Consider the following 57,438-nt stretch of genomic DNA (forward strand, 5'->3'; position numbering starts at 1 on the left):
ATGATCTTATCCTCCCGAAAATGAGCCTTTACCCTTATCGGGCGGCTCATTTTCGGGAGGATAAGATCATAACCGATTCTTCATGCTAAAGCAGGCCCGTCTGGAAGACGGGGGGTTGGAACCTAGGAGTGGATACTCAAAAAAACGCGGGGGCGCAGCCCGCGCGCCGGTCGGTGCCGCCAGGCACCGAAACCCCACCGGGGCCGCCCTTCATCTTTCCAACAGAAAACCACTCTCGCCGCGCGCGGGCGTCAGCCCGCGCATCGGTCGGCGCCGTCAGGCGTCGATCCCGATCGGGCAGGACACCCCGGTGCCGCCGACCCCGCAATAGCCGCCCGGGTTCCTGGCCAGATATTGCTGGTGGTAATCCTCGGCGAAATAAAACGCAGGTGCGGCGATGATCTCGGTTGTGACCGACCCATAGCCTGCCGCCTTCAGCCGCGCCTGCATCTCGGGCAGGCTTGCCGCTGCCGCCCGCGCCTGCGCCGCGCCAAACGTGTAGATCCCGGACCGGTACTGGGTGCCCCGGTCATTGCCCTGCGCCATTCCTTGGGTCGGGTCGTGGTTCTCCCAGAACACCTTCAACAGCGCCTCATAGGAAATCACCGCAGGGTCATAAACCACACGCACCACCTCATTATGCCCCGTCGCACCGGTGCAGACCTCCTTGTAGGTCGCATTGGGCGTGTGGCCACCGGCATAGCCGACCATGGTCAGCCAGACGCCATCGAGGCCCCAGAACATCCGCTCGACGCCCCAGAAACACCCCATGCCGAACATCGCGACCTGCATTCCTTCGGGAATATCGAGCACCAGCGCACGGCCATTGACGAAATGGGTTTCGGCGGTGGCAATCGGGTCGGCCCGACCCGGCAAAGCCTCGGCGGCCGGTATTATCCCGGATATTTTCGCTTTGGTGAAAAACATCGGCAAGCACCCTTCCCTGTGATCAGGGAAATATAGGCCCCCTTCCGGCCCCGGTCTACTCTGCCGGCCTGGTGGCCGGTAAACCAAACGTGGTTTCGCGCCCCGGTTCGGGGTGGCGCGGGATCAGCGTGGCCAGCGCCAGCGACCCAAACGCCATGCCCGCTGCCAGCAAAAACACCGCCATCGGTGAGATCAGCCATAAAAGCCCAAGCAAGGCCGGCAGGAACACCGCCGCGATATGATTGATGGTAAAGGCCACGGCGGCGGTGGGCGCAATATCGGCCGGATCGGCAATTTTCTGGAAATAGGTCTTGATCGCCAGCGCCAGCGAGAAAAACAGGTGATCGACGATATAAAGCGCGATGGCCAGCGTCACGCCCCAACCGAAATAATAGATCCCGGCATAGAGCAGAAACACGGTTGCCAGCCCGATATATTCGAAAACCAGCGCCGCGCGTTCGCCAAATACCGCCACCGCCCGGCCCAGAACCGGGGCCGCAATCATGTTCAGAACCAGCGTCGCCATGAACAGCCCCGCAATCTGATGCACGTCGAAACCGAACCGCTCGACCATCATGAACCCGGCAAAGACAGTAAAGATCTGGCGCCGGGCACCGGCCATGAATTGCAGCGCATAATACAGCCAGTAGCGCCGCCGCAGCACCATCGACTTGCGCTGCGGAGTCGCGGATTCAAATTGCGGGTAGAGCAGAAACGCCGCCAACGCCGCCAGAACGGTAAAACCGCCGCCCGCCCAATAGACGGTGGCATAGTCCAGATCATAGGCGCGCCAGGTCAAAAATATGATCGCATAGGCCACCAGCGTCCCACCCGACCCGATCGCGACCAGCCAGCCCAAAACCTGCGGGGCCTTCTTCTTCTCGATCCATTGCAGTTGCAGCGACTGGTTCACGGTCTCGTAATAGTGAAACCCGATGGAGCTGAGCAGCGTGATCATCAAGATACCGCCAAGCGAGGGAAAATACGCCGTCATCCCGGTCGCCACCCCCAGAACAATCAACGCCACCAGCGCCAGCACCTGTTCGCGGATGAAGATGATCAGCACAATCACCCCCACGGCCAGAAAACCGGGGATCTCGCGCACCGTATGCAACAGGCCGATATCGGCCCCGTCAAATTGCGCCACTTCAACGACGAAATTGTTCAGCAGCGCCGACCATGTCGAAAACGCAATCGGCATCGCCAGCGCCATCAGAACCAGCAGACCGATGGGCTGACGCCAACGCGGCAGCGCCTTGGCCTGCGCCAGCGTCATGGTTCTGATCCTGTCGCCAATCATGATGGCCCCATACGCTCAAAACCCGCGCTTGGCGAGAGATGCCCGCCGCGACCGGGATGTGCGCTTTTGCATCGATGCGCGCGGATCGTCCCTCAACTCGCCGGCACGTTGCGAAAGGCCCAGGGCATGGCCGCGTCGATATCTTCCGGGAAATGCTGCCACCGGTCCTGCAATGGCGTCCAATCGGTCTCATGCGCCTCGACCCGGCCCGGGGTTCGACCATTATGTCGATACAAGGTGCCTTCAATTCGCGGCAGAACCGCATCAGATCAAGCGACGAGGTATCGACGCTCAGATTGACGGCAAAACCCTTGCCCGGTTCCAGCATCTCATCACGATGTCGCCCAATGCGCTGGCCGGGTGGGGCATGTGGCGGTCCTTTCCGACAGGCATGACGGGAAACAGAAAAAGGGCCGCCCATCCGTGGGGCGGCCCTTTTCGGAAAAATTGATCGGAAGCCCGCGAGGATCAGTTCTTCGCGTAATATTCCACAACCAGGTTCGGTTCCATCATCACCGGATAGGGCACATCGCCCAGGCTCGGTGTGCGGACGAAAGTGGCCGTCATCTTCGAGTGATCGGCCTCGATGTAATCGGGCACGTCGCGCTCGGCCAGTCCCACAGCCTCCAGCACCACCACCAGTTGCTTGGACCGGTCGCGAACCTCGATCACGTCGCCTTCCTGCACACGGTAGGACGGGATATTGACGCGCTGGCCGTTTACCGTGACATGGCCATGGTTCACGAACTGGCGGGCGGCAAAGACGGTGGCCACAAACTTGGCGCGGTAGACGACCGCATCAAGGCGGCGTTCCAGCAGACCGATGAGGTTTTCACCGGTATCGCCGCGCACCCGCTCGGCTTCGGCATAGATGCGGCGGAACTGTTTTTCGGTCAGATCGCCGTAATAGCCTTTCAGCTTCTGCTTGGCGCGCAGCTGGATGCCGAAATCCGACAGTTTGCCCTTGCGGCGCTGACCATGCTGGCCGGGGCCATAATCGCGGCGGTTGACCGGGGATTTCGGACGACCCCAGATGTTTTCGCCCATCCGGCGGTCGAGCTTGTATTTGGCAGAGGTGCGTTTGGTCACCGTCTGATCTCCTTCGTTTTAAGCGATTCTGCATCTTGATCCGAAAACCGGTTCCCACTTTTCGGGATGCAGACATCTATGAAGGGCGTTGTCCTTTCGCCGAAGCGCGACAGGCATTCCCTTGCGGGGGCCACCAACACCAATGAAAACCCCGACAGTCTCCTGCCGGGATGAGGCGCGTTTTACACGGGTCAGTCGGGGTGTCAATGGCCGCTATCAGGCCTGCGCCAGCGAGGCTCTCATGCCATGCATCAAAATCGCGGATTCAGCCTGGTCCAGCATCCGCCGCGCCGGCGCGCCATAGGCAAAGGGATCGGCCCCAAGTTCGGGGCGCAGATCAAACAGCGTCTCACGCTGGCGGGCGTCCAGATGGTCCAGCCCCATGAAACCGGGGTGGAAGGTTTCAACCTGCAGCCCGTTGGCCCAGATCACCTGATGGCGTTCCAGCATCAGATGCACATACCAGGTTTCGCGCAAGGAATGGTCAACCGTCACGCGGGCATCGCCGATCAGATCGCGCGCGCAGACCAGAACTTCGGGCTGGCCAAACAGGTCACGCGCCGCGGCACCGGTGACAATCACCCGATGTTCGGGCGACACCACCAGATCTTCGTCCGGGCGATACAGGCCCAAAGCGCCGGCGCGGATCCGGATCGGCCGTTGTTTCGGCATCGCAAAGAGCCGCGCCCCCGACATCCGGCGCTGGCCGGTCCACTGGACCTCCTGCGGGCCGTCATCGCGGGTCAGCACCTTGTCGCCGGGGCCCAGATCCTCGATCGCCACTTCGCCCTCTGGCGTGCGCAGCCTTGTGCCGGGGGTGAAGCAGATCACAGCCGCAGCCTCGGGCGTATAGGCCCGGGGCCGCGGCTGGTTGGCCTTCACGATCATCAGATCGCGGTTGGCCGGGGGGATCTCGTCGGGGAAAATCAGAATGGGCAGCCGACCCGATTGCGCCGCCACCGGAACAACGGTGAAAAACCGCCTGCTATCGGACAGCACGAATGCATCGGCAAAAAGCGGGTCCGCGCCCTCGGCGGCGGCCTCGCTCTGGGTCGGAGCGGGGTGATGCAGCAGTTTGCGCACCACCCGCGCCGCGCGTGCACGAAGCTCGGCGTGGTCCTGGCTGACTCCCAGAAGCAGCGCGGCACCGTTGCCTTCCAATGGAAGCGTTCGGCCATGCCAGCGCCAGGTCATCCCTTCGGCCAGTTCACTATTATTATCTGCCGGAACGCCCTCGATCAGGGTTTGCGACCACGCGATCATGGTCAGGCCCCGAATGCCCGTGCTCATCTTCTTTTTGCCTGTTTTTTAGTGCTTATACTGCTCTTTGAGCGGAATCTAGCACGCGCGAATCACCTTGGGAAGCAATGATTCGCCGATCCGTCACTTTTCGAGTCGGATACCGGGCCGGGCCGATCAGAATTCGATCCCGAAGGAAACCGATCCAACGGTCTGCCCGCTTGGCTGGCCGACGAATTCTTCTGACAGATAGGTCAGCCCGTAAAACACGTTCGACGACCCGAAGGCATAGTTTACCCCCGCGCGCAGCCGATAGCGCATCTCCTCGACCTCATAACCCTGATCGGAAGGCAGGTAGCGCGAGCTGCCAACATAGGCGGCATCGCCCCCCACAAGGAAAGAAAACCCGCTATCGACGCCGCCGTCGATGGCCGAAATCCGTTGACCGGTGGTGCTGTCGCGCAGGCGCAGCCCATCCAGCCCATAATCGCCGAATGTCAGGTCAAACCCGACGCGGGCAAGGTTTTCGACCCCGGCCTGAAGCTCAAGAAACGGGCGCGCCCGTGCCGGGCCGATGTCAAACTCGCGCGCGATCTCGAATGTGCCATTGAGATAGACGCCGTTTTCGACCTGGAAATTCCGCACATTGGCACTGGGCAGGCTGAACATGTCATGGATCCCCTCCTGCAACCCGCGCACGCCGGATTGTTCACCCATCACCATGATGTCGGCCCCGGCCGAAACCTCATACCCGTTCCAGCCGAAAAGCGTATTCACCCCGACCGACAGAACGCCCGCATAGAGCCGGTCACCGGCTGCGGGCGCGTTCAGGTTCGCGGGCGCGATGGTCTCGCCGCGAAACCGGTATTCCATGATCTGCCCCATCCTGAGCGGCAATTGCCCGGTCCATTCCGGGCCGCGCACGGTGCTGACACTATAGGCCCCCGACCGCCAGCGGTCGCGCCCGTCGCCGATCAGATCATTGGTAAACAGCCGCGCCTGGCCCAGGGTCTCGCGCCCCTCGGCCACCACAGTTTGCGGCAGCATTGCCATAAAAATCAGGAGAACCCCTGCCCGGCCCAAAACCCGCATCATCATCACTGCCTCATTAACCCGTCGCGATTTGCCGCAACTTATTGCTCAATTGAGGCCAAATTATCACGAGATTCGCAGCGCCGCTAGCCACACTTTGAATAGGCGCAACTGGCGCAGGTCATGCATCCTTCGATCATCCGCATGTCATATTCGCCGCAATTTGGGCAGGCGGGCACCGTGGGCCGCGCGCCCATCGGGTTCACCTGCGCCTGCGGGTCGGATTTCAGGCCCATGCCCTCGCCGCCGATGAAGCCGATGGCGATCAGGTGACGTTCGATCACACCACCGATGGCGGCAAGGATCGAGGGCACATATTTGCCGCCCATCCAGGCCCCGCCACGCGGATCGAACACGGCCTTCAGTTCTTCGACGACAAATGACACATCGCCGCCGCGCCGGAACACGGCAGAAATCATCCGGGTCAGCGCCACCGTCCAGGCGAAATGCTCCATGTTCTTTGAGTTGATGAAAATCTCGAACGGCCTGCGATGGCCCGCGATGACGATATCGTTGATGGTGATATAGATGGCGTGGTTGCTGTCGGGCCATTTCAGCTTGTAGGTATGGCCTTCCAGCTCCGCCGGGCGGTCCAGCGGTTCGGAGATATAGACCACATCGCCCTCGGCATCGGCCCTTTGCGGGCCCGCCTCGGATGCCTCGCTGACGCTCAACACCGACCCTGTCACGTCATTGGGCCGGTAGGTGGTGCAGCCCTTGCAGCCCATATCCCAGGCCTGCATATAGACCTCCTTGAACGCTTCGAAACTGATATCCTCGGGGCAGTTGATGGTCTTCGAGATGCTCGAATCCACCCATTTCTGCGCCGCCGCCTGCATCTTGACATGTTCCAGCGGGGCCAGCGTTTGCGCATTCACGAAATAATCGGGCAAATCCGCGTCACCGAATTTTTCACGCCACATCTGCACCGCGTAATCGACCACTTCTTCCTCGCTCCGGCTGCCATCGCGTTGCAGCACCTTGCGGGTATAGGCATGGGCAAAGACCGGCTCGATGCCCGAACTGACATTGCCGGCATAAAGGCTGATGGTGCCGGTCGGCGCGACCGAGGTCAGCAGCGCATTGCGGATGCCGTATTTGCGGATGTCCTGGCGCAGGTCGGCGTCCATATTCACCATGTTCCCCGATGCCAGATAGGCCTCGGCCTCGAACAGCGGGAAGGCCCCGCGTTCTTTCGCCAGCGCGACACTGGCACGATAGGCGGCATGTGCGATGGCCTTCATCCAGGCCTCGGTCCGCTCTGCCGCCGCATCAGAGCCATAGCGCAGCCCGAGCATCAAAAGCGCATCGGCCAGCCCGGTCACGCCCAGACCGATGCGCCGTTTGGCCTGCGCTTCGGCGCGCTGCTCAGGCAGCGGAAAGCGGCTGACATCGATCACGTTATCCATCATCCGCACGGCGACCTGCACCAGATCCTCAAGCGCGGCCATATCAAGTGCGGCACCGTCCCCGAACGGATCACGCACCAGCGTTGCCAGATTGACCGAGCCCAACAGGCAGGCCCCATAGGGCGGCAGAGGCTGTTCGCCGCAGGGGTTGGTGGCGGCGATGGTCTCGGCGTAGCTCAGATTATTGGCGGCATTGATCCGATCGATGAAGATCACGCCGGGTTCGGCATGATCATAGGTCGATTGCATGATCCTGTTCCACAGATCGCGCGCCGCCACCGTGTGGAAGATCTTGCCGTCAAACACCAGATCCCAGGGGCCGTCCGATTTCACCGCCGCCATGAACGGGTCGCTGACCAGCACCGACATGTTGAACATGCGCAGCCGGGCCGGGTCGGATTTGGCGGTGATGAAATCCTCGATATCGGGGTGATCGCAGCGCAGGGTCGCCATCATCGCGCCGCGCCTGCTGCCGGCGCTCATGATGGTGCGGCACATCGCATCCCAGACATCCATGAAGGACAGCGGCCCCGAGGCATCCGCCGCCACCCCCTTCACATCCGCGCCCTTGGGCCGGATGGTCGAAAAATCATAGCCGATGCCACCGCCCTGCTGCATGGTCAGCGCGGCCTCTTTCAGGCTCTGGAAAATACCCTCCAGGCTGTCGGGGATCGTGCCCATGACGAAACAGTTGAACAGCGTGACATTGCGCCCGGTGCCCGCGCCTGCCGTGATGCGGCCCGCAGGCAGGTATTTGAACCCGTCCAGCGCATCATAGAACCGGTCTTCCCAGGCGCGCGGGTCATCCTCGGGCGCGGCCAGCGCGCGCGCCACGCGCCGCCAGCTATCCTCGACCGTCTGGTCAATGGGCGTGCCATCCGCCGCCTTCATCCGGTATTTCATGTCCCAGATGGCTTCGGCAATGGGGGCGGAGAAGCGGCTCATGTGTCTCGTCCTGCCGGATTCGGTCAGGTCCATATAGATAGTGGAAGGGTGCCAAGATACCCACAAGACCTGCGGGGGTCAACGTTGGCAAGGCCGGTTCGCCCGGCTATGTTGCATTTCAGAAGGAATCGATCATGTCCGCCACATTCACCCATCTGATCAAGCTGTCCGTCGGCACCGAATCGGTTGAATCCCTGGCCCAATGGCAGGAAACGGCGCGGCTCAGATGGCCCGACAGACGCCCCCGCCACGTCACCCGCATGTGGCCCCGGCGCGCGGGCGAGGTGTTGAACGGCGGTTCGATCTATTGGGTGATAAAGGGTGTCATTCTCTGCCGTCAGCGCATTCTGGACCTTGATGAGGTGATCGGCGAAGACGGCATCCGCCGCTGTGGCATCGTGCTGGACAGGCCCCTGATCCGGGTCGAGGCGACCCCCAAACGCGCCTTTCAGGGCTGGCGCTACCTGCCGCCGTCAGATGCCCCAAGCGACCTGCGCGCCGCCCGTCCGCAGGAAGACAAACTGCCCCCCGCATTGCAATCTGCGCTGGCCGAAATCGGTGTAAGGTAACGAAAAGGGCCGGGCAGATTGCGCTGCCCGGCCTTGTTTTTCGCAGTCATCCCTACCCGATCAGAAAGTCCCGACAAGCTGTCCGATGACCGACCGGTAATCGCCGCGCGCCGCAGAAGTGCGCGAATTCAACGGATCGGACGACCCGCCACCAAGCGGAATGGTTATGCCAAGCCCGATACGGTCAATATCGGTCGATCCGCCCGGACCAAAGTCAAAGCTTGTCCGCGACAGTTCCAGATTCAGGCTGACAGGCACGCCAGAACCGCCCCGACCGAGGTCATAAGCCAGCCCAAGGGTGAAATCGGTGGCATCGATGCCAAAGGGCAGCGGCGTGCCGATATCGGTGCGCCCGACCGAACCATAGACCGACAGCCCGTTGCCAAAGCCATATTCGGCCCCGAGCGAGATATTGGTCAGGTCAACGTCAAACACGCCGCCAGTGTCGATATCGGTGCGGGTGACGCTGCCGAACACTTCGAAATCGGGCGCGATATCATAAGATGCGGCAATGCCGTAATCCATGATGTCGACGCCGGTCAGGCCGGGATCCAGATCCGACGTGCCGACAAAGCCCTCGATCCAGAGCGGGCCGTTTTCATAGCCGCCGAATATACCGTAATTCCGCGTGTCCACCCCAAAGGTGATGGGAATGAAAGGGATAGACACATCCAGATCGCCGATGCGGTAATAGACGCCGACATAGCCACCGCCGACAAAGCGATAGGATGGCTCGATCGCCAGGGTCATCAGATCGACCTGCACGTCAAACCCGCCGCCAAGGTCGAAATCGCTTTGCGTGAAGCCAAAATCGAGGCCCAGGTTGAAGTTGGACCCGAACATCGTGTCGGATTCGAAATCCAGCGACATCGTGTTGACGTCGATGTCACCGCCGCCCACGTCAATGGTGCTGGAGGCAAAGCCAAGCGTGACGGCAGAGGTCATTGTCATGGTCTGGGAAAAGGCCGCGGCAGGAAGTGTGGCCAGAATGGCAGAGGTAAAAAGAGTGCTGATTCGCATAGGCGGGCTCCTTTATTGAAAATGCGGAAAAAATTATCGAAAAAATAAGAATCATCTTATTAACCAAATGTTAACCTTTATTAACGCCCGAAGCCAGCGATGCCTGAAGCGCGCGCGAACATGCACGAACATGTGTTGTGGACTCTACATTTGTGCAAACGTGCTACTGCAGCCGGTCGTTCAACTGTTCCAGCGCTGCGCGGTCCCGGTCGCCCCAGTCCGCGACGCGTGATTTGAACAGCACAGCCTGGCTGCGATGGATCAGCCCGTCGGGCAGGATCTTGAGATGATTGGCGCGCAGCGTTTCCCCGGTCGAGGTAATATCGGCCACCGCTTCGGCGGTCAGGTTCTTGATCGTGCCCTCGGTCGCGCCCTGGCTGTCGACCAGCTGATAATCGGCGACGCCGGCATCGCGCAGAAATTCGCGCACCAGCCGGTGGTATTTGGTGGCAATCCGCAACCGGTGGCCATGGCGGCGGCGGAAATCGGCGGCAACGGCGTCCAGATCATCCAGAGTGTTGACGTCGATCCAGAATGCCGGCACCGCGATGATCAGATCGGCAAAGCCAAACCCCATCGGCTGCATCGCCTTGACCACATCCTGCCAGGACGGAATGCGTTCGCGCACCAGATCGCTGCCCGTTACCCCCAGATGGATGCGCCCGGCCTGCAATTCGCGCGGGATCTCTCCGGCGCTCAGCAGCACCAGATCCAGATCGGCCCCATCGACTGCAGCGGCATATTCCCGGTCCGATCCGGTGCGCCGCATGGTCACGCCGCGGGCCGCGAACCAGTCAAAGGTCTTTTCCATCAACCGCCCCTTGGAGGGCACACCAAGTTTCAGCGTCATGTCCCCTCCTCGCGCAGCAGCTGCACCAGTTCGGGCCGGATCACGCCGCCGATAGCGGGGATCTCCTGACCCCGGCCCAGGACACGCGTCAGCGCGTCATAGCGCCCGCCGGTAGCGACCGGCGGCAGATCGGCGCGCCCCTCGGCCAGAAAACCAAACACGAAGCCGTCGTAATATTCCATCGTGCTGCGCCCGAAGCTGGCCTCGAAGGGCAGTTCATCAACCTGCACACCTGCCAGCGCCAGCGCATCCATGCGCCGGGCCATCCGGTCGATGGCGGGCGTCAGGCCCGGCAGATCGACGGCAATATCACGCAGGTGCTGATGCGCATTGGGCAGGGTCTCGCGCAGGCCCAGGATCGTGTCCAGCAGCTCGGCCTCATTGCGCCCGATCGGCGCTTCTTCGGCGTCGCGGGTCAGGGCCTCAATCCGGGCGGCCACCTCATCGCGGCTGCGCAGCCCGATCTCGGGGCCGGCGTCTTTCAGCAATGCTTCGGCCCCAAGGCGGGCGGCTTTTTCCACCAGGGCGGCACGGGTCGGGTGGGGGGGCGTGCGGCCGGTGAACCGATCCAGCAGCGCCCGAAACCGACGTGGGCGCCAGATATGGCGCATCAGGGCTGCGCGGCGTCGCTCGGTCGTGGTCAGACAGGCCACCGCCGCCTTCAGAATGCCGATATCGCCGGTGGCAGGGCGCAGCCGCAACGGGGCCAGGGCCTTGCCGAACAGGGCAAAGACCTCGGCATCGGCAGCCTCGGGGTTGTCGCGGTCAAACACCTCATAGCCAACCTGCAAATATTCCCGCGCCCGCGCCGATCCGCTTTGCTGTTTGCGGAAAACCTCGCCCAGATAGGTGTAGCGCGCCGGTTCGCCACCCTCGCGCATATGGGTCTCGACCACCGGCACCGTGAAATCGGGGCGCAGCATCATCTCGCCCTGATCGGGGTCTTGCGTGACATAGGCCCGCGCCCGGATATCCTCACCGTAAAGATCCAGCAATGTTCCGGCCGGCTGCAACAGGTCTGCATCAACCGGCTGCGCGCCCGCCGCCTTGAACAGGGCGAAAATACGCTCGGCCTCGGCCCGGGCTGCGGCTTTGTCGGTCATGTCAGCCGGTCCAGAATGGCCTGCACCTCCGCCACCAGATCGCCCAGAGCCACCTCGCGCTGCGCCGGTTGGCTTTTCCATTCCTCAAGGCTGGCATGGGCGGCTATTTCCGCCCCCAACGCCAGATCCTTGATCTGCACCACGCCGCGCGCGGCCTCGTCGCTGCCCTGAATGATCGCCACCGGGCTTGCGCGCCTGTCCGCGTATTTCAACTGGTTGCCAAAGTTTCTCGGATTGCCCAGATAGACCTCGGCCCGGATGCCGGCATTGCGCAAACTGGCAACCATCGCCTGATAATCGGCCATCCGGTCACGGTCCATCACGGTGACAACCACCGGCCCGGGCATCTTCGCCCCGGCGCGGCCCTTGGCGCGCAGCGCCGCCAGCAGCCGGTCGACCCCGATGGACACCCCCGTCGCGGGCACCGCCTGCCCGGTAAAGCGCTTGACCAGATCATCATAGCGCCCGCCACCTGCCACCGAGCCAAACTGGCGCGGGCGGCCCTTGTCATCGAGCACCTCAAAGGTCAGTTCAGCCTCATAGACGGGGCCGGTATAATAGCCAAGGCCGCGCACCACCGAAGGGTCGATGACGATCCGGTCGGCACCATAGCCCTGGGCCTCCAGCAGCGCTGTGATCTCTTCAAGCTCGACCACGCCTTCCGTGCCAATGGCCGAGCCACCGACAGCTGCCCGCAAATTGGCCACGGTCGCAGCTCCATCCGCCCCTTTCGAGGTCAGAAACGCCAGCACCGGCCCGGCCTGTTCATCGCTCAAGCCCACACCGTCAATATAGGCCCCCGAGGCATCCAGACGCCCCTTGCCAAGCAGCTCGCGCACGCCCGCCTCACCCACCTTGTCGAACTTGTCGATGGTGCGCAGCACGGCATTGCGGCGGCCTTCGTCATCGCCCAACCCCATGCTCTCCAGCACGCCGTTCAAGACCTTGCGATTATTCACCCGCACCAGATAATCGCTGCGCGGAATGCCCACCGCCTCCAGCGTATCGGCCAGCATCGCACAGATCTCGGCATCGGCGGCCATCGAGGCCGACCCGACCGTATCGGCGTCGCATTGGTAAAACTGCCGGAACCGCCCCGGCCCGGGCTTCTCGTTGCGCCAGACCGGCCCCATCGTGTAGCGCCGATACGGCATCGGCAGATCATTGCGAAACTGCGCCGCCACGCGCGCAAGGGGCGCGGTCATGTCATAGCGCAGCGCCAGCCATTTCTCATCCTCATCCTGCCAGGCAAAAACACCGTCATTGGGCCGGTCCACATCGGGCAGGAACTTGCCAAGCGCCTCGACGGTCTCGATCGCCGGGGTTTCCAGCGGATCAAACCCATACAGATGGTAAACCGCGCCGATCCTGTCCAGCATCGCGCTTCTCTCGCTGACATCCGCGCCAAAATAATCGACAAACCCCTTGGGGGTCTCGGCCTTGGGCCGCGGCTGTTTCTTCACTTTGGCCATACCATCCATCCGCATGGAAATTCGGGGTCGCCCGCCATCTAGCTCAGGGGACCAGCCAGAGCAAGCGACGGGCTGGCCTTTCACTTGCAGGAGGCCTAAAATCCACCCCATGAACACAGCCCTGAAAACCGAAGAAGCCCTCGCCCATCTCACCCGCCAGGTCGAGGAGCTGTCAGATGTCATCGCCCGCCAGGACCGCGATATCGCCACGCTCACCGCGCGTGTCGAAATGCTGATGATGCGCGAGGCCGAACGCGAAGCCGATGCCAGCGGCACCGCCCCGCTGGCCGATCAGAAACCGCCGCATTGGTAGGCCCGCAAAACCGCAGGCCCAATCCGGGCTTCTTTGCGCATCAAATATCCTCGCCGAAGGCTCCAGACCTCGCATCGCACCCCGCCCGCCGATGATGGTCTCCCCCTAGAGCGCGTCGCGCCAAATCGAATTCACCGGCCGACCCGAACGCATTCGATTGCGCGAACGCTGCCTCGGTCCGGGTGATGAATGCTCGAATCCGATCAGGCGCGTCGCGCTATAAATGCACAAAGCCCACCCGCGACAGGCGCAACCACAAACCCGGCTTCAGCGCCACGCCCCCACGCCCGCCGGTCAGCCAGGGGCCGTCAGGCCCCGGCCGAAACCCCCGGTCCCATCCGCGATTTTCGGCGCGGAAACGGCACCAGCCGCCCGGCCTCCTCATCCCACAGCTTCAGGGTGAAACTGCGCAGCGCCTCGGGCCAGATGATCACCGGCAATCCAAATTCATCGCGGATCGCACGGTGACATTTGCGCAGGCGATAGGATGGGATATTGGCGTTGAAATGGTGGATATCGTGATAGGCGATATTGCCGGTGGCCAGATCAAACCACCATCCCAGATCCAGTGCCGATGATCCCTGCAAGGCCGCCAGATCATGGCTCAGGTCAGGGTGCCTATCCCAATAGGTATCCTCGAAATTATGCTGCAGATAGACCAGAAACACGCCAGTGCAGGCGGCCACGACCACGGTCATGGCATAGATGATCAAACCGGGCGGCCCTGCCATCAGCCACAATGCCCAGATCCAGGCCGCCAGCGCCAGATTATGCGCCACCACGCCCCACATTCCGACCGCCAGGGTGTTCTTCGGCCAGCGATACCGCAGCGCATAGACAAAAAGCCCGCCCAGGGGGATCAGGAACACCGGGTTGCGATACAGCCGATATCGCAGCCGTTGCCAGAACCCGACTTCCTCCCATTCGCGCAGCGTCATGGTGTGAATCTCGCCGGCCCGGCGCGCCTCCAGATCGCCCAGAAACCGATGATGTTCATTATGGTTGAACTGCATCACCCGAAAGGGCGTCAGCGTGAAAACCGACAGGCCATAGCCCGCCAGATCGTTCATCCAGCGTTTGGAGAACAGCGAATAATGGCCGCAATCATGCTGCAACACATATAGGCGCACCCCGGCAAGCGCGTTGATCACCGTCAGCAGGATCATCAGCGCGGTGATATCGAACACCGCAATCGCGGCGGCCAGGGTCAGGAAATAAAAGCCGAACGTGCCGACCAAGCTGACCAGGGCCAGCATGTCATTCTTTTCGCAATATGCGCGGGTGACGTCTCTGATCGTCATTGGCACTGGCCCCCGATTGGCTCCGCATGGCAAGGCAGGACCCCGGCCAAAGGAATGCAGGCAGGGGTCTTTTGCTTCTTATAGCACGTCTCGGAAAACCTGACCCACCTGACGCTGCCTGAAAACCAGGAGTTCAACGCGGTCCAAGCGATGCATCCTGTCTCAGCTATTCAGAGACGTGCCTTATATCAAAGAATTGTCCAAATTTTCAGGGTTCGAGAAAGGGCGGCGGTCGATTTTCGCGGGTTTGGGCCGATTCACGCCGCACTGGCGCGCATCATCCCGGGGGGGCCGCAAAGCGCCCGCCAGGCCGTTTCACACTTCCTCGACCATCACCACGCCGTCCAGGCTTTTCAGCGCGCCCTTGATCTGCGGGTTGACCGGGTAATCCTCGCCCAACAACACATCCACCTCCCCCGGCAGATCCGGGTCCAGCAGGCATAATTGCACCGGCCCGCGGCCTTTCAGCCTGGCCTCGGCCCGGGCGCGTTCCAACAGGCTTGCGATACCAGCGAGCGCGCCGGGTGCCTCGATGAACACCCGCAATCCGGCACCGCCCGCATCCGCCACTGCGCCATCAATCGGCTGCACCCCGCGCGCCAGCAGTTTCAACTGATCGCCGTCAAAGGTCACCTCCACCGTCAGCACCACATTGGACCCGCTTTCAAGATGCTCGCGCGCCACCTCAAGCACATCCGAGAACATGGTGACCTCAAAAAGCCCGGTCGGGTCGGAGAGCTGGACAAAGGCAAACCGGTTGCCGCGCTGGCTTTTGCGTTCCTGACGCGACGATACCGACCCCGCCATCTTTGTAACAAACGCGCCGCCTTCGGCGCGCGCCTGCACCTGCTCCAGCGTCAGGCATTTCTTGCGCCGCAGCGCCGGCATGTAATCATCCAAGGGGTGACCGGACAGGTAGAACCCGACTGCCTTGTGCTCCTCCGCCAGCCGTTCATTGGGCAGCCAGTCCTCCCGCGCGGCCAGGCGCGGCTCGGGCAGATCATCGCCGGCTTCGCCGAACAGGCTGACCTGACTTGAACCGCGCTGTTCATGGATCGCGGCCGAATAGCCCACCAGCGCATCAAGGCTGGCAAAGACCCGGGCGCGGTTGCGGTCGAGCTGATCAAACCCCCCGGCGCGGGCCAGCATTTCCAGCGGTCGCTTGCCGACCCGTTTCAGATCGACCCGGCGGGCAAGGTCGAACAGCGTCGCAAAGGGGGTATCGCCGCGCCCTTCCTCGATCAGCCGCATCGCATCGGCACCGACATTCTTGAGGCCGCCAAGCGCATAGACCACCGCACCATCCTTGACCGTGAACATCGCGGCAGACCGGTTGACGCAGGGCGCGATCACCTCGATCCCCAGCCGGTCGACCTCCTGTTTGTAGATGCTCAGCTTGTCGGTCAGGTGGATATCGCAATTCATCACCGCGGCCATGAATTCGACCGGGTAATTCGCCTTCAGCCAAGCGGTCTGATAGCTGACCACGGCATAGGCGGCGGCGTGCGATTTGTTGAAGCCGTAATTGGCGAATTTCTCCAGCAGGTCGAAAACCTCGGCCGCCTTGCGCTTGTCGACGCCGTTCTCCATCGCGCCTTTTTCAAATTTGGGGCGTTCCCTGGCCATTTCCTCGGCAATCTTCTTGCCCATGGCCCGGCGCAGCAGATCGGCCCCGCCAAGGCTGTATCCCGCCATCACCTGCGCGATCTGCATCACCTGTTCCTGATAGACGATGATGCCTTGGGTTTCCTCAAGGATATGATCAATCAGCGGATGGATGGATTGGCGGTCCTTCAACCCGTTCTTGACCTCGCAATAGGCCGGGATGTTCTCCATCGGGCCGGGACGATACAGCGCCACCAGCGCCACGATATCCTCGATACAGGTGGGCTTCATGCGCCGCAGCGCATCCATCATGCCGGAGCTTTCCACCTGAAACACCGCCACCGTTCTGGCACTGGCATAAAGCTCATAGGTTTTCGCATCGTCCAGCGGGATCAACCCGATATCAATCTCGACCCCGCGCGGCTTCAGCAGGTCCAGCGCATTCTGGATCACCGTCAATGTCTTCAGGCCCAGAAAGTCGAACTTGACCAACCCCGCCGGCTCCACCCATTTCATGTTGAACTGGGTCGCGGGCATGTCTGATCGCGGATCCTGATAGAGCGGCACCAGCTCATCCAGCGGCCGGTCACCGATCACCACACCGGCGGCATGGGTGGAGGCATTCCTGAGCAACCCTTCAACCTGCTGGCCATAGGTCAACAGCCGCTGCACGACCTCCTCCGCTTTCGCCATTTCGCGCAGGCGCGGCTCATCGGCCAGCGCCTTTTCGATGCTGACAGGCTTGACGCCCTCCACCGGGATCATCTTCGACAGACGGTCGACCTGCATGAAGGGCATCTGCAAGACCCGGCCCACATCGCGCACCGCCGCCTTGGACAGAAGCGCGCCGAATGTGATGATCTGGCCGACCTTCTCGCGGCCATATTTTTCCTGCACGTAACGGATCACTTCCTCGCGCCGGTCCATGCAGAAATCAATGTCGAAATCGGGCATCGAGACCCGTTCGGGGTTCAGGAACCGTTCAAACAGCAACTGGTAACGCAACGGATCAAGATCGGTGATCGTCAGCGCATAGGCCACCAGCGATCCAGCGCCCGAGCCACGCCCCGGCCCGACCGGAATATGCCGATCCTTGGCCCATTTGATGAAATCGGCCACGATCAGGAAATAGCCGGGAAAGCCCATGCGCTCGATGATCCCCAGCTCAAACTCCAGCCGCGCCTCATAGTCCTCGACCGGTGCCGCATGCGGGATCACCGCCAGCCGCCTGTTCAGGCCCTCGCGGGCCTGGCGGCGCAGCTCCTCGACCTCATCATCAGCGAATTTGGGTAGAATCGGATCATGGGTGCGGGCGCGAAAAGCACAGCGGCGCGCAATCTCGACGGTGTTTTCCAGCGCCTCGGGCAGATCGGCAAACAGCGTCGCCATTTCCTCGGGCGACTTGAAATAATGCTGCGGCGTCAGGCGGCGGCGCGGCTCTTGCTGATCGACATAGGCCCCCTCGGCGATGCAGATCAGCGCGTCATGCGCCTCATACATCTCGGGCTTGGGGAAATAGACATCATTGGTCGCCACCAGCGGCAGATCCATCGCATAGGCGATCTCGACATGGCCCTGTTCCGACAGGCGTTCGGCCTCGGGCAGGCCGCCTTCAGACGGGTGGCGCTGCAATTCGACATACAGCCGGTCACCGTAGATATCGCTCAGCCGCGCCATCAGCGCCTCGGCCCTGGGCCGCTGGTCGCCCCGCAACAGCCGACCGACGGGGCCATCCGGCCCGCCGGTCAGACAAATAAGCCCGGCAGCATGCGCCGCAAGCTCGGCCAGGGTCACATGCGGCAGGGTGCCATCACCACGCAGGTAGAGGCAGGAGTTCAGCTTCATCAGATGCCCATACCCGACCGCGTTTTGCGCCAGCAGAACGATGGGCGCATAGGGGCGCGGCTTTTCGCCCGGCGCGGGCGGTTCATATTCCAGATCCACCTGGCAGCCGACAATGGGCTGCACCCCCGCCTTGGCGGCTGTTTCGGAAAATTCCAGCGCCGCGAACATGTTGTTGGTATCGGTGACGGCGATTGCCGGCATATTCATGCCAGCACAGAGCGCGGGCAGTTTTTTGACCCGCATCGCGCCTTCCAGCAGCGAGTATTCGGTATGGGTGCGCAGGTGGATGAATCGGGGGGTGCTGGTCATATATGCAAGCTAGCGAGGTTGCGCCCGAGCTGCCATGACATTATGCACAGATCGGGCAGGGACCGCCCGGCAATGGGGGCGGGGCGCGGCCCTGAAATCCACTGTTATTTTATCCGTTCTGTTGAAAGTCTTTCCCTATTCTTTCCCGCATGAACACTTGCCACAGCGACAAAAAGCCGCTTTCCTGAACGCCATACAGGGAATTCGGCGTCGCGCCTTCCGTCGCATCGGGCCGCGCATTTGAGGGCAACGACCCTCCGACCAGACCGCGACAGAGATCTGCGATGCAAGATACGGTGCGTTTCCACTTGAATGGTCGGCCTGTTGAGGTGACGGGCCTGGCCCCGACACGGACGCTGCTGGATTGGCTGCGCGAGGATCAGGGCCTGACCGGCACCAAAGAAGGCTGCAACGAAGGCGATTGCGGGGCCTGCACGGTGCTGGTCAGCGATGCCGGGGGGGCGCGCGCCATGAATGGCTGCATTCTGTTCCTGCCGCAGCTTGAAGGCAAAGCCGTGCGCACCGTCGAGGGCATCACCGGCCCGGATGGCAGCTTGCACCCGGTGCAACAGGCCATGGTTGAGCATCACGGCTCGCAATGCGGCTTCTGCACGCCGGGCATCATTGCATCGCTGGCCGCGGCACATATGAACGGGGCCACTGATTTTGACGACCGGCTGGCAGGCAACCTGTGCCGCTGCACCGGCTATGCGCCGATCATCCGCGCGGCAGAGGCCGCCGCAGAACAGCCCATTCCCGACTGGATGCAGACGGATGCGGCAGTGGTGGCCGAGCCGCAGGACAGCGCCCCCTACAGCCCGGCCAATTCCGACGATCTGGCCCAATGGTATGCCGCCAACCCCGATGCCACCTTGATTGCGGGGGCCACGGATGTGGGCCTGTGGGTCACCAAATCCCTGCGCGACCTTGATCCGGTGGCGTTTCTGGGCGGCTGCACCGATCTCAGGGAAATATCCGAGACCGCAGACGACATCCGCCTTGGCGCGATGGTCACCCTCACCGACATGATGCCGGTCGTCGCGCCGCACCACCCGTCGCTGGCCGAATTGCTGCGCCGGTTTTCCTCGGTTCAGGTGCGCAATGCGGCCACCATCGGCGGCAATATCGCCAATGGATCACCCATTGGCGACGCCCCGCCCGCGCTGATTGCGCTGAATGCCACGCTGCATCTGCGCCAGGGCAATGCGCGGCGCAGTCTGGCGTTGGAGGATTATTTCCTCGATTACGGCAAGCAGGACCGCGCGCCCGGCGAATTTGTCGAGGCGGTTTCGATTCCGCGCCAGCCCGACCGGCTGCGCTGCTATAAGCTCAGCAAACGGTTTGATCAGGATATTTCGGCGGTTTGCGGCTGCTTCAGCATCCGCGTGGAAAACGGCTCCGTCACGCAGGCCCGCATCGCCTATGGCGGCATGGCGGGGATTCCGAAACGGGCAGCCCATGTCGAGGCGGCGCTGGTGGGTCGGCCCTGGACCGAGGCGAGCGTGCGCGCGGCGATGGGCGAATATGGCAAGGATTTCACCCCGATGACCGATATGCGCGCCTCGGCCGGCTACCGGCTGACGGCGGCGGCCAACATGCTGCTGCGCTATTTCCATGAGGATCAGGGCATAGCGGTCAATGTGCTGGAGGTCGCCCCATGAGCGTTCACAAACCCTTGCCCCATGACGCGGCCCCGCTGCATGTGACCGGCCAGGCGCGCTATGTCGATGACATCCCGGTGCCCGCCAATTGCCTGCATCTGGCCTTTGGCATGGCCCAGATCGCGCATGGCCGGATCGCGGGCATGGATCTGGACGCCGTGCGCGCCGCCCCCGGCGTGGTGGCCGTGATCGCCGGGGACGATCTTGACGAAATTCCCGATTGTTCGCCGTCAAACAATGATGAGCCGCTGCTGTCGGATGGCAGCGTGCACTATATTGGCCAGCCGCTGTTTCTGGTTGCCGCCACCAGCCATCTGGCGGCGCGCAAGGCCGCGATTCTGGCGAATGTGACCTATGACGAAGCCCCGGCGATCCTGACCATCGACGCCGGGCTGGCCGCCGACAGCCGGTTCGAGGACGGCCCGCGTATCTATCAAAAAGGCGATGTCGATCAGGCGCTGGCGGGCGCGGCCCATATCATCGAGGGCCGCATCGAGATGGGCGGGCAAGAGCATTTCTACCTCGAAGGGCAGGCCGCGCTGGTGATGCCGCAGGAAGGCGGCGACATGCTGGTGCACAGCTCCACGCAGCACCCGAGCGAGATCCAGCACAAGGTGGCCCACGCGCTGCATCTGCCGATGCATGGCGTGCGGGTCGAGACCCGGCGCATGGGCGGCGGGTTTGGCGGCAAGGAAAGCCAGGGCAACCATCTGGCGATTGCCTGTGCATTGGTGGCGCGCGCAACCGGGCGACCGGCCAAGATGCGCTATGACCGGGATGATGATTTCATGATCACCGGCAAGCGCCATGATTTCCGCATCGATTACCGGGTCGGCGTGGCTGATGACGGGCGCATTGCAGGCGTTGATTTCACCCAGGCCACGCGTTGCGGATGGGCGATGGACCTGTCGCTGCCGGTGGCCGACCGCGCCATGCTGCATGCCGATAACGCCTATCACCTGCCCGCCGCGCGGATCACCAGCCACCGGCTGCGCACCCACACCCAAAGCGCCACCGCCTATCGTGGCTTTGGCGGCCCGCAAGGCGTGGTCGGGATTGAACGGGTGATGGACCATATCGCGCATCATCTGGGGCTGGATCCGCTGGCGGTCAGGCAGCGCAATTATTATGATGATGCGTTTGGGGCTGGCGTGGCGCAGGGGGGGCTGTCTGCCCCCCCCACCCCCCCCGAGGATATTTCCGGCGCAAAGAAGGCCGGAACCGCGCACAGGCTATCGAGCGGGACCGGATCGGCGCGGCGCTTTGGCGGGGCGCATTCGCCCCAGCCGATGCCGGGCGGGCAACAGACCACGCCCTATCACATGCCGGTCACCGATTTCGTGCTGAACGGGTTGACCGAAAAGCTGGCGCAAGATTGCGATTATGCCGGGCGCCGGGCCGCGATTGCAGAGTGGAATGCACGCCAGCCGGTGCTGAAAAAGGGCCTCGCACTGACGCCGGTGAAATTTGGTATTTCCTTCACCTTGACCCATCTCAATCAGGCCGGTGCGCTGGTGCATGTCTATCAGGATGGCTCGGTCCATCTGAACCATGGCGGCACGGAAATGGGCCAGGGTCTGTTTCTGAAAGTGGCCCAGGTGGCTGCCGATCGTTTTGGCATTCCGACCGATATGGTCAAGATCACCGCAACCGATACCGCCAAGGTGCCCAACACATCGGCCACGGCGGCCTCCTCGGGCACGGATCTGAACGGCATGGCGGTGAAAGCCGCCTGCGACACGATCCGCGACCGGATGGCGGAATTCCTGGCATCCGAGCATCAGATCAAGCCCGCTGAGGTGCGTTTTGCCGGTGGCATGGTGCATCTGGGGGCGGAAGCGATTCCCTTTGCCGAGGCGGCCGCGCGCAGCTATATGGGCCGTGTCAGCCTGAGCGCCACCGGCTTTTACAAGACGCCCGATATCGAATGGGACCGCATCGCCGGGCGCGGGCGGCCGTTTTTCTACTTTGCCCAAGGGGCGGCCTGTTCCGAAGTCGTGATCGACACGCTGACCGGCGAAAACCGCATTCTGCGCACTGATATTTTGCACGATGCGGGCAGCAGCCTGAACCCGGCGATTGATATCGGCCAGATCGAGGGCGGGTTTGTTCAGGGCGCGGGCTGGTTGACCACCGAAGAACTTGTCTGGGACGACAAGGGCCGCCTGCGCACGCATGCGCCCTCGACCTACAAGATCCCGGCCTGTTCCGACCGGCCCGACATCTTCAACGTGGCCCTTTGGGATGCGCCCAATCGGGTGGAAACCATCTACCGGTCCAAGGCGGTGGGCGAGCCACCCTTCATGCACGGGATCTCTGTGCTGATGGCGCTGAGCGATGCCATCGCCGCCTGCGGGCCACATTACCCCGACCTTCAGGCCCCCGCCACCGCCGAGGCCGTGCTGGGTGCCATTGCGCGGGCCCGGGCATGAGCTTTGATGCTGAAACCCTGGCTGCCGCGATTGCCGAACACGGGCCGGTGATGCGCGTTGTCATCGTGTCCTGTTCGGGGTCCGTTCCGCGCGGGGTCGGCACATCCATGCTGGTCTGGCAGACCGGGCAAAGCGGCACCATCGGCGGCGGCGCATTGGAATTTGAGGCGGTGGCGCGGGCCCGGGCCAGCTTTGGCACGCATGATCGCCTGGACAAGATCCCGCTTGGGCCCAATCTTGGGCAATGCTGCGGCGGGGCCGTGACCTTGCTGACCGAGCTGTGGGACGCCGCCCGCCTGGCGACCGTCAGCGGTGATTTCGTTGCGCGGCCGCTGCCCGGTGATGCCAGCACCCGGATGCCGCTGAAACTGCAAGGCAGGCTGCGCCAGGCGCGGTCGGGCGCGCGCCCCTTTGCCTGCGAACTGGTGCAGGGATGGGTCGCCGAGCCTCTGGCCCGGCCCACCCGCCAGATCTGGATCTACGGGGCCGGCCATGTCGGGCGCGCCCTGGTTGATGTGCTGGCCCCGCTGCCCGAGATCGCGCTGACCTGGGTCGATACCGGGCCGGAGCGGTTCCCGGACAAGACCCCGGCCCGCATCCTGCCCACCGCCGCACCGGCCACCGCCACCGCGCTGGCCCCCGATCATGCCGAACACCTGATCCTGACCTATAGCCATGCGATCGATCTCGAGATCTGTCACCACCTGCTGGCCCGCGATTTCGCATTTGCGGGGCTGATCGGATCGGCCACCAAATGGGCGCGCTTTCGCAAACGGCTGACCCAACTGGGCCATATGCCCGATCAGATTTCACGCATCACCTGCCCGATCGGCGATCCGGCCCTTGGCAAGCATCCGCAAGCCATTGCCGTCGGCGTCGCCGCTAGCCTGCTGAGCAGCACCTGGGGCACCACACAAATGCAGCCTGAGGCTGCGCAACATGTTTCGGGGGGAAAACTGACATGAACCGGATGACCACAGGGCGGAGGGGGTCATGACCGAAGCCCCATTGCTGAAAATCAACGGGCTGACCAAGGCCTATCCGGGCGTTGTCGCCAATGATGATGTCTCGTTCCAGATCATGCCGGGCGAGGTCCATTCCCTGCTGGGTGAAAACGGCGCGGGCAAATCCACCCTGGTCAAGATGATCTACGGCCTGGTGCGCCCCGACAGCGGTTCGATGACCTTCAGGGGCGAAGCCTATGCGCCATCCGAGCCCCGCGCCGCGCGGGCCGCCGGTGTCGCCATGGTGTTCCAGCATTTCAGCCTGTTCGAGGCGCTGAATGTCGCCGAAAACGTGGCGCTCGGCATGGAAAACCCGCCCAAGCAGCACGCCCTTGCGGCCCGTATCCGCGATGTCAGCGAGGCCTATGGCCTGCCGCTGGATCCCGATCGGCTGGTCGGTGATCTCAGCGCCGGCGAACGCCAGCGGGTCGAGATCATCCGCTGCCTGCTGCAGGATCCCAAATTGCTGATCATGGATGAACCGACATCGGTGCTGACCCCGCAGGAGGTCGAGATCCTGTTTCACACCCTGCGCAAGCTCAGCACTGAGGGCACCGCGATCCTTTATATCAGCCACAAGCTGGAAGAGATCCGCTCGCTGTGTGATGAGGCCACCATTTTGCGCCTGGGCAAGGTGGTGGGCGAATGCACCCCGCGCGACACATCGGCGGCTGAAATGGCCGAACTGATGGTGGGCAAATCGCTGGCCACACCGGCGCGCACCAATGTTGACCTGGGCGAGGTCATCTTCAAGGTCTCGGGCCTGTCGGTCCAACCTGCCACGCCGTTTGGCACGCCCTTGCGCCATATCGGGATCGAGCTGCACGCAGGCGAGGTTCTGGGCATTGGCGGGGTTGCCGGAAACGGCCAGGACGAATTGCTGGCGGCGCTGTCGGGCGAGGCCAGGACCGCGCCGGGATCGGTCACGCTGAACCATGAAAATGTCGGCCATCTGGGCCCCAATGAGCGCCGCGCGCTTGGCATTCTATGTGCCCCCGAAGAACGCCTGGGCCACGCCGCCGCCCCCGATATGAGCCTGACGGAAAACGCATTGCTGACGGCGCGCGGGCGCAAGAAGCTGGACAGGAACGGCTTCATCGACTGGGCCGCGACACGCGCCTTTGCACAAGATGTCATCAAGACCTTCGATGTGCGCACGCCGGGGCCGGAAAACGCCGCCCGGTCGCTGTCGGGTGGCAATTTGCAGAAATTCGTGGTCGGGCGCGAGGTCATGCAAAACCCGTCCGTCCTGGTCGTGAACCAGCCCACCTGGGGTGTCGATGCCTCGGCCGCGGCTGACATAAGGCAATCCATTCTGGACCTCGCCCAACAAGGTGCCGGCATAATCGTGATCAGTCAGGACCTGGATGAACTGCTTGAAATATCAGATAATTTTGCTGCCCTGAACGAGGGGCGACTGTCCAATGTGCGCGTCACATCCGGCCTGACGATGGAAACCATCGGCCTGATGCTTGGTGGTGCCCATGACATGCATGACCTGAATGAGGAGGTTCTCCATGCTGGTGCTTGAAAAACGCCCACAACCGTCGCGCACCTGGGTGGCCGCCACCCCGGTGCTGGCCGTGGTGCTGACGATGATCGCCGGCGGGCTGATGTTTGCCGCCCTTGGCAAGAACCCGTTCGAGGCCATTCGCATCATTTTCTGGGATCCGCTTTTCAATGCCCAGTTTGCCTCTTATTCGCGGCCGCAACTCCTGGTGAAGGCGGCACCGCTTATCCTGATCGCCATCGGCCTCAGCCTCGGGTTTCGGGCCGGTATCTGGAATATCGGCGCTGAAGGCCAGTATATCATGGGCGCGGTTGCCGGGGCCTCGTTTGGCCTGGCTTTCTACCCCACTGACAGCGTGCTGATCTATCCCGGCATGGTCATTGCGGGCGGGCTTGGCGGGTGGGCCTGGGCGATGATCCCGGCGATCCTGAAAACCCGGTTCCACACCAATGAGATTCTGGTCTCGTTGCTGCTGGTCTATGTGGCCGAAAAATTCCTGGCCTCTGCGGCTCTTGGGTTTTTGCGCAACCCCGAAGGCCGCGGCTTTCCCGGGTCGCGCAACCTGAGCCAGATCGAGTCGATGAACAACCCCGAACTGATCGCAGGCAGCGGCATGCATTGGGGCGTGGTGACCGCCTTCATCGTGGTCATCGCGGCCTATGTGATGCTGAACAAGCATTTGTTGGGCTATCAGATCAAGCTGGCCGGTCAGGCCCCCCGCGCGGCCCGGTTTGCCGGCGTGAACCCGACCCGGCTTATCGTGCTCTGCCTCGGCATCTCGGGCGCTTTGGCAGGTCTTGCCGGCGTTTTCGAGGTCACCGGCCCGGCCGGTCAGATCAGCATCGACTTCAATGTCGGCTACGGCTTTACCGCGATCATCGTGGCCTTTCTGGGCCGATTGCATCCGGTCGGTATCCTGCTGGCCGGTCTGCTGATGGCCCTGACCTATATCGGCGGCGAACTGGCACAGCTGATGCTGACCATCCCGGCCTCGGCCATTCAGGCCTTTCAGGGGATGCTGCTGTTCTTCCTTCTGGCATTGGACGTGCTGTCCAATTTCCGGATTAAATTCAAACGTGCGGGGATTGCATAATGGGCATTGATCCAGTCACCCTGATTGCCGCGCTTATCGTGGCCTCAACGCCCATCCTGCTGGCCGCCATCGGCGAGCTGGTGGTGGAAAAGGCGGGCGTTCTGAACCTCGGCGTCGAAGGCATGATGATCATTGGCGCGATCTGCGGCTTTGCCATCGCCGTCAACACCGGCTCGGCCACTCTGGGCTTCATCGCGGCGGCGGTTGGCGGCGCGGCGCTGTCGCTCATCTTCGCCTTCATCACGCAATATCTGCTGGCCAATCAGGTCGCCACCGGCCTGGCGCTGACGCTGTTTGGCCTCGGCCTGTCGGCGCTGCTCGGCGAAAGCTATTCCGGCATCAGCCCGCCGCCGACACCCAGCCTCGACATCCCCGGCCTTAGCGACATGCCGGTGCTCGGGCCGATCCTCTTTGCCCATGATGCCATCGTCTATCTGTCGATTGCGCTTGTGGCGGGGGTTTGGGCGATGCTGAAATACACCCGCATGGGTCTGATCATCCGCGCCGTGGGCGAAAACCACGATGCCGCCCACGCGCTTGGCTACAAGGTGATCCGCATTCGCGTGCTGGCGATCATGTTCGGCGGGGCCTGCGCCGGGCTCGGCGGGGCCTATCTCAGCCTGGTGCGCGTGCCGCAATGGACCGAGGGCATGACCGCAGGTGCCGGCTGGATCGCGCTGGCCATCGTGGTCTTTGCCAGTTGGAAACCGTGGCGTGCGCTGCTCGGGGCCTATCTCTTTGGCGGCATCACCGCGCTGCAACTGCGGCTTCAGGCAGCAGGTATCGATATCCCGGTGGAGATTCTCGCCATGAGCCCGTATCTCATTACCATTCTGGTTCTGGTGATCATGTCATCAGATAGAAACCGGGCCGCGCTGAATGCGCCTGCCGCAATGGGCAAGGTGTTTCATGCCACAGGCTAGGAGAGGTCATGACCCGCAGCGATGTCCTGCACATGCTCGACGGCACCGACCCGCGCCATGGCCGCCATGTGGCGCTGGCGCTCAACGGGCTGATCTTGTTGTCGGCGGTGGCCATTGCCATCGAAACCATGCCCGGCATGTCCCCCGGCCTGCACCGCGCGATGCAACTGCTCGAAGGGGCGATCCTGCTGGCGTTTCTGGTCGAATACGTGACCCGGATCATCTGCGCGCCGCACCCCTGGCGCTATGTCTTCAGCTTCTGGGGGCTGGTCGATCTTCTGGCCGTCCTGCCCGCATTGGTGTTGCTGCAACCGCAATGGGCCACGATCCGCGTGCTGCGTCTTATCCGGCTGGTGCGGCTGCTGAAGCTGGTGCGCAGTTCGCGCGCGCTGGATCGGATGACGCGCGCCATGCGGGCGGTGCGCGGCGAGTTGACGGTTCTGGGTGTGATGGCCGCAATGGTGCTCTATATCGCTGCCGTGGGCATCTATATCTTCGAAAACCCGGTGCAGCCGCAGGTCTTCTCCTCGATCCCCAAATCGCTGTGGTGGGCGGTGGCGTCCTTGACCACCGTGGGCTACGGCGACATGGTTCCGCTGACGGTCGGGGGGCGCATATTCACGACACTGGTGCTCTTTGTGGGCCTCGGCATCGTGGCCGGCCCGGCGGCGATCATCACAACGGCACTGCTCGAATCCGAACTGGAGGAGGCCGGCCTGGAATTTCCCGACACGACCAAACATGACGACGACAACAACAACACGGAGGATGTCACATGAGAAAGACAACAACATTGCTGACCGGCGCGGTGCTTGCGCTTGGCCTTGCAGGCGGGGCCTGGGCGGACGAAGATCCGCTACAGGTGGGCTTCATCTATGTCGGCTCGATCGGCGATCTGGGCTGGACCTATGAACACAACCAGGGCCGCCTCGCGGTCGAGGAATATTTCGGCGACGCGGTGGAAACCACCTATGTCGAAAACGTGCCCGAAGGGGCCGATGCCGAACGGGTGATGACACAGATGGCGCTGTCAGGTGCCGATCTCATCTTCACCACCTCTTTCGGCTATATGGAGCCCACCAACAACGTGGCGGCCCGGTTCCCGAACGTGATGTTCGAACACGCCACCGGCTATCTGCGCAACACGCCCAACGTCTCGACCTATTCGGCCCGGTTTTATGAAGGCCGTGCCGTGATCGGACAGATTGCCGGGGAAATGACGGAATCCAACATCATCGGCTATATCGCCTCCTACCCGATCCCCGAGGTCATCCGCGGCATCAACTCGGCCTTCCTGCACGCCCGCGCCGTGAACCCCGATGTCGAATTTCGCATAGTCTGGGCCTTTACCTGGTTCGACCCGGCAGTTGAGGCCGAGGCGGCTCAGGCGCTGATTGACCAGGGTGCCGATATCATCATGCAGCACACCGATTCCACCGCGCCGATGACCGTGATGGCCGAGGCCGGAATCATCGGCTTTGGCCAGGCATCCGATATGGGGCAATTTGCCCCCCGCCCGCGCGTCACGTCCATCATCGACGACTGGGCCCCCTACTACATCGCCCGCGTCCAGGCGGTGATGGATGGCACCTGGGAAAGCACCGATACCTGGGACGGCATCGGTGCCGGCATGGTCGCCATAGGCGAGATGTCCGACGTGATTCCGGAAGATGTCCGCGCCCGTGCGCAGGCCCTGGCCGACAGCATCGCCGATGGCAGCTATCAGCCCTTCACCGGGCCGATCAACCGGCAGGACGGTTCGGTCTGGCTGGCCGAAGGCGAAACGGCCGATGACGGCACGCTGGCAGGCATGGATTTCTATGTCGAAGGCATCATCGGCGACGTGCCGAACTGATCCTCGCTGAATGCAACCCTGAAAGGCCCGCCCATCCCGGCGGGCCTTTTTCTCATTGCGCCAAACCATCCGTTTCATCTTGGTGCGAAATACCTCCGCCCATTGCCCGGTAGGCGGTGCGGGCACCGCCGTAAGGGGAGGCATCCGACATCACGGCCAGCATATACCGTTGCCGCAATTCGCCATCCGCTTCCCCCACCTTGCCCCGCGGCCATATCCATGCCACCAAACCCTCCATGACGCATGATTTCCTCATCATCGGCGCCGGCATTGCCGGTGTCTCGACCGCGGCCCGGCTGTCGCATCTCGGCACCGTCTGCCTGCTGGAGAGCGAACCGGCGCTGGCCTATCATGCCTCGGGCCGGTCGGCGGCGCTGTTTGAACCCAATTACGGCAATGCCCCCACAGTGGCGCTGAGCCGCGCCTCGGCAGATCACCTGCACAGCGCCCCGGGCGTGCTCGGCCCGCGCGGCCTGATGTTCCTTGCCGGACGGGGCGAAGAGGCGCTGCTCGACGCCGATATCACCGCGATGGCGCTGGCACCAATCAGCGTCGCAGAGGCCCGCGCCATGGTGCCGATCATCGACCCCTCCCATGTCACCGCCGCCGCCTATCACGCCGGTGCCTGGGATATCGACACCGACCTCATGGTGCAGAATTTCGCCCGCGAGGCACGCCGCAACGGCGCGACACTCACCACCAATGCCCGCGTTACCGCCATCACAGGCCAAAGCGGCCATTGGACCGTCACCACCGCCACGCAAACCCACAGCGCCCGCAGCCTCGTCAATGCCGCCGGGGCCTGGGCCGACCAGATCGCCGAAATGGCGGGCATCGCCGCCATCGGCCTGACGCCGCTGCGCCGGTCGATGGCGCGCATCCCCGCCCCCGGCGGGCAGGATGTCAGCGCCTGGCCAATGCTGATCGGTGCCGGCGAGACATGGTATGCCAAGCCCGATGCCGGCAAATGGTTGATCTCGCCGGCAGAAGAAGACCCGGTCGATACCCCCCATGATGCCTGGGCCGATGACATGGTGCTGGCCGAAGGCATCGCGCGCTATCAGCCCTTTGTGACCGAGGAAGTGACCCGGCTGGAAACCTCCTGGGCCGGTTTGCGCACATTCGCGCCGGATCGCACATTGGTGCTTGGGCCAGCCCCCGGCACCCCTGATTTCATCTGGGTCGCGGGTCAGGGCGGCTATGGGTTTCAGACCGCGCCCGCCGCCAGCCAGTTGATCGCCGATCTGGTTGCCGGACGCAGCCCCGCGCTTGACCCCGGCTTCGTCGCGGCCCTCAGCCCTGCCCGCTTCGCATGACCCAGCCTTTTGTGCTGCCGGTCTTGCCCGACCCCGCGCCCGATGCGCGTCTTTGCGCGCCCGCCACCCGGCGCAACCTTGACCCGATCCGCAGCCTATTGATGGCCCATGCGCCCGGCACGGGCCGCGCGCTGGAACTTGCCGCGGGCACCGGAGAACATGCGCTGGCGTTTTCGCATGCCTTGCCGGGGATGGCCTGGCAGCCTACCGATATCGACCCGGCCCGGCTTGCCTCGATCGCCGCCTGGGCCGCGCTTTTCGGGCCGAAAACCCTGGCCGCGCCGATCCCGCTCGATGCCGCCAGCCCCGGCTGGTCAGCCATTCACGGACCGGTCGAGATGATCTTGCTGGTCAACCTGCTGCACCTGATCTCGGACGCCGATGCCGCAACCGTCCTGAACGAGATCACCCTGGCGCTGGCCCCCGGCGGCACCGCGTTTCTCTATGGTCCGTTCCTGCGCGCGGGCCATGCCACCAGCGATGGCGACGCCCGCTTTGACGCCAGCCTGCGCGCCCAGGATCCCGCCACCGGCTACAAGGATCTGGACTGGGTGCAAAACCACCTGCGCCCGCTGGCCGTCAGCGTGGAGAAAATGCCCGCCAACAACCTCATGCTGATCGCCCGCGCGCCCACCTAGAGCACTTCTCAGAAAACCTGCCACGCTTAACGCTGCCTGAAATCAAGGATTTCAACGCGTCAAGCGATGCACCCTGTCTCAGCTATTCCGAGAAGTGCTTTAAGACGCCGCCGCAATATCCTGCAACTTCCGGCACCACGCATCCATGCCATCGCCGGTCTTGGCGGACAGGCATAATATTTCGGCATCCGGATTGACCTGCGCAATATTTGCCCGGCAGGTCTGCTCATCAAAATCCACATGCGGTGCCAGATCCATCTTGTTGATGATCACCAGTTCAACCGCGCGGAACATATGCGGATATTTTATCGGCTTGTCTTCGCCTTCAGTGGTCGAGATCACCGCGATTTTCATCCGCTCGCCAAGGTCGAACATCGCCGGGCAGACCAGGTTTCCGACATTCTCGATCATCACGATCGAGCCTTTCTCCGGGTCCAGCGCCTTTGCCGCCTCGGCCACCATATCGGCCTCAAGATGACAACCTGCGCCGGTATTGATCTGAATGGCACGCGCACCGGCCGCCTTGATCCGCTCGGCATCGTTGGAGGTCATCTGATCGCCTTCGATCACAGAAATGCTGATCCGGCCCGCCAGCATTCGAATTGTCGCTTCCAACAGGGTTGTCTTGCCCGACCCCGGCGAGGACACCAGGTTGAGCGCCACCACCCCACGGCCCTCAAACCAGCCCCGGTTCCGGGCGGCGAATTTATCGTTCTTGCTCAGAACCGCGACCTCAAGCGGGATGATCTCACCGCCGGGACCATGCACATGGGGCTCATCATGGCCGTGATGATGATCATCGTGATCATGGTCATGGCCATGGTCATGGGTGTGGCCACCGTTCAGAACCACTTTGTGACCTGTGCCGGTGTCGGTCATTGATACTTCATTCGCCGGATCGGCACAGCCGCATGTTCCGCACATTACGCATCCTCCATAAATTCCAGTTCGCGCACCACAAAGGTGTCGCCCTCTGCATCCAGAAACCCAAGGCTGACCCCGTCGATCTCCGAGTTTTCGGTGACCAGCCCCCAGCAAAACTCCAACGCCTGTTTTTCAATACAGGCCAGCGGGCCGATGGCGACTCGCACTTCTTTCACGGCGCGCCCCCTGGCGTGTTCCTTGGTGATGGCGGCAATGTTGCGGGCCAGCCCCAGCTCGTGCATCAGAACACTTCCCAGGCCAGCGCGCCGGTTTCGGCCATGATGGTGATGCCAAATGTGATGGCAATGGCCGCAATCACCAGCTTGGCCCCGTTATGCAGCCATGTGATGTTTTTCGGTGCCATCGAGATTGGCAGGCTGATCACCGCCGATATCCCGGCCATGCCGAAGATCGAGCCGACCCCCACCAGCGCCACATAGCCCAGCGCCACCAAAGGGCTGCCCGCACTTGCCGCCGCCAGCACGATGATCGCCGCGGACCCCGCTGCGCCATGCACCAGACCGATGGCCAGCGCCTTGAACGGAAACCCCGACGGGTGGGCGTGATCATCGGCGCTGTGGCGGTGGCCGCCCGCCGCCCCGGCATGGCTGTGCAGGTGAAAATGCGGGGCGGTATCGCCATGGCGGTGCAGATGCACATGCAGGCGGCTCTTTCGCATACGGCGCAGAACATCAGCCCCCAGGATCACCAGCATGATGCCGACGGCAAATTCCAGCGCGGCGGCCCCGGCCTCGGTCAGCACGAAACTGAACACCACCACCGCACCTGACAGCAGCAGCAGCGTGGTGGTATGGCCCAGGCCCCAGGCGGCCCCGCGCAGGATCAGTTGTTTCTTGTTCTTGGTGATCAATGTGCTGATCGCGGCCAGATGATCGGTTTCAAAGGCATGGATCATGCCGATGACCAATCCCAGCAGCAAAAACCCCGTGGTTGAATTGATGTCGAGCGTGTTGAGAAATTCCATCTTTCCCCCTAACAGATGCGCGGCAATTGCTCGCCGACCAGCATGTCGATGATCCGGCCACCGCCAAAGACGGTTTTCATCACCACCGTGCCGGGGTTTTCCGATGTCGCCCTGCCGATGGCCACGGCGTTTTTCCCGACCTCAAGCCCGCGCATGGCGGCCAGCGCCGCCGCGGCCTGATCTGGCGGCACGAACAGCACCAGCGTGCCCTCATTGGCCAGATAAAGCGGGTCCAGCCCAAGGATCTCGCACACGCCCTTGACCTCGGTGCGCAGCGGCAGATCGGTCTCATCAACCTCGATGCCGACGCCCGCCGCCTCGGCGATCTCGTTCAGGGCCGAGGCCAGACCGCCACGGGTTGCATCGCGCGCGCAGCGCAGATCGGGGGCGGCGGCAATCACCGCCTCCATCAAGGTGTTCAGCGAGGCGCAATCAGATAGGATTTCCGTGCTCAGCGCCATGTCGCCACGCGCCGTCAGGATGGCCGCGCCATGGTCCCCCAGCACGCCGTTGACAATCGCCACATCGCCCACCTGAACCCGACCGGCATTCAGATTGCGACCCGGCGGGATCACCCCGACACCCGAAGTGGTGATGAATATCTTGTCCGCCGATCCGCGCTCCACCACCTTGGTGTCGCCGGTGACGATATGCACCCCGGCCTCGTCCGCCGCCGCGCGCATGGACAATGCCATTTTGCGCAGCAGCTCCACTTCGGTGCCTTCCTCGATGATCACGGCGGCCGACAGCCATAGCGGTTTTGCCCCGCCGACAGCCAGGTCGTTCACCGTGCCGCAGACCGATATCTTGCCGATGTCGCCACCGGGAAATTCGATCGGCGACACCACGAAACTGTCGGTGGTAAAGGCCAGTTGCGCGCCCGGTTCCAGCAGCAGCTCCGACGTCAGGCGCGCCTGATCTTCCATGTCGCCGATCTCGGGGTTGTCAAAGGCGGAAATGAACACATCATCAATCAGATCGCGCATCGCCTTGCCGCCGCCACCATGGGCCATAGTGACCTTTTTCACCTGTAGCTTACCGCCCCGGCGACGCGCAGCCTTAATATCGGTGTGATCCTTCATGATGCGGCAATCTTGGCTTCGGCGCGCAAGGCCTTGGACCGCACTCCGGCATATTGATAATAGGCCGAACAGGACCCTTCCGAGGAGACCATCAGCGCCCCCACCGGGTTTTCAGGGTTGCACACATCGCCAAACAGCTTGCATTCCCAGGGCTTGATCACACCTTTCAGCACCTCGCCGCATTGACAGGATTTCGGATCGGCGATCTTCAGGTTCCGGGTTTTATATTTGATCTCAGCGTCGAAACTCGCATATTCCGGCCGCATCCGCACGCCCGAATGATCCAGCGAACCCAGCCCGCGCCATTCAAAAAATTCACGCAGCTCGAACACTTTCGCCAGCGCGCCAAGGGCGTTGTCATTGCCGCCATCGGGCACCACGCGGGAATACTGGTTCTCGATCTCGGCACGGCCCTCCAGGATCTGTTCCAGCAACATGACGATGGTTTGCAGAATATCCAGCGGCTCGAACCCGGCCACCACCAGCGGGCGATTATAGCGCTCGGCGATGAATTCATAAGGTGCCTGACCGATCACCATCGACACATGACCGGGGCCGATAAACCCGTCGATCCGCATGTCGGGGCTGTCGAGGATCGCCTTGATGGTGGGGATGATGGTGATGTGATTGCAAAACAGCGAGAAATTTTCGATGCCCTCGGCCTCGGCCTCCAGAATGGTGAAGGCCGATGACGGCATGGTGGTTTCAAAACCAAGGCCGAAAAACACCACGTCCTTGTCGGGGTTGCGCCGGGCCAGTTCCAGCGCGTCCAGCGGCGAATAGACCATGCGCACATCGGCCCCTTCGGATTTTGCCGCCAGCAAGCTTTTCCTTGACCCCGGCACCCGCATCGCATCGCCATAGGTGGTGAAAATCACATTCGGGGTTTCGGCGATCTGGACGCAATCATCGACAATGCCCATCGGCAATACGCAGACCGGGCAACCGGGCCCGTGGATCAGGTCGATACAGTCGGGCAGCAGATTTTCCAGCCCATAGCGGAAAATCGAATGGGTGTGGCCACCGCAGACTTCCATGAAATTCAATGGTTTCTTCTTGGTCGCCCCGGTTTTTGCCGCCAGCTCTTCAATGCGTGCGAACAAGGCCTTGGCCAATACCGGGTCGCGAAATTCATCTGCATATTTCATTGGCGGTCTCCGTTTCTGGCAATTGTTTCATCTACTTCCGGCACCCAGCGGCCATCGGCCAGCAATGTGTGAACAAGATCCCACAAGATGTGGTAAATCAGCAGATGGGTTTCCTGAATGCGATGGATCGAGTCCGAGCCGATGGTCAGGCACACGTCGAGATCGGGCGATTTCGCCATGGCACCGCCGTCTTTTCCGGCAAATCCGATGGTGTAAAGCCCCATCGATTTCGCCTTCTCAAACGCCGCCAGCAGGTTGCCCGAGGTGCCGCTGGTGGAAAACCCGACCAGGCAATCGCCCTTGCGCCCATTGGCGATCACCTGGCGCAGGAACACATGCTCGAACCCCACATCATTGCCCACCGCCGTCAGCATCGCGGTATCGGCGGTCAGGTTGACTGCTGGCAGGGCGGGGCGACCGGCGGTTACCGGGTGCAGAAACTCCACCGCCAGATGCGAGGCATCGCAGCTGGAGCCACCATTGCCCATCGCCAGCAACCGCCCCCCGGCGCGGTAGCTGGCAGCGATGATTTCCGCCGCCCTTGCCACCTTGTTGTTCTGATCGGCAAAGAATGCGCTGACCGTGGTCAGATGATCCTCGGCCTTGGCCCGGCAAGCCTCGGATATGGCCGCCGTCATGTCGCGCCGTGTGCCACCCTCACTGGTGAAGGGATACAGGCTGTTCAGAATGTCTTTATTGTCAGACATGGGCGTTTCCTAAAGCTGCACGGCGGATTGTTTCATGGCTCTGATTTCTTCCTGCGCCTCGCCCAGCATGATCAGCACTTTCAGCGTTTCGGCGGCCTCTTCCTCATTGATCCGGCTCATCGCAAAGCCGACATGGATCAGCGACCATTCCCCGATCAGGCTGCTGAGCGGCTCATCCTCGCGCAGGATGCAGGCCACGTTGACCTGGCGCCGCACGCCCGATATTTCCACCATCGCCAGCTTGCGGGTTTCATCCGTGATCTCGACGATCTTGCCGGGAATTCCTAAACACATGGGGTTTCCTCCGATTGAGTGACAGCCAGGGCGATGACCGCTTGCCCAAGGGCAATGCCGCCGTCATTGGCTGGAAATTTTGAATGGCTCAGCACCGTCAGACCGGCGCTCTCCAGTCCCTGATGGACCAGTGCAAACAATGTCGCGTTCTGAAAACAGCCCCCCGAAAGGGCGACAGTATCAATTTCGGTGTCCCTGGTGATGCGCCTGGCAATATCAATGATGCAATTGGCCAGCCCGCGGTGAAACCGCGCCGCCATCACGCCGACCGGGGTTTTCAGCACCAGATCGCCCAGCATGGCACGCCACACCGCCAGCGGTTCAACATAGGGCATGCCCTGCCCGCCAGTCAGCGGGATCGAAAACGGATAGGCCAGATCTTCAGGCTCATTCATCGCGTCGGCGTCGATCGCCGCCTCGAACAGCTGCGCCGCCTCGCCCTCATAGCCCTGCTCCGCCCAGGCCATCCCGGCAATCACCGCGGCCGCGTCAAACAAGCGCCCGCAGGATGACGCAAGCGGCGTGTTGGTGCCGGTCTCGATCATCGCGTCCAGGGTGGCGCGCGGAAGGTCGTTCAGCCGGGTGAACAGGTCCAGCTCGGCGAAATTCATCGCAAACTCGCCCCAGCCCATTTCCGCCATCAGATGGGCATAGGCATTGCGCCAGGGCTGTTTGACCGCCGCCGCGCCGCCGGGCAGGGCCACGGGTTTGAAACTGCCCGCCCGCCGATAGCCGCTGTAGTCACAGATCAGAAATTCGCCGCCCCAGATGGTGCCGTCATCGCCATATCCGGTGCCGTCAAGGGCGATCCCCAGAACCGGGGCGGCACCTAAGGGGCGGGCGTTTTCGGCCAGGCAGGACGCGATATGGGCGTGGTGATGCTGCACCTCGATCACCGGGCGCGCGCCGGCCATTTCAAAGCCGCGTCGGGTCGACAGATATTGCGGATGCTGATCGACCGCAAACACGGTCGGCGCATGGTCATACAGCCGCGCATAGAGATCCAGATTATGGGCCACATCCCTATGCGTTGCCGCATCCTCAAGATCGCCCATATGCTGCGACACAACAGCCTGGCCGTCCTTCACCAGACAAAAGGTGTTCTTTTGTTCGGACCCCATGGCAAGCAATTGAATGTCTTTGGAAAACCCATCCGGCAGCGTCAGGCCTTGCGGCGCATAGCCGCGCGCGCGGCGTAAAACACGTTCGCGCCCCAGATCCACACGCACCACGCTGTCATCAATCCGGTTGGCGATGTCGCGGTCATGCAGGCAGGCAAAATCGGCGATATCCGCCAGCCGGTCACGGGTTTCCTGATTGCCGATACATTGCGGCTGTCCCGACGGATTGCCGCTGGTCATAATCACCGGGCGCGCAATACGGCGCAAAATCATGTGATAGAAAGGCGTGTAAGGCAGCATCACCCCAAGGCGGTCCAGCCCCGGGGCAATTTCATCGGGCAGGCTGCTGGGTTTGCGCTTCAACAGGACGATGGGCGCTTGCGGGCTGCAAAGCAGCTCGGCCTCCTTGTCGGAAAGCTCGCAATATTTGCGCACCACATCCAGATCGCGCGCCATCAGCGCAAAGGCCTTGCCGGCGCGCGATTTGCGGCGGCGCAGCTCGGCAACCGCGCCCGCATTGGTGGCGTCACAGGCCAGATGCACCCCGCCAAGGCCGCGGATCGCCACGATATGGCCGTTCATGATCATGCCGCCGGTGGCATCGACATCGTCCAGCATGGAAAACGCCTCCAGATTGACCGCGCCAGGGCCCAGCTTTTCGATCCAGATATTGGGCCCGCAGCGCCCGCAGGCCACCGGCTGGGCGTTAAAACGGCGATCCTCGGGCGCGCCGTATTCCGCCGCGCAGGGCGCGCACAGATCAAACGGGGCCATGGTGGTCTTGGCGCGGTCATAGGGGGCCGCCGTGACGATGGAAAACCGCGGCCCGCAATTGGTGCAATTGGCAAACGGGTAGCGATAGCGCCGCTCATAGGGGTTTCTGATCTCGGCCAGACACTCGGCGCAGGTCGCCGCATCCGGCGTCACCCCGCCGCGCATTTCGCTGTTCTGCGAGGCGGCGATGCCGAAACCATCCGGTGCCGGCGCATTGATCGGCTCGATATCGAGATCCTCGATCCGGGCCAGCGGCGGCAGGGCTTCGTAAAGCCGTTCGGAAAACACGCCGACGCCCTCCCCCCACAGCTGGATGACAACGCCCTCGCCGGTATTTTTCACATCCCCCGTCAGCCCCATTTCATTGGCCAGCCGCCAGACCGTCGGGCGAAAGCCCACCCCCTGAACCTGGCCGCGAACTGTCAGGCGGGCCCCCATCATGGCGCGGCGTCCCAGATCAGAATGCGGTTATTGCCGCTATCGGCAACGGCAACGGTCGATCCCAGCGACGACAGCCCATAAGGCCAGCACAGAGTATCCCGCGCGGCCACGCCCCAGCGGTTATCGCCCTTGGCGGCAAAATCCGGTTGCCCATTCAGACGATCCGCATGCGCCGCCATCATATTGTCATCAAAACCCAGGATGCGCGAATTCGCGGTATCCCCGACCACAAGGCGCGACCCCAGAACCGCCAGCGAGTAAGGCATATTGACGGCCTGCGAGGTCGGGTAATACCCCGCAAGATTGAAATCACAATCGGTCATGCCAAACTGCCCCAACATGGCATCAACCGGCGCACCGTTTGCATCTGGGATGGTGTTCCAGACCATGACACGGTTATTTCCAGCATCGGCTACCGCCAACCCGCCCCGCCAGCCAATGGCCATATGTGGCCAACCCATCGAAAAATCAGACGGGGCTTTTCCGGCATTTTCATCGCGGCAGTCAAAATCGCGCTGGCCCAGCACCAGATCGGCTGCCTGACCGGTAACCTGGGGATCATCAAAGAACAGAACCCGGCGATTGCCGGTGTCACAGACGACCAACCGATCGCCGATTGCGGATATGCCATAGGGCCAATGCATGGTGTCGGCGCGCGGCGCATCGCGGCCCAGATTGGCCAGCGACCCACCCGCATCTGCCTGCCCCAGAATAATATCGGCGTGGTGGTCCGGCCCGGTCGGTGTTTGCCGCCAGATCAGCACCCGGTGGTTCCAGGGATCGGCCACCGCCAGCCCGCCGCGAAAGGCGCAGATGCCGGTGGGCACATTCATCGTATTCCCGGCAACCGGCCCTTTGGCATTGCGCCCTTCGCGGCCAAATTCCGGCTGCCCCACCAGAATATCGGCGGGCGTGTCATCCTCGGTGGGGACGGTTTCCCAGCCCAGAACCCGGTGATGGCCGGTATCGGATACCCAAAGCGAGCCGTCAGGATGCAGACACACGCCGCGCGGCCCGAACATGCGGTGCGGGGCCGGGGTAATGGAATCGACCAGCGCCCCGCCATCGCTGCCAAGGATGACGCGCGCGCCCGCAGGGTCCAGCAATGGTGCCCCCAGTGTTTCGCTGCCGGGGGCTTTTTGCGGGCTGAAGGAATGTGACAGGGTGACCTTCACGTGACGATCCTGACTTCAATATTGTGGCCCTTGACGCGCACGCCATGGGGTTGCAGTTGCACTTCGGGCGCGGTCAGGCATTCGCCGCTTTCCAGCGCATAACGAAACCCGTGATGCGGGCAGGTGATGATCGTATCGGTGATCTCACCTTGCGACAGCTCCAGCCCCATATGGGCGCAGGCATTCTTGAAGGCGCTGATCCGATCCCCGAAGCGCGACAGGATCACCGAATGCCCGTCGATCTCGACAAACCGGGTCTCGCCATCCTGCAAATCGGCCAGGGTCGCGGCGCGGCGCCATTCATCATCCTTGTAATTGGCAAAGGGCGAGGTGAATTTCACCGTATCGGCCCCGCCACCGCCCAGACCCTTGGCCTGTTTGATCTTGGTCACTTCCGGCACGTGATCCTGAATGGCCTTCTTCACCCCGGCATAGAATGTCAGCTGCGAGGCCGGGCAGCCGTCACAGGCCCCGAGAAACCGGATCTCGGCGCTGTCGCCCTCGACCGAGACAACCTCGGCATTGCCGCCATGGCTGGCCAGCATCGGGCGCACGGTCTCCAGCGCCGCCTCGACCCGCTCGAACAGCGATGCCTTCAAAATGCCGTGGCGGCGCAACACCGCATAAACCACCTCATCTTGCGCCGCGTCGCGCAAGGCGGCCGCAAACTCCGGCAGGATCTTGAGGCTGCGGATCAGGCGGCGAAACGCCTCGGCATTCAGCGCATCGACCGCTTCCACCAGGGCGCGTGACCCGGCCTGCGCCGCCGCGTCCCAGTTTTCGGGCAACGCCTCCAGCGCTTTCAGATCGCCCAACAGGCGGTCCAGGTCTGGCGCGTCAACGCCCGAAGATCCTCCATCAGCCACGGATCACGCGTATTTCAGGTCTTTGAACAGGATCGGCTGCACAAAACCGGCAACCACCCCGGCAGCCAGCGCCGCCGCCCAGACCGGCGCGAACAGCCCGGTAATGACGCCCGCAACAACCCCCGCGCCCGCACCGATCAGCATCTGACGAATAACCTTGGAATTGTCTTTGAACAGCTTTCCCTCAAGGAACAGCTTGGTGGAATTCATGGCCATGCCCAACATGGAATTCTCCTACGTAATGATTTGAATGAGGATGGTCACGACCACCGCGATGCCGCCGGCCAAAAAGCCGTAAAGCGCGCCCATATAGGCCGCCAGTTCCGCGCCAAGCGCCTCTTTGCCGATGCGTATGCCCGACAGCGCCCCAGCACCCAAAGCGCCCAGTATTCCGACAAGCAGTGCCACAGTAAATATCATCAGATCATCCTCATTGTTCAGGTCTCATTGTTCAGGTCTCATTGCATTCCGCTACGCTCCAGAACGCTTGACGGGCCAAGCGCTGCGCGCAGTTCTTCTATTGCTTCACTGACCGCCTCGGCCTTGCCGCCCGCCTTCCGATCGGTAAACACCTGATGTGCCTCGGTCAGCAGGGCGATGGCGTCTTGCAGATTGTTGCGGTTGCCGGCCTGCGGGTTTTCCGGATCGTCGGGAAGGTTCGACAGGCAATTGGCCTTGTTGGCGATGGTGTTTGCATATTCTTCCGGCATGTCGCGCAGGGTGCGCACCTTGAGCGCCTCATCATAGGCCTCCATCGCCCGATAGCCATTGGCGACCCGGTGCGAAGACGAGACATATTGCAGGGCATTGCCAAGGTTGTTCTGCAACATGGCGTATTCGGCCGGGTGATCCACCAGATTGACCACCGTCAGAGCCTCCTCAAAGGCCTGCACAGCCAGGGCTTCGCGCATTTTTCCGGATTCGTCGGTGAATGGGATCGACAGGAATGCGGTGGCCAGATTGCTTTGCAATATGGCAAATTCCTTGGGGTATTGCTTTTTGTCAAAGGTCCTGAGCGACCGCTGATAGGCGCTGATGGCCGGCTGAATCGGCAGTTTGCGCATCCCCGCCAGCGTTTGACAGATCAGACCAAGGTTCATCTCGCCCTCAGCAATCTCGGCGTCCGATCCTTCGGCGGTCAGGGTCGCCAGCGCGGTTTCAATCTCGACCTTGGCCTGTTTCAATTCGGCGGCATCCTCGGATGGCATCGCCATGAGGGCAGTGGCCAGACGGGCGCGAATGCGCGCCACACCCAGCGTTTCGCCAACCGGTGCCAGCTCCATCGCCCGGCGATACAGATCGACCGCCGCCTCGATATCTTCGGGTGCCTCGGGCTTTTGCTGCAGACCCATGGCGATTTCCATCAGCATCTCGGCCTTTTCAGACGGGGTTGCGGCCTCGTTTTCAACCGCCTTCAAAGCGGCCTGAACTTGCTGAAATGCACGGCTGGATACGGCCAAAAAATTCCCCCCTCGAATCAAACTGGCGTTGATTTTCTAAGAGAGACCTTAGCCACTGGCCTGAATTTCTGTCAACTTAATTATTATATTGACTACTTAGTTTGCAGACAACGACAGCGTCGCACATAGCGCGCCTTTTTCCGATTCCCACCGGACCGGCAGTTTTTCCACCGAAAAATCAAGCATTTCCCGGTCCTGAAACACGTCCCGCGCCTGCGCCACGCGGTCGCCAGCCGCATTTCTGAGCTTGAGCAAACAGCCGCCCGACGTAACCTGATGCACCGGCATGATCAAAAGCTCGCCCTCCTGAATCAGGACGATCACCGATTCTATGCCGCGAAAATAGGTATCCGCGACTTTGGCGGGGATATAGATTGCCCCGTCCTTTACCGCGATTTCGCCGTTCACGCGGCCAACCAGTTATTGATGGTGTTTCTGATCCGGCTTTCCGCCAGATCCGCGGCCACCGTGACCGCATTGCTCAGACCAAGGCCAAGCTCCAGCGACGCCGCCTCGATCAGCAATACGCAAACGGATTTGGGGAACTCCTCGCCATAGATGCGCTTGCCGGCATAAAGCGCATTGTCCCAGCGGAAATCATGCAGGTTGAGGCTTTGCCTGGGCGGCGTTTCCAGCACCTCACCGGGGACCTCATAGATCGCGCCGGGGGTCCCTTCGGGGATCCGGGCATCGACAATGATCAGATGGGTCGCACCCCGGGCGCTATACATGATGCCCATGCCATCGGTGCCGCCATCGAACACCCGCACATTGTCCGGCACGCCCTTTTCGCGCAGCAGCCTGACCACATGGGGGCCGACGCCGTCATCGCTTCGGTTGGGGTTGCCACAGCCGATCACTACGATATCCGGGGGTTTCATATGCGCCATAACCGACAGGACCATTTTGGTTCAACCGGCAGCATAAGTTCCGGCAATTCGCAGAATTTTGCGTGTATTTTGAAATACATACAGGTTTCGCAAGGTTGTTCGAGATCATCAACTTCAATGGTATGGTCGGTAAATCCGGCAATCACCAGTTTCTTGACCAGATCATCCCCGGCCTCATTTTGCAGCCGGTTGACGATGGCATTTACATCGTCGCCAGTTTCCGCACGCGGCCAGATTTCGGTTTTCAGATCAGACGCCAACAGATCAGCGATCTGTTTGCGGGTCTTGGCATCATCAGCCATATTCCCCCCCCGAGCAAGTGCTTCTAGATACGCCACAACCGGCACCACCAGTCGGGCTTGGCCGGCAGGTCAAGCTCGGGCAGGTCACACCAGCGCTTGTGGACAAGATAATACATGCATTCCTGACAGCGCATCTGGTCTTCGCCATAGGGCTCCAGCAGCCAACCCGACACGATCAGCTTTTCGCGCAGCTGGTCGGCGGACATCGGCCTCAGCTCATCCAGCAATTGGCCGAACTCGCGGTCCGTTTCCGGAAACGGCTCAACCTCGGTTTTCAGACCCTCGGCAAAATGATCTTCGATCATCTGGATAAGAATATCATGTGAGGCCTCGGCCGGTGTCAGGCCGTATTTATCCAGATAAGCCTGTCGTCGCGCGTCGCTGATGGAATTGTCCTGACTTTCAGACATGCCGACCTCCAATCATTCAGAATGGAAATGACGGCGGGAATGCTTCCCCGCCGCCAGATTTTCAATAGTATACTAAGCTGTGCGGAACCGCGCCAGTTCTTCGCCGGTTTTTGCATCATGGGCATGCACCGTGCAGACCAGACAGCTATCATAGGACCGGCAGACATGGCCCACTTCGACCGGATCGGCATTGTTCTTGATCGGCGTGCCAATCAGAGCCTCCTCAATGGGCCCGCGTTCGCCATCGGCCGTCCGCGGTCCGACATTCCAAGTGGTCGGCGCAATGATCTGGTAGTTCTTGATCTTACCATCCTCCACGTCGATCCAGTGGCACAGCGCCCCCCGGATGGCTTCGGTGGCACCCCAGCCCTGACCGTCTTTTTCGGTCGGCTTGATATACCATTCATCGTTCAGCTTGAACTCGCGCAGGTTACGCTCGGCTTCGCGATACAGAATGCACAGCTCATGCATCCGGGCAAAGTGGCGCAGCATGGTCGAGGCCCCCCCCATCTTGCGATACATGTCCAGGATCAGGCCATCCTTGTGCTGGAAATCCTTGCCTTCATCATTGCCGGCAATCAGGCGGCGCGACAGGGCACCGGCTTCCAGGCGGCCACTTTCGGCATGCGCTACGGCGGTCGACCAGGAATATTTGCCAGCGTGATCCATGGTGTTCTTCTGGGTCGGGTTGGTGGTCCGGTCAAACGGGTGAACCCCGCCTTCGCCTTCATCATACCAGGCGTGTTTGGTATCTTCGCGCACAAAGGACTGATCCATCGGTGAAAACGTATCCGTTGCGCCATCATAGATGCCGGTTTTCATGATCACCGCATCCGCGCGCCCGGCAATGGTCGGGTTCTGGTAATGATCCTCATGCGGCAGATATCCCCAGGTCACGAACTTTCCGTGGCCCTTGCCGTAATGATCCAGACCGATATCCTTGGACATGCGCCAGAACAGACCCAGATCGGAATTGGCGTGTTCGGGCTTTTCATCCAGCCAGGCTTCGAACTGCTCCAGCGTCTGAATTTCCTCATAGCGCTCGATCGAACAGCCCAGCCACAGGTTCTCGATCCAGTTCTGCCGGAAATGCTCCAGGATCGACCAGGCGCGGGTGATATCGGTCAGGGTCGGGGAACACATCACGCCACCGGGCACCATGAAGGAGGAATGCGGCCATTGCCCGCCCAAAAGCGCGTAGATTTCCACCGGACGCCCGGAAATTGTGACGCCAACCTCATAGGATGTGCCGGTAAAGGGCGAATAGCGCTTCACCGCCTCCTCGTAGAACGGGCTCATGGCGTAGTTTTCATTGGTGTAGTCAATCATGAACAGCCCGTAATGGTGACGCGGCAATGATTGAAGCGATTCAACGATCTGGCCAAGGTTGCGCGCCAGAATGGCGTTGCGCGGCACCGTGGTGCCCCAGGCCGTATCCAGCGCCCAGGCGGCACAGGTCAGGTGCGACGCACCACAGATGCCGCAGGCGCGCGGTGTCACCACCAGCCCGGCTTGCGGATCCTTGTCCTTGAGGATCACCTCAAAGCCGCGGAACATTTCCGCGCTGGTCCAAGCGTTGGTCACAACACCATCCGTTATATCGACCCGGACATCCAGATCGCCTTCGACGCGCCCAACTGGCGAAATGTCGAGTGTTTCTACTGCTGCAGACATTATTCTCTCTCCTGTTTCGCGTTAAACGACAAAGATATCTTCTTCGGCCCAGGCCGGTGCGGCACCTTTGGCGGCGGCGGTCAGCTTGATATATCCCTTCTTGTCCACACCTTTGGGCATGTCCTTGGGAATGCCCATCACGGTCTGGGTCTTGAACACCGTGCCCGGTGCCAGATCAAAGAACGGGAACTCCGGCTCGGTGCAGCCAAGGCAGGGCATGCCGGCGCGGGTTTTCGATGAATGGCGGTTCCACAGGATCCGGTTGCAGGGGCTGTGGGTCATCGGGCCGCGACAGCCAAGATCATAGAACAGGCAGCCCTTGCGCTGACCGAAGGCCGTGGTCGAGACCTTATAGGCAAAGTGCATGTTGCGCGTGCAGCCGGTCTGGGTGAAGGACGAAAAGAATGTCTTGGGGCGGTGGAACTCGTCCAGCGTCAGATCGGCGGTGCGCCCGGAGGCAACGGCCACCAAAATCTGCGTCACCCAATCCGGATGCGCCGGACAGCCCGGAATATTGATCACCGGCAGGCCGGATTTGGCGGTAAAATCGGCCCCCAGCGCACCGCCCTTTTCCCGCTTGAGAAACTGCAGGCCAACGCTGTCGGTCGGGTTTGGTGCCGTGGCCGGAATGCCGCCATAGGTGGCGCAATCGCCGATGGCGACCACGATACCGGCCGCATCGCACAGCTCCCTTACCCAATCCTTCATCGGACGGCCACAAAACCGGTTCCATTCGCCAGTGCCGTTCGGCGCGTTGATCACGGTGCCTTCAAACACAAAAATATCAAGCTGGATTTCGCCCGAGATGCATTTTTCCACGATGGCTTTGACCTCATCGCCAAGCTCCAGGCCCAGCGACGGCTGCCACAGAATATTGATGCCGAAATCTGTTACAAGATCGCAGGCGCTCGGTTCCTCGGCATTCAGGAACGACATCGTATTCCCCGAGCACGCACCCCCCTGAAGCCACAATAGATTTGCCATAGTCGAATTCCTCCCTAGGATTGCGTGTTGCTCAAAACGGCGATTTTCTCCGCAACCATCAATGATCGAAGCCATCCGGATTAACGGGTGCCCTGGCTCATGATCATGTGCTTGCAGAAAATTATTGGCCAATCAACTCTCGCCGGTTCCGGCCCAAAACCTGTAACAAACTGCAAACTGACAACCAAGTTTGCATGGCTTGTGTAAACTTGGTGTTCAGTCGGAAGCCGATCAGCCGCGCTTGCCGCAGACCGGGCATTCGACTTCAAAGAAATATGTATACCAAATTCCCTTGCACGAACTGCACCAATGGCCCTTGGCCCCCCGGCCCGAAGACTTGACCGAGGCCGACATCTTGGTCAGGCCCAGATTGCGCGGCGCATGTTTGTGTTTTGACACACCCGATCTGGAAAACGGAAACGGGATCACGCCCTCGGGGTTACCGGGTTCATCGGGGTCGTCCGGCTCAGCCATGGCCCATCGCCTTGCGCAGCTCGTATCGCTTGATCTTGTTGGCAAGCCCGACCCGCGACAGCCCCAGATCTGTCGCGACCTTGCTTTGATTCCAGTGATTCTCGGCCAGACTCTTTGACAAGATCATCTGTTCCAGATTTTCGACCTTTTCCTTCAGCGTCGCACCGGCCGGAAAATAGGCACCGTTCTCGGGCGAAATGACCGGCGCGCTGGTGATCTTTTCCGACAGGTGGCGCAGCGCGATATAACCGCCCTGCTCGGCCACCGCCACCATCCGTTGGACCTCGGTTTCAAGCTCGCGGACATTGCCGGGAAAGCTGTAATTCTCCAGCCTGTTCAGGGCATCCGACGTCACACCCAGAACCCGCCGCCCCACCACGCCGGCATATTTCTCGACGAAAAACTGGGTCAGGACCGGGATATCGCCCTTGCGCTCGTTCAATGGCGGCAATTCCAGTTGAAACCCGCGCAGCCGATAGAACAGATCACGGCGAAACTTGCCCTCTTCCACCAGTTTCTCGATCGACTTGTTCGAGGCCGCGATGATCCGGACATCGGCATGCAACGTTTTATCGGATCCCAGCGGCTTGACCTCGCCCTCTTGCAGAAACCGCAACAGGGCAATCTGGAAATGCGGCGAAATCTCGGACACCTCATCCAGAAAGACCGTGCCGCCATCGGCGGCGCGAAACAGCCCGAGCCGATCGGCGATGGCACCGGGGAATCCGCCGCGAATATGGCCAAACAGCTCCGAATACAGCGCATCATCGCTGACCCCGCCACAGTTCTGGCTGTGCATCGGCGAATTCATCCGGTCCGAATTGAAATGGATCGCACGCGCCAGCAGCTCCTTGCCGGTTCCGGTGGCCCCCTGGATGAGAACCGGCATGCTGGTTGTCGCGGCCACCTTTGCTTCACCGACCACCTCCGCCATTTTTGCGCAGGTATAGACCAGCCGCTCGAACTGCGAGAATCCACCCTGAACCGAGCTGTCCTCCGCCCGGTCAAAGATACCATCATCCAGGGACAGCTTCAGCTCGCGGCTCAAAATCCTGTGGCGGCGCGACAATTCGGTATGTTCAAGCGCGCGTTTGACGACAATCCTGACCTGCTTTTCGTCAATCGGCTTGATCATATACAAGAATGACGCGGTTTTTTCACATAGCGCGATACCCTCTTCCAGATCCTTGCGATCAAAGACGATTATCCGGCAGCATCCCGGATGCGACAGCCGTGATTGGACCAGCGCATTGGCCTTGTCGGCAAGCGTCGCGTCAAAATCCCCAAGGATAAGGTCAACCTCGATCTCGTTCAGCCGGCGGATCGCGGTTGCATCATCCTCACAATAAACCAGCCGATAGCCTTCAGTTTCGCTCAGCGCCTTGGACGCGGCCCGGATGACTTTCGGATCAGAAGATTTTACAAGTACGGTCTGGGTGCTGGCCATGGCGTTTCTCTGGAAAATGATCCCTGAAGCGTAGATGGATTTGGGCAACTTAGTTTACATATTGTCAAGAGAATATACAAACTTCAGAAGAAATCCACCCGTTTCACACGCGCGCTTCGCAAGATATAGCCCGTCTCGGAAAACCTGAATCCCTTCACGCTGCCTGAAAACAAAGATTTCAACGCGGTTCAAGCGATGCGCCCTGTCCGGCTGCTGCGAGACGTGCTTCAGTGCCGCAGACGCCCCGATTGGCCCCGCCGGGCCACCCGCCAACCGGCCATGGCGCGGCCGGGATGGCGTGGGCTGGCCAATGCGGTCACATCTTGGTCAATATGTCGGGCAACTCACTGAAATCACTGAAAAGAGCGTCATACGGAATGTCTTCAACCGGGCTTTTCCGATAGCCGCCGCTGAACAAGGCAAAGGGAATGCCCGCGGCCATCGCGGTCGCGGCATCCACTTCGCTGTCACCGACATAGACAACATCGGTGCCGCCCAGCTGCGCGATACAGGCATGCATCATGGCCGGGTCGGGCTTATGGGTCGGCAGGCTGTCGCCGCCGATCACCGAGCCGAAATAGCCATCAATATCCAGCCCCCGCAGCACCTGCATCGTGATGTGATGCACCTTGTTGGTGCACACCCCCATTGCGCTGCCCTGTGATCTCAACCCGTCCAGCACCTGCCGCACACCGGGGTAAAGCACCGTCCCGGCCACCGGATCGGCAGCATAGATCCGCGCGAATTGCCGGGTCAGATCGGCATGGCGTTCGGGGCTGAAAGCAATGTCCGATGCAAGCATCACCCGTTCCACCAGTTTCGGCACGCCATTTCCGATAAAGGCGCGCACCGTATCCAGCGCCAGCGGGGCCTTGCCCAGATCGGCCAGCAACCGATTGGCCGAGGCCTGCAAATCGGGGGCGGAATCACATAATGTTCCGTCGAGATCAAAGATCACCGCGCGCATGTCCAACTCTCCTTATTCGCCAATGGCCCTATTCCAGCACCGCATTCAGCTTGGCGATACTGTCGATCTCGGTGAAACAGCCGATCACCGCCGCCGCTTCGCCAAAATCAGACCCTTTGGTGTAAACACCCGGTGACACCACACAGGCCACACCGGCACCGATGCACGATAGCAGCCCGTTTCGGCTGTCCTCCAGTCCGACACAGTCGCCCGGTGCCAGCCCCAGCCCGGCCAGGGCAAGGTTGAACACATCCGGGGCGGGCTTCTTGTGTTCCACCTCGTCCCCGGCGGCGATGATTTCAAAGACCTCATCCGCTTGTTTGCCGAAACAGGCCTCGCTCAGACGGTCGACATTGGGCCGGTTGGTGGTGGTGGCCACCGCGACCCGGATGCCGTTGCGCGCCGCATCCGCGATCAGATCGGCAATGCCCGGGCGCAGATCGACGCCACCGGCGGCGATCAGCTCGCCATAAATCGCCGTCTTGCGGCGGTGGATTTCGGCAATTTTCTCCTGATCCGCGGGCTGGTTCAGATGATCCCGCAGATAGGTCGTCATCCGTTCCTTGCCGCCGGTCGTCTGCAACAGTTCCCGATAGATCTGCTGCGACCAGACCCAGGGCAGACCAAATTCGGCGAATGTCAGATTGAAGGCCCGGCGATGGGCTTCTTCGGTTTCCGACAAGGTGCCGTCGACATCGAAAATGATCGCCTTGACCCCCATTACCTGGCAGCTTCCGACGCGGCGCGGATGGCGCGGATATTGTCGCCATAGGGGCCGGGGTTGGCAACCGATCCACCCTTGAACACGGCCGAGCCCGCCACCAGCACATCCGCCCCCGCCGCCGCCATCAGCGGCCCGGTTTGCGGCGTGATGCCGCCGTCGATCTCGATATGAATATCCCGATCCCCGATCATCTGGCGGATCGCCACAACCTTGTCGATCTGGCTATGGATGAATTTCTGCCCACCAAAGCCGGGATTGACCGTCATCACGCAGACCAGATCAACAAGATCCATGACATATTCAATGGCGCTGGCCGGGGTGGACGGGTTCAGCGCCACCCCCGCCTTGCAGCCCAGATCACGGATATATTGCAGCGACCGGTGCAGATGCGGCCCGGCCTCGACATGGATGGTCAGAATGTCCGATCCGGCATCGGCAAAGGCCTTCAGATATTGATCGACGGGCGCGATCATCAGATGCACATCCATCACCGTCTTGATATGGGGCCGGATCGCCTTGCAGGTATCCGGGCCAAAGGTGATGTTGGGCACGAAATGCCCATCCATCACATCGACATGAACCCAATCGCAGCCCTGCGCTTCGATGGCCGCGCATTCGGCCCCGAAATTGGCGAAATCGGCGGCCAGGATCGAAGGCGCGATCTTGATGGAACGATCAAAGCTCATTTTGCTTCTCCCTGATGGATCGGCCGGTCGACATCCAGACCGCCCTGAAACACCCGGCTGGCGCGGATATCCTCCTCGCATATGGTGCTGAGCGCCCTGGCATCCAACGGTCCTTTTGAATGGGTAAACAAGCGGTTGGCCTGACGCAGCCGGGCCCGGTCCAGCGCGTTGCGGATCGAGCGCGCATTGGCGAAATGCGGCTGGGCCCGGCGCAGGTCGATATATTCGACCATGGCCACGCGCGCGGCATCGTCAAATTCATAGCTCTGCTCGGCCAGCATTTTCTCGGCGATCTCGATCAGCTCCGCGTCGCCGTAATCGGGAAATTCGATATGATGCGCGATGCGTGATCGAAACCCGGGATTGGCGGAAAAGAACTTGTCCATCCGGTCGGCATATCCGGCCATCACCACCACCAGATCATCGCGGTTATTCTCCATCACCTGCAGCAGGATCTCGATCGCTTCCTGCCCGTAATCTCGTTCATTGTCCGGGCGGTAGAGGTAATAGGCCTCGTCGATGAACAGCACGCCGCCCATCGCCTTTTTCAGCACTTCCTTGGTTTTCGGCGCAGTATGGCCGATATATTGCCCCACCAGATCATCGCGGGTAACGCTGATCAGATGGCCTTTGCGGACATATCCCAGCCGGTGCAAAAGCCCCGCGATCTTCAACGCCACAGTGGTCTTGCCGGTGCCGGGATTGCCGGAAAAACTCATGTGCAGGGTGGGGGTTTCATGACTCAGCCCCATGGATTGGCGGGCCTTGTCCACCAAGAGCAGGGCGGCGGTTTCGCGGATGCGTTGTTTGACCGGTTCCAGCCCGATCAGCTCGTCATCCAGCTCCTGCAGCACCTCGGCCACGCCGGAACTTTCGTATTCCGCCGCCAGATCAACGGTTGCGGGAACGGATTTCGCTTCTGTTTCGGCGGCCATGGCATGTCCAATACGGTGTTAAAGGGTGTCGGGGCACCCGGATACCCGGATGCCCGATTTTCATTGGCCAAAGCCTATTTGCGAACATCCCAGGCGTAACGCTGGGCACGATCGACAATGTCGGTGCGCTGCAAATGGATGCTCGGCTCTTCTTTCGGGCGGTTCACGATGAAAGACATCTGAATGCTCTCGACGCCGCGGGTGTCGTCAAAGGCCATGATACGGATATAGCTGTCACCATGGGCCTTGCGGCAATCATCCAGCTCCATCATCGCGCCCTTGGGATCCTTGAGATCGAACATCGGGTGGCCCCACATGTTCCAATAGGTGTTCCGCGGGTGTGGATCATCGGTATATTCGATGGCGATGGCCCATTCATTGGCCAGGATATATTCCATCTGGGCCGAAATCTGAACATCGTCCAGATCCGGCAGAAACGAGAAGCAACCTTGGGTAATACGCATAATTCTCTCTCCTGTTTTCTGTCTTAGGACAACGGTGTTTCAGATGTCTGGAAGTCAGACGAATCGGTGGATGCGTAGTTGAAGGTAATGTTGCCCCAAATCTCCAACGCCGCCTCAAGCGGTTTGCAGTGTTTGGCCGCCGAGCGCAGGATCTCGGGGCCCTCATTCCAGATATCGCGGCCCTCATTGCGGGCCAGAACCATGGTTTCCAGCGCCACCCGGTTGGCGGTCGCGCCCGCCTGAATGCCCATCGGATGCCCGATGGTGCCACCGCCAAACTGCAACACCACATCATCGCCAAACAGATGCAGCAACTGGTGCATCTGCCCGGCATGGATGCCGCCCGATGCAACCGGCAACACCTTGTTCATGTCGCACCAGTCCTGTTCAAAGAACAGCCCGCGCGGCAGGTCGACCGCGTTATGGGATTCGCGGCAGACATTATAGAACCCCTGAACCGTCAGCGGATCGCCTTCCAGCTTGCCCACGGCGGTGCCGCAATGCAGGTGGTCGACACCGGCCAGACGCAGCCATTTGGCGATCACCCGGAAGGAAATGCCGTGGTTTTTCTGGCGCGTATAGGTGCCGTGCCCGGCCCGGTGCATATGCAGGATCATGTTGTTGTCGCGGCACCATTTGGAGATCGACTGAATCGCCGTCCAGCCGATGATCAGATCGACCATGACAATGACCGAGCCCAGTTCCTTGGCAAATTCGGCGCGGGCATACATCTCTTCCATGGTGGCGGCGGTAATGTTCAGATAGTGGCCCTTGATCTCGCCGGTCTCGGCGGTGGCCTTGTTCACCGCCTCCATGCAATAGAGGAACCGCTCGCGCCAATGCATGAAGGGCTGGCTGTTGATATTCTCGTCATCCTTCATGAAATCGAGCCCGCCTTTCAGCCCCTCATAGACCACACGGCCATAATTGCGGCCCGACAGGCCCAGCTTGGGCTTGGTGGTGGCCCCCAGCAGCGGCTTGCCGAACTTGTCCAGCCGCTCGCGTTCAACCACCAGACCGGTCGGCGGTCCGGCAAAGGTCTTCACATAGGTGGTCGGAAACCGCATATCCTCCAGCCGCGCCGCCAGCAGCGGCTTGAAGGAAAACACATTGCCGATGATCGAGGCGGTCAGATTGGCAATCGAGCCTTCCTCGAACAGGATGATGTCATAGGCGATATAGCAGAAATACTGTTCCGGGTTATTCGGCACCTGCTCGACCTTATAGGCCTTGGCGCGGTAGCTGTCGCAGGCGGTCAGCCGGTCGGTCCAGACCACTGTCCAGGTCGCGGTGGAGCTTTCACCGGCCACCGCGGCGGCGGCCTCGATCGGGTCGACACCGGGCTGCGGCGTGATCCGAAACAGCGCCAGAATGTCGGTATCCTTGGGCTCGTAATCACCGTCCCAATAGCCCATCTGGGCATATTTCAAAACACCCGCGGCATAGCGCTTTTTCTTGTCGGTTATCTGGGTTTTATCTTCGCTCATTTTCTGGCTCCTGTTGGTCTGGGATTATTCAGCCGCCCGGGCGGCCACGATTTTCGGATCAAGCGATCCGTCGGCATAGCGTTGGGCCATGTCGTCCATGTCGATGACCTTGATCTTGTGGGCATTTCCGGCGGTGCCGAAACGTTCGAACCGGTCCAGGCACAGCGCCTGCATCGCCTCCATCGCCGGGATCAGAAACTTGCGCGGGTCGAACTGGGTGCCATCCTGCATCGCCACCTTGCGGAACTGGCCGGTCATCGCCATCCGGCAATCGGTGTCGATATTGACCTTGCGCACACCCATGCGGATACCGCGCTCGATTTCCTCGACCGGCACCCCGTAGGTTTGCGGCATGTCCCCGCCAAATTCGTTGATGATGTCCTGCAATTCCTGCGGCACCGAGGATGATCCGTGCATCACCAGATGGGTGCCGGGCAGCTTGGCGTGGATCGCCTCGATCACATGCATCGCCAGAATCTCGCCATCGGGCTTGCGGCTGAACTTATAGGCCCCGTGGCTGGTGCCACAGGCGATGGCCAGCGCATCAACCTTGGTCCTGTTGACGAAATCGACCGCCTGATCGGGATCGGTCAGCAATTGTTCCATGCTCAGCTTGCCGGTGGCGCCCGAGCCGTCTTCCTCACCCGCCTCGCCGGTTTCCAGGCTGCCCAGCACGCCAAGCTCACCCTCGACGGATGCCCCGACCCAATGGGCCATGCGCGATACGCGCTCGGTGATCTCGACATTGTAGTCATAGGAGGCCGGGGTTTTCATATCGGCCTCAAGCGAGCCATCCATCATCACGGATGTGAACCCATGCCGGATCGCCGATGAACAGGTGGCTTCATTATTGCCGTGGTCCTGATGCATGCAGATCGGATTGTCGGGATACATTTCCGCCAAAGCCTGGATCATGTGGCGCAGCATGATGTCACCGGCATAGGATCGCGCGCCACGGCTGGCCTGCATGATCACCGGCGCATCGCATTTCTTTGCCGCCGCCATGATCGCAAGGCCCTGCTCCATGTTGTTGATGTTGAAGGCCGGCACGCCGTAATCATTCTCGGCAGCGTGGTCCAAAAGCTGTCTCAGGGTTATCAAGGCCATTATTCGTTCCTCTGATTTGCAACCGCTGCATCGCGCAGCGCGGCAATGGCGGGCAATTCCTTGCCTTCCAGCCATTCAAGAAAGGCTCCACCGGCGGTGGAAACATAGGTGAAATCATCGCCCGCTCCGGCCATGTTGAGGGCCGCAACCGTGTCTCCGCCGCCCGCGATGGAGGCCAGCGCGCCCGCTCGCGTCAGTTCGGCGGCCTTGCGCGCCAGGGCGATGGTTGCCCGGTCAAACGGCTCCATCTCGAACGCGCCCATCGGGCCATTCCACAGGAGGGTTTTCGCGGCCTCAAACTCCTTGCCGATCGCCGCGACCGATTTCGGACCGGCATCCAGGATCATCGCACCCTCGGGGCAGCCATCGATACCCGTCGTGATATTTCGGGCGTTCGGGGCAAATTCATCGGCGCAGACGATATCGACCGGCAGGATGATCCTGCAGCCCGATTTTGCCGCCAGCGCCCGGATTTCATGCACGGTTGGCACCTGATCCGGCTCGCTCAGCGATGTCCCGATCGGATGCCCGTCGGCCAGCATGAACGTGTTGGCCATACCGCCGCCCACAACCACCGCGTCAACCTTGCCGACCAGGTTTTTCAGCACCGCAATCTTGCTCGACACCTTGGCCCCGCCCACCACCGCCACGGCCGGGCGTTTCGGGTCTTCCAATGCCGCCGACAGCGCCGCAATCTCTTCATCCATCAGCGGCCCGGCAAAGGCAGGCAGCAGTTTCGTGATTGCCGCCGTAGAGGCATGCGCCCGATGCGCGGTTGAAAACGCATCATTGACATAGATCTCACCCAGCTTGGCCAGTTCCGCGGCAAAGCCGGGGTCGTTGGCCTCCTCGCCGGGATGAAACCGCAGGTTCTCGCACAGCAGAACTTCGCCATCCTGCAACGCCTCGCTGGCGGCAATGGCGGCCTCACCGATGCAATCGGGCGCAAATGCAACCTCGCGGCCCAGCGCCTCAGCCAGGGCCGGAACAATCGGCGCGAGGGTGAACTCCATGTTGCGCTGCCCCTTGGGGCGGCCAAAATGCGACAGCACCGTAATCCGCGCGCCCGCCGTCAAAAGCGGCCTCATGCCCTCTGCAAACCGGGTGATCCTTGTGGCATCGCTGACCCGCCCGCCCTGCACCGGCGCGTTCAGATCGGCCCGCACAACCAGCCGCTTGCCGGCCAGATTGGCCGCAGATATGACCCGGGGCCTGCTCACAGCAGCTTCCCCATGGCGACGGCGGTATCGGCCATCCGGTTCGAAAAGCCCCATTCATTGTCATACCAGGACAGGATCCGGCATGATTTCCCATCCATCACCTTGGTCTGGTCCATGTGAAAGATCGAAGACCGGGGATCATGGTTGAAATCAGAAGACACGTTGGGCACGTCGGTATAGCCCAGAATGCCCTTCAGCGGGCCATCGGCGGCGGCGCGGATGGCATCATTGATCTCCTCGACCGAGGTCTTGCGCTTGGCATCAAACTTCAGATCGACCACCGAGACATTGGGCGTCGGCACCCGGATCGCGGTGCCATCCAGCCTGCCGTTCAGCTCCGGCAGAACCAGCCCCACCGCCTTGGCGGCCCCGGTCGTTGTCGGGATCATCGACATCGCGGCAGCGCGGGCGCGGTAGAAATCCCGGCGCATCACATCCAGCGTCGGCTGGTCGCCGGTATAGGAATGGATCGTGGTCATGAAACCGCGTGTGATGCCAATCGCATTATGCAGCACATAGGCCACCGGCGACAGGCAGTTGGTGGTGCAGGACGCATTGGACACAATCAGGTCATCAGCCGTCAGCGCATCATGATTGACCCCGAACACGATGGTCTTGTCGGCCCCGGCCCCCGGCGCGGAAATCAGCACCCGTTTGGCACCGCTTTCCAGCAGCAGGGCCGCCTTGTCGCGGGCGGTGAAGATGCCGGTGCATTCCAGCGCGATATCGACATCGCCCCAAGGCAGATCGCTCGGGATATTCAGCGCCGTGACCTTGATCGGGCCGGTGCCGACATCAATGATGTCGCCATCCACCACCACGGTGCCGGGAAACCGGCCATGAACGGAATCAAACTTCAGCAGATGCGCATTCATCTCGACCGGGCCGAGATCATTGATCGCCACCACTTCGATATCGGTGCGTCCGCTCTCGACAATGGCGCGCAGGATATTGCGCCCGATACGTCCAAAACCGTTGATGGCTACTTTTACTGTCATGGTCTTTCCTCTCAGCTTGCCAACAGGGCACGCGCAGATTGCGCAACGGCGTCGGCCGTGATGCCAAATTTCTTGAACAGCAGGGGTGCCGGGGCCGAGGCACCAAAGCCGGTCATGCCGATAAAGGCGCTGTTTTCGCCCAGCAAAGCCTCCCAGCCCTGCTTGACCATCGCCTCCACGCCGACCCGCGGGGCCGTTCCCAGAACCGCGGCGCGATAGGCACCATCCTGATCTGCGAACAGCTCGAAACAGGGGGCCGAGACCACCGCCGCATTGATGCCCTCCGCCGCCAGCAGATCGGCCGCGCCCTGCGCAATCTCGACCTCCGATCCGGTGGCAATCAGGGTGACATCGCGCGCGCCATCAGTCTCGCGCAGAACATAGGCCCCGCGTGCGCTCAGATTTTCATCACTATGGGCCATGCGCAGCGTCGGCAGGCCCTGGCGCGACAGGCACAAAACCGAAGGCGTCGCGTCGCTCATCACCGCCAGTTCCCAGCATTCGGCGGTTTCCACCGCGTCGGCGGGGCGAAACAGATTCAGGTTCGGCATCGCCCGCAGGCTGGCAACATGTTCAACCGGCTGATGCGTCGGGCCGTCCTCACCCAGCCCAATGCTGTCATGCGTCATCACATAGGTGACCGGCAGCCCCATCAGCGCCGACAGCCGGATCGCGCCACGGCAATAGTCGGCGAATGCCAGAAAAGTGCCGGCATAGGGCCGGATGCCGCCATGCAGGAACAACCCGTTCATTGCGGCGGCCATGGCGTGTTCGCGCACCCCGTAATAGATATAATCGCCGCTGTAATTGTCTTTTGAAAACCCGGACATGCCCGATGTCAGGGTCAAGTTTGACCCAGTCAGATCGGCCGA

General features: G+C 61.6%; 55 protein-coding genes (1 of these 55 only partly in view). 12 read left to right on the forward strand and 43 right to left on the reverse strand.

What is annotated here, in order from left to right:
• Positions 1-276: 276 nt before the first annotated feature.
• The 6 genes from msrA to ACW8PS_RS08120 form a co-directional block, all read right to left on the reverse strand.
• Positions 277-927 carry a peptide-methionine (S)-S-oxide reductase MsrA gene (gene msrA / locus ACW8PS_RS08095; protein WP_491526846.1) on the reverse strand — a complete coding sequence of 217 codons (651 nt, stop codon included), beginning with the start codon at positions 925-927 and terminating at the stop codon, positions 277-279.
• Between the two features lie 55 nt (positions 928-982).
• Positions 983-2,203 carry an MFS transporter gene (locus ACW8PS_RS08100; protein WP_491526847.1) on the reverse strand — a complete coding sequence of 407 codons (1,221 nt, stop codon included), beginning with the start codon at positions 2,201-2,203 and terminating at the stop codon, positions 983-985.
• 492 nt (positions 2,204-2,695) lie between these two features.
• Entirely contained in the window at positions 2,696-3,316 is a 621-nt protein-coding gene (rpsD, locus tag ACW8PS_RS08105; protein WP_491526848.1) for a 30S ribosomal protein S4, read from the reverse strand.
• Between the two features lie 216 nt (positions 3,317-3,532).
• Positions 3,533-4,606: a Hint domain-containing protein gene (locus ACW8PS_RS08110; RefSeq protein ID WP_491526849.1), complete on the reverse strand. Its 1,074-nt coding sequence runs from the start codon at positions 4,604-4,606 to the stop codon at positions 3,533-3,535.
• 126 nt (positions 4,607-4,732) lie between these two features.
• A complete protein-coding gene (locus ACW8PS_RS08115; protein WP_491526850.1) occupies positions 4,733-5,653 on the reverse strand; it encodes a lipid A-modifier LpxR family protein in 921 nt (306 codons plus the stop codon).
• 80 nt (positions 5,654-5,733) lie between these two features.
• Complete coding sequence (locus ACW8PS_RS08120) at positions 5,734-8,001, reverse strand: adenosylcobalamin-dependent ribonucleoside-diphosphate reductase (protein ID WP_491526851.1); 2,268 nt, start codon at positions 7,999-8,001, stop codon at positions 5,734-5,736.
• 134 nt (positions 8,002-8,135) lie between these two features.
• On the opposite strand from ACW8PS_RS08120, the gene ACW8PS_RS08125 reads away from it, so the two are divergent.
• On the forward strand, positions 8,136-8,570 hold the full coding sequence (locus tag ACW8PS_RS08125; RefSeq protein WP_491526852.1) for a DUF1489 family protein: 435 nt from the start codon (positions 8,136-8,138) through the stop codon (positions 8,568-8,570).
• A 60-nt stretch (positions 8,571-8,630) separates the two neighbouring features.
• Here the strand turns inward: ACW8PS_RS08125 and ACW8PS_RS08130 are convergent, their stop codons facing one another.
• The 4 genes from ACW8PS_RS08130 to hisS all read right to left on the reverse strand — a co-directional run bounded on the left by ACW8PS_RS08130 (position 8,631) and on the right by hisS (position 13,015).
• Positions 8,631-9,590: a porin gene (locus ACW8PS_RS08130; protein ID WP_491526853.1), complete on the reverse strand. Its 960-nt coding sequence runs from the start codon at positions 9,588-9,590 to the stop codon at positions 8,631-8,633.
• Positions 9,591-9,753: 163 nt separating this feature from the next.
• Positions 9,754-10,440, reverse strand: a complete 687-nt coding sequence (gene hisG / locus ACW8PS_RS08135; protein ID WP_491526854.1) for an ATP phosphoribosyltransferase — start codon at positions 10,438-10,440, stop codon at positions 9,754-9,756.
• Positions 10,437-11,543: an ATP phosphoribosyltransferase regulatory subunit gene (locus ACW8PS_RS08140; RefSeq protein ID WP_491526856.1), complete on the reverse strand. Its 1,107-nt coding sequence runs from the start codon at positions 11,541-11,543 to the stop codon at positions 10,437-10,439. Before ACW8PS_RS08140 ends, hisG begins: the two co-directional genes overlap by 4 nt.
• The gene (gene hisS, locus ACW8PS_RS08145; protein WP_491526857.1) at positions 11,540-13,015 is read right to left on the reverse strand and encodes a histidine--tRNA ligase; all 1,476 of its coding nucleotides are present in this window, start codon (positions 13,013-13,015) and stop codon (positions 11,540-11,542) included. The genes ACW8PS_RS08140 and hisS overlap by 4 nt, the downstream gene beginning before the upstream one ends.
• 109 nt (positions 13,016-13,124) lie before the next feature.
• Here hisS and ACW8PS_RS08150 point away from each other — a divergent pair, with 109 nt between their 5' ends.
• The gene (locus tag ACW8PS_RS08150; RefSeq protein WP_491526858.1) at positions 13,125-13,328 is read left to right on the forward strand and encodes a SlyX family protein; all 204 of its coding nucleotides are present in this window, start codon (positions 13,125-13,127) and stop codon (positions 13,326-13,328) included.
• A 308-nt stretch (positions 13,329-13,636) separates the two neighbouring features.
• Here the strand turns inward: ACW8PS_RS08150 and ACW8PS_RS08155 are convergent, their stop codons facing one another.
• Complete coding sequence (locus ACW8PS_RS08155) at positions 13,637-14,629, reverse strand: fatty acid desaturase (RefSeq protein ID WP_491526859.1); 993 nt, start codon at positions 14,627-14,629, stop codon at positions 13,637-13,639.
• Between the two features lie 315 nt (positions 14,630-14,944).
• Entirely contained in the window at positions 14,945-18,388 is a 3,444-nt protein-coding gene (gene dnaE, locus ACW8PS_RS08160; protein ID WP_491526860.1) for a DNA polymerase III subunit alpha, read from the reverse strand.
• Positions 18,389-18,672: 284 nt separating this feature from the next.
• On the opposite strand from dnaE, the gene xdhA reads away from it, so the two are divergent.
• The 10 genes from xdhA (at position 18,673) to ACW8PS_RS08210 (ending at position 30,820) form a co-directional block, all read left to right on the forward strand.
• Positions 18,673-20,049, forward strand: a complete 1,377-nt coding sequence (xdhA, locus tag ACW8PS_RS08165; RefSeq protein ID WP_491526861.1) for a xanthine dehydrogenase small subunit — start codon at positions 18,673-18,675, stop codon at positions 20,047-20,049.
• On the forward strand, positions 20,046-22,481 hold the full coding sequence (xdhB, locus tag ACW8PS_RS08170) for a xanthine dehydrogenase molybdopterin binding subunit (RefSeq protein ID WP_491526862.1): 2,436 nt from the start codon (positions 20,046-20,048) through the stop codon (positions 22,479-22,481). The genes xdhA and xdhB overlap by 4 nt, the downstream gene beginning before the upstream one ends.
• Entirely contained in the window at positions 22,478-23,446 is a 969-nt protein-coding gene (xdhC, locus tag ACW8PS_RS08175) for a xanthine dehydrogenase accessory protein XdhC (RefSeq protein WP_491526863.1), read from the forward strand. The genes xdhB and xdhC overlap by 4 nt, the downstream gene beginning before the upstream one ends.
• 28 nt (positions 23,447-23,474) lie before the next feature.
• Positions 23,475-25,016, forward strand: coding sequence for an ABC transporter ATP-binding protein (locus tag ACW8PS_RS08180; protein WP_491526864.1), 1,542 nt, complete (start codon positions 23,475-23,477; stop codon positions 25,014-25,016).
• A complete protein-coding gene (locus tag ACW8PS_RS08185) occupies positions 25,003-26,088 on the forward strand; it encodes an ABC transporter permease (protein ID WP_491526865.1) in 1,086 nt (361 codons plus the stop codon). Before ACW8PS_RS08180 ends, ACW8PS_RS08185 begins: the two co-directional genes overlap by 14 nt.
• Positions 26,088-27,011, forward strand: a complete 924-nt coding sequence (locus ACW8PS_RS08190; RefSeq protein ID WP_491526866.1) for an ABC transporter permease — start codon at positions 26,088-26,090, stop codon at positions 27,009-27,011. The genes ACW8PS_RS08185 and ACW8PS_RS08190 overlap by 1 nt, the downstream gene beginning before the upstream one ends.
• Positions 27,012-27,019: 8 nt before the next feature.
• A complete protein-coding gene (locus ACW8PS_RS08195; protein WP_491526867.1) occupies positions 27,020-27,790 on the forward strand; it encodes an ion transporter in 771 nt (256 codons plus the stop codon).
• A complete protein-coding gene (locus ACW8PS_RS08200; protein ID WP_491526868.1) occupies positions 27,787-28,866 on the forward strand; it encodes a BMP family ABC transporter substrate-binding protein in 1,080 nt (359 codons plus the stop codon). Before ACW8PS_RS08195 ends, ACW8PS_RS08200 begins: the two co-directional genes overlap by 4 nt.
• Before the next feature lie 236 nt (positions 28,867-29,102).
• A complete protein-coding gene (locus ACW8PS_RS08205; protein WP_491526869.1) occupies positions 29,103-30,182 on the forward strand; it encodes an NAD(P)/FAD-dependent oxidoreductase in 1,080 nt (359 codons plus the stop codon).
• Complete coding sequence (locus tag ACW8PS_RS08210) at positions 30,179-30,820, forward strand: DUF938 domain-containing protein (protein ID WP_491526870.1); 642 nt, start codon at positions 30,179-30,181, stop codon at positions 30,818-30,820. The genes ACW8PS_RS08205 and ACW8PS_RS08210 overlap by 4 nt, the downstream gene beginning before the upstream one ends.
• A gap of 99 nt (positions 30,821-30,919) precedes the next feature.
• Here the strand turns inward: ACW8PS_RS08210 and hypB are convergent, their stop codons facing one another.
• The 31 genes from hypB to tkt all read right to left on the reverse strand — a co-directional run.
• Positions 30,920-31,699: a hydrogenase nickel incorporation protein HypB gene (gene hypB / locus ACW8PS_RS08215; protein WP_491526871.1), complete on the reverse strand. Its 780-nt coding sequence runs from the start codon at positions 31,697-31,699 to the stop codon at positions 30,920-30,922.
• Between the two features lie 44 nt (positions 31,700-31,743).
• Entirely contained in the window at positions 31,744-31,986 is a 243-nt protein-coding gene (locus ACW8PS_RS08220; RefSeq protein WP_491526872.1) for a hydrogenase/urease maturation nickel metallochaperone HypA, read from the reverse strand.
• Positions 31,986-32,729, reverse strand: coding sequence for a hypothetical protein (locus tag ACW8PS_RS08225; protein WP_491526873.1), 744 nt, complete (start codon positions 32,727-32,729; stop codon positions 31,986-31,988). Before ACW8PS_RS08225 ends, ACW8PS_RS08220 begins: the two co-directional genes overlap by 1 nt.
• Positions 32,730-32,737: 8 nt before the next feature.
• Positions 32,738-33,811 carry a hydrogenase expression/formation protein HypE gene (gene hypE / locus ACW8PS_RS08230; protein WP_491526874.1) on the reverse strand — a complete coding sequence of 358 codons (1,074 nt, stop codon included), beginning with the start codon at positions 33,809-33,811 and terminating at the stop codon, positions 32,738-32,740.
• The gene (hypD, locus tag ACW8PS_RS08235; protein ID WP_491526875.1) at positions 33,808-34,959 is read right to left on the reverse strand and encodes a hydrogenase formation protein HypD; all 1,152 of its coding nucleotides are present in this window, start codon (positions 34,957-34,959) and stop codon (positions 33,808-33,810) included. Before hypD ends, hypE begins: the two co-directional genes overlap by 4 nt.
• Positions 34,956-35,666, reverse strand: a complete 711-nt coding sequence (locus tag ACW8PS_RS08240) for a D-sedoheptulose-7-phosphate isomerase (RefSeq protein ID WP_491526876.1) — start codon at positions 35,664-35,666, stop codon at positions 34,956-34,958. Before ACW8PS_RS08240 ends, hypD begins: the two co-directional genes overlap by 4 nt.
• 9 nt (positions 35,667-35,675) lie before the next feature.
• A complete protein-coding gene (locus ACW8PS_RS08245) occupies positions 35,676-35,960 on the reverse strand; it encodes a HypC/HybG/HupF family hydrogenase formation chaperone (protein ID WP_491526877.1) in 285 nt (94 codons plus the stop codon).
• Entirely contained in the window at positions 35,951-38,296 is a 2,346-nt protein-coding gene (gene hypF, locus ACW8PS_RS08250) for a carbamoyltransferase HypF (RefSeq protein WP_491526878.1), read from the reverse strand. The genes ACW8PS_RS08245 and hypF overlap by 10 nt, the downstream gene beginning before the upstream one ends.
• On the reverse strand, positions 38,293-39,471 hold the full coding sequence (locus ACW8PS_RS08255; protein WP_491526880.1) for an NHL repeat-containing protein: 1,179 nt from the start codon (positions 39,469-39,471) through the stop codon (positions 38,293-38,295). The genes hypF and ACW8PS_RS08255 overlap by 4 nt, the downstream gene beginning before the upstream one ends.
• Positions 39,468-40,337 carry a NifU family protein gene (locus ACW8PS_RS08260; protein ID WP_491526881.1) on the reverse strand — a complete coding sequence of 290 codons (870 nt, stop codon included), beginning with the start codon at positions 40,335-40,337 and terminating at the stop codon, positions 39,468-39,470. Before ACW8PS_RS08260 ends, ACW8PS_RS08255 begins: the two co-directional genes overlap by 4 nt.
• A 3-nt stretch (positions 40,338-40,340) precedes the next feature.
• Entirely contained in the window at positions 40,341-40,562 is a 222-nt protein-coding gene (locus ACW8PS_RS08265; protein WP_491526882.1) for a hypothetical protein, read from the reverse strand.
• Positions 40,563-40,571: 9 nt separating this feature from the next.
• On the reverse strand, positions 40,572-40,757 hold the full coding sequence (locus ACW8PS_RS08270; RefSeq protein WP_491526883.1) for a hypothetical protein: 186 nt from the start codon (positions 40,755-40,757) through the stop codon (positions 40,572-40,574).
• A gap of 38 nt (positions 40,758-40,795) precedes the next feature.
• Complete coding sequence (locus ACW8PS_RS08275) at positions 40,796-41,797, reverse strand: hypothetical protein (protein ID WP_491526884.1); 1,002 nt, start codon at positions 41,795-41,797, stop codon at positions 40,796-40,798.
• 96 nt (positions 41,798-41,893) lie between these two features.
• A complete protein-coding gene (locus tag ACW8PS_RS08280; RefSeq protein ID WP_491526886.1) occupies positions 41,894-42,205 on the reverse strand; it encodes a hypothetical protein in 312 nt (103 codons plus the stop codon).
• Positions 42,202-42,678 (reverse strand): hydrogenase maturation protease, encoded by a 477-nt coding sequence (locus ACW8PS_RS08285; protein ID WP_491526887.1) that lies wholly within the window; start codon positions 42,676-42,678, stop codon positions 42,202-42,204. Before ACW8PS_RS08285 ends, ACW8PS_RS08280 begins: the two co-directional genes overlap by 4 nt.
• Positions 42,675-42,989 (reverse strand): hypothetical protein, encoded by a 315-nt coding sequence (locus tag ACW8PS_RS08290; RefSeq protein WP_491526888.1) that lies wholly within the window; start codon positions 42,987-42,989, stop codon positions 42,675-42,677. The genes ACW8PS_RS08285 and ACW8PS_RS08290 overlap by 4 nt, the downstream gene beginning before the upstream one ends.
• Before the next feature lie 23 nt (positions 42,990-43,012).
• Entirely contained in the window at positions 43,013-43,399 is a 387-nt protein-coding gene (locus ACW8PS_RS08295; protein WP_491526889.1) for a hypothetical protein, read from the reverse strand.
• Between the two features lie 72 nt (positions 43,400-43,471).
• Complete coding sequence (locus tag ACW8PS_RS08300; protein WP_491526890.1) at positions 43,472-45,073, reverse strand: nickel-dependent hydrogenase large subunit; 1,602 nt, start codon at positions 45,071-45,073, stop codon at positions 43,472-43,474.
• A gap of 21 nt (positions 45,074-45,094) precedes the next feature.
• Positions 45,095-46,132, reverse strand: a complete 1,038-nt coding sequence (locus ACW8PS_RS08305; RefSeq protein ID WP_491526891.1) for an NADH-quinone oxidoreductase subunit B family protein — start codon at positions 46,130-46,132, stop codon at positions 45,095-45,097.
• 156 nt (positions 46,133-46,288) lie between these two features.
• Positions 46,289-46,531: a hypothetical protein gene (locus tag ACW8PS_RS08310; protein WP_491526892.1), complete on the reverse strand. Its 243-nt coding sequence runs from the start codon at positions 46,529-46,531 to the stop codon at positions 46,289-46,291.
• On the reverse strand, positions 46,524-47,978 hold the full coding sequence (locus tag ACW8PS_RS08315; RefSeq protein WP_491526893.1) for a sigma 54-interacting transcriptional regulator: 1,455 nt from the start codon (positions 47,976-47,978) through the stop codon (positions 46,524-46,526). The genes ACW8PS_RS08310 and ACW8PS_RS08315 overlap by 8 nt, the downstream gene beginning before the upstream one ends.
• A 316-nt stretch (positions 47,979-48,294) precedes the next feature.
• Positions 48,295-48,945: a phosphoglycolate phosphatase gene (gene gph, locus ACW8PS_RS08320; protein ID WP_491526894.1), complete on the reverse strand. Its 651-nt coding sequence runs from the start codon at positions 48,943-48,945 to the stop codon at positions 48,295-48,297.
• 28 nt (positions 48,946-48,973) lie between these two features.
• Complete coding sequence (locus ACW8PS_RS08325; protein WP_491526895.1) at positions 48,974-49,666, reverse strand: HAD-IA family hydrolase; 693 nt, start codon at positions 49,664-49,666, stop codon at positions 48,974-48,976.
• The gene (gene rpe / locus ACW8PS_RS08330) at positions 49,666-50,355 is read right to left on the reverse strand and encodes a ribulose-phosphate 3-epimerase (RefSeq protein ID WP_491526896.1); all 690 of its coding nucleotides are present in this window, start codon (positions 50,353-50,355) and stop codon (positions 49,666-49,668) included. The genes ACW8PS_RS08325 and rpe overlap by 1 nt, the downstream gene beginning before the upstream one ends.
• A complete protein-coding gene (cbbX, locus tag ACW8PS_RS08335) occupies positions 50,352-51,290 on the reverse strand; it encodes a CbbX protein (protein WP_491526897.1) in 939 nt (312 codons plus the stop codon). The genes rpe and cbbX overlap by 4 nt, the downstream gene beginning before the upstream one ends.
• Before the next feature lie 74 nt (positions 51,291-51,364).
• On the reverse strand, positions 51,365-51,754 hold the full coding sequence (locus ACW8PS_RS08340) for a ribulose bisphosphate carboxylase small subunit (RefSeq protein ID WP_491526898.1): 390 nt from the start codon (positions 51,752-51,754) through the stop codon (positions 51,365-51,367).
• Positions 51,755-51,777: 23 nt separating this feature from the next.
• Entirely contained in the window at positions 51,778-53,241 is a 1,464-nt protein-coding gene (locus ACW8PS_RS08345; protein WP_491526899.1) for a form I ribulose bisphosphate carboxylase large subunit, read from the reverse strand.
• Positions 53,242-53,265: 24 nt separating this feature from the next.
• A complete protein-coding gene (fba, locus tag ACW8PS_RS08350; protein WP_491526900.1) occupies positions 53,266-54,348 on the reverse strand; it encodes a class II fructose-bisphosphate aldolase in 1,083 nt (360 codons plus the stop codon).
• Positions 54,348-55,568 (reverse strand): phosphoglycerate kinase, encoded by a 1,221-nt coding sequence (locus ACW8PS_RS08355; RefSeq protein WP_491526901.1) that lies wholly within the window; start codon positions 55,566-55,568, stop codon positions 54,348-54,350. The genes fba and ACW8PS_RS08355 overlap by 1 nt, the downstream gene beginning before the upstream one ends.
• A complete protein-coding gene (gene gap / locus ACW8PS_RS08360; RefSeq protein ID WP_491526902.1) occupies positions 55,565-56,566 on the reverse strand; it encodes a type I glyceraldehyde-3-phosphate dehydrogenase in 1,002 nt (333 codons plus the stop codon). Before gap ends, ACW8PS_RS08355 begins: the two co-directional genes overlap by 4 nt.
• Positions 56,567-56,577: 11 nt before the next feature.
• Positions 56,578-57,438, reverse strand: the end of a protein-coding gene (gene tkt, locus ACW8PS_RS08365) for a transketolase (RefSeq protein ID WP_491526903.1). 1,119 nt of this gene lie beyond the right edge of the window; the window shows 861 of its 1,980 coding nt (coding positions 1,120-1,980); the start codon falls outside the window, past its right edge; it ends in the stop codon at positions 56,578-56,580.

The organism is Alterinioella sp. (genome assembly GCF_058343375.1).

Excerpts from the sequence above, each read along its gene's own strand:
- msrA (WP_491526846.1), bottom strand. The coding sequence starts at position 927 with ATGTTTTTCACCAAAGCGAAAATATCCGGGATAATACCGGCCGCCGAG.
- ACW8PS_RS08100 (WP_491526847.1), bottom strand. The coding sequence starts at position 2,203 with ATGACGCTGGCGCAGGCCAAGGCGCTGCCGCGTTGGCGTCAGCCCATC.
- ACW8PS_RS08110 (WP_491526849.1), bottom strand. The coding sequence starts at position 4,606 with ATGAGCACGGGCATTCGGGGCCTGACCATGATCGCGTGGTCGCAAACC.
- ACW8PS_RS08115 (WP_491526850.1), bottom strand. The coding sequence starts at position 5,653 with ATGATGATGCGGGTTTTGGGCCGGGCAGGGGTTCTCCTGATTTTTATG.
- ACW8PS_RS08120 (WP_491526851.1), bottom strand. The coding sequence starts at position 8,001 with ATGAGCCGCTTCTCCGCCCCCATTGCCGAAGCCATCTGGGACATGAAA.
- ACW8PS_RS08125 (WP_491526852.1), top strand. The coding sequence starts at position 8,136 with ATGTCCGCCACATTCACCCATCTGATCAAGCTGTCCGTCGGCACCGAA.
- ACW8PS_RS08130 (WP_491526853.1), bottom strand. The coding sequence starts at position 9,590 with ATGCGAATCAGCACTCTTTTTACCTCTGCCATTCTGGCCACACTTCCT.
- hisG (WP_491526854.1), bottom strand. The coding sequence starts at position 10,440 with ATGACGCTGAAACTTGGTGTGCCCTCCAAGGGGCGGTTGATGGAAAAG.
- ACW8PS_RS08140 (WP_491526856.1), bottom strand. The coding sequence starts at position 11,543 with ATGACCGACAAAGCCGCAGCCCGGGCCGAGGCCGAGCGTATTTTCGCC.
- hisS (WP_491526857.1), bottom strand. The coding sequence starts at position 13,015 with ATGGCCAAAGTGAAGAAACAGCCGCGGCCCAAGGCCGAGACCCCCAAG.
- ACW8PS_RS08150 (WP_491526858.1), top strand. The coding sequence starts at position 13,125 with ATGAACACAGCCCTGAAAACCGAAGAAGCCCTCGCCCATCTCACCCGC.
- ACW8PS_RS08155 (WP_491526859.1), bottom strand. The coding sequence starts at position 14,629 with ATGACGATCAGAGACGTCACCCGCGCATATTGCGAAAAGAATGACATG.
- dnaE (WP_491526860.1), bottom strand. The coding sequence starts at position 18,388 with ATGACCAGCACCCCCCGATTCATCCACCTGCGCACCCATACCGAATAC.
- xdhA (WP_491526861.1), top strand. The coding sequence starts at position 18,673 with ATGCAAGATACGGTGCGTTTCCACTTGAATGGTCGGCCTGTTGAGGTG.
- xdhB (WP_491526862.1), top strand. The coding sequence starts at position 20,046 with ATGAGCGTTCACAAACCCTTGCCCCATGACGCGGCCCCGCTGCATGTG.
- xdhC (WP_491526863.1), top strand. The coding sequence starts at position 22,478 with ATGAGCTTTGATGCTGAAACCCTGGCTGCCGCGATTGCCGAACACGGG.
- ACW8PS_RS08180 (WP_491526864.1), top strand. The coding sequence starts at position 23,475 with ATGACCGAAGCCCCATTGCTGAAAATCAACGGGCTGACCAAGGCCTAT.
- ACW8PS_RS08185 (WP_491526865.1), top strand. The coding sequence starts at position 25,003 with ATGCTGGTGCTTGAAAAACGCCCACAACCGTCGCGCACCTGGGTGGCC.
- ACW8PS_RS08190 (WP_491526866.1), top strand. The coding sequence starts at position 26,088 with ATGGGCATTGATCCAGTCACCCTGATTGCCGCGCTTATCGTGGCCTCA.
- ACW8PS_RS08195 (WP_491526867.1), top strand. The coding sequence starts at position 27,020 with ATGACCCGCAGCGATGTCCTGCACATGCTCGACGGCACCGACCCGCGC.
- ACW8PS_RS08200 (WP_491526868.1), top strand. The coding sequence starts at position 27,787 with ATGAGAAAGACAACAACATTGCTGACCGGCGCGGTGCTTGCGCTTGGC.
- ACW8PS_RS08205 (WP_491526869.1), top strand. The coding sequence starts at position 29,103 with ATGACGCATGATTTCCTCATCATCGGCGCCGGCATTGCCGGTGTCTCG.
- ACW8PS_RS08210 (WP_491526870.1), top strand. The coding sequence starts at position 30,179 with ATGACCCAGCCTTTTGTGCTGCCGGTCTTGCCCGACCCCGCGCCCGAT.
- hypB (WP_491526871.1), bottom strand. The coding sequence starts at position 31,699 with ATGACCGACACCGGCACAGGTCACAAAGTGGTTCTGAACGGTGGCCAC.
- ACW8PS_RS08220 (WP_491526872.1), bottom strand. The coding sequence starts at position 31,986 with ATGCACGAGCTGGGGCTGGCCCGCAACATTGCCGCCATCACCAAGGAA.
- ACW8PS_RS08225 (WP_491526873.1), bottom strand. The coding sequence starts at position 32,729 with ATGGAATTTCTCAACACGCTCGACATCAATTCAACCACGGGGTTTTTG.
- hypE (WP_491526874.1), bottom strand. The coding sequence starts at position 33,811 with ATGAAGGATCACACCGATATTAAGGCTGCGCGTCGCCGGGGCGGTAAG.
- hypD (WP_491526875.1), bottom strand. The coding sequence starts at position 34,959 with ATGAAATATGCAGATGAATTTCGCGACCCGGTATTGGCCAAGGCCTTG.
- ACW8PS_RS08240 (WP_491526876.1), bottom strand. The coding sequence starts at position 35,666 with ATGTCTGACAATAAAGACATTCTGAACAGCCTGTATCCCTTCACCAGT.
- ACW8PS_RS08245 (WP_491526877.1), bottom strand. The coding sequence starts at position 35,960 with ATGTGTTTAGGAATTCCCGGCAAGATCGTCGAGATCACGGATGAAACC.
- hypF (WP_491526878.1), bottom strand. The coding sequence starts at position 38,296 with ATGATGGGGGCCCGCCTGACAGTTCGCGGCCAGGTTCAGGGGGTGGGC.
- ACW8PS_RS08265 (WP_491526882.1), bottom strand. The coding sequence starts at position 40,562 with ATGTTGGGCATGGCCATGAATTCCACCAAGCTGTTCCTTGAGGGAAAG.
- ACW8PS_RS08270 (WP_491526883.1), bottom strand. The coding sequence starts at position 40,757 with ATGATATTTACTGTGGCACTGCTTGTCGGAATACTGGGCGCTTTGGGT.
- ACW8PS_RS08285 (WP_491526887.1), bottom strand. The coding sequence starts at position 42,678 with ATGAAACCCCCGGATATCGTAGTGATCGGCTGTGGCAACCCCAACCGA.
- ACW8PS_RS08290 (WP_491526888.1), bottom strand. The coding sequence starts at position 42,989 with ATGGCTGATGATGCCAAGACCCGCAAACAGATCGCTGATCTGTTGGCG.
- ACW8PS_RS08295 (WP_491526889.1), bottom strand. The coding sequence starts at position 43,399 with ATGTCTGAAAGTCAGGACAATTCCATCAGCGACGCGCGACGACAGGCT.
- ACW8PS_RS08300 (WP_491526890.1), bottom strand. The coding sequence starts at position 45,073 with ATGTCTGCAGCAGTAGAAACACTCGACATTTCGCCAGTTGGGCGCGTC.
- ACW8PS_RS08305 (WP_491526891.1), bottom strand. The coding sequence starts at position 46,132 with ATGGCTTCGATCATTGATGGTTGCGGAGAAAATCGCCGTTTTGAGCAA.
- ACW8PS_RS08310 (WP_491526892.1), bottom strand. The coding sequence starts at position 46,531 with ATGGCTGAGCCGGACGACCCCGATGAACCCGGTAACCCCGAGGGCGTG.
- ACW8PS_RS08315 (WP_491526893.1), bottom strand. The coding sequence starts at position 47,978 with ATGGCCAGCACCCAGACCGTACTTGTAAAATCTTCTGATCCGAAAGTC.
- gph (WP_491526894.1), bottom strand. The coding sequence starts at position 48,945 with ATGCGCGCGGTGATCTTTGATCTCGACGGAACATTATGTGATTCCGCC.
- ACW8PS_RS08325 (WP_491526895.1), bottom strand. The coding sequence starts at position 49,666 with ATGGGGGTCAAGGCGATCATTTTCGATGTCGACGGCACCTTGTCGGAA.
- rpe (WP_491526896.1), bottom strand. The coding sequence starts at position 50,355 with ATGAGCTTTGATCGTTCCATCAAGATCGCGCCTTCGATCCTGGCCGCC.
- cbbX (WP_491526897.1), bottom strand. The coding sequence starts at position 51,290 with ATGGCCGCCGAAACAGAAGCGAAATCCGTTCCCGCAACCGTTGATCTG.
- ACW8PS_RS08340 (WP_491526898.1), bottom strand. The coding sequence starts at position 51,754 with ATGCGTATTACCCAAGGTTGCTTCTCGTTTCTGCCGGATCTGGACGAT.
- ACW8PS_RS08345 (WP_491526899.1), bottom strand. The coding sequence starts at position 53,241 with ATGAGCGAAGATAAAACCCAGATAACCGACAAGAAAAAGCGCTATGCC.
- fba (WP_491526900.1), bottom strand. The coding sequence starts at position 54,348 with ATGGCCTTGATAACCCTGAGACAGCTTTTGGACCACGCTGCCGAGAAT.
- gap (WP_491526902.1), bottom strand. The coding sequence starts at position 56,566 with ATGACAGTAAAAGTAGCCATCAACGGTTTTGGACGTATCGGGCGCAAT.